The sequence below is a fragment of the Streptomyces tailanensis genome (assembly GCF_008386495.1).
In the GTDB taxonomy this organism is placed as follows: Bacteria; Actinomycetota; Actinomycetes; order Streptomycetales; family Streptomycetaceae; genus Streptomyces; species Streptomyces tailanensis.
The window spans coordinates 1-54,833 of sequence record NZ_VTHJ01000059.1; the positions used below are offsets into that span (position 1 = coordinate 1).

55 protein-coding genes and 3 pseudogenes are annotated in these 54,833 nt (G+C 69.3%); 31 read left to right on the forward strand and 27 right to left on the reverse strand.

From position 1 onward, the window contains the following. From F3T56_RS35635 to F3T56_RS35670, 9 genes and pseudogenes are all read left to right on the forward strand, one after another. Window positions 1–301, forward strand: a 301-nt coding sequence (locus tag F3T56_RS35635; RefSeq protein WP_149829494.1) for a zinc ribbon domain-containing protein, incomplete at its 5' end; no start/stop codon positions are given. A gap of 67 nt (window positions 302–368) precedes the next feature. Further along, a pseudogene (locus F3T56_RS49485) lies at window positions 369–656 on the forward strand (RHS repeat-associated core domain-containing protein); the annotation flags it as partial. 468 nt (window positions 657–1,124) lie between these two features. Continuing rightward, window positions 1,125–1,478, forward strand: a complete 354-nt coding sequence (locus F3T56_RS50485) for a toxin glutamine deamidase domain-containing protein (protein WP_281291942.1) — start codon at window positions 1,125–1,127, stop codon at window positions 1,476–1,478. Continuing rightward, window positions 1,478–1,744, forward strand: a complete 267-nt coding sequence (locus F3T56_RS35645) for a hypothetical protein (RefSeq protein ID WP_149829495.1) — start codon at window positions 1,478–1,480, stop codon at window positions 1,742–1,744. The genes F3T56_RS50485 and F3T56_RS35645 overlap by 1 nt, the downstream gene beginning before the upstream one ends. Window positions 1,745–1,935: 191 nt before the next feature. Next, window positions 1,936–2,577 (forward strand): hypothetical protein, encoded by a 642-nt coding sequence (locus F3T56_RS35650; protein ID WP_246204232.1) that lies wholly within the window; start codon window positions 1,936–1,938, stop codon window positions 2,575–2,577. 99 nt (window positions 2,578–2,676) lie between these two features. Next, on the forward strand, window positions 2,677–2,907 hold the full coding sequence (locus tag F3T56_RS35655; RefSeq protein WP_149829497.1) for a hypothetical protein: 231 nt from the start codon (window positions 2,677–2,679) through the stop codon (window positions 2,905–2,907). Beyond that, on the forward strand, window positions 2,904–3,257 hold the full coding sequence (locus F3T56_RS35660) for a hypothetical protein (RefSeq protein WP_149829498.1): 354 nt from the start codon (window positions 2,904–2,906) through the stop codon (window positions 3,255–3,257). The genes F3T56_RS35655 and F3T56_RS35660 overlap by 4 nt, the downstream gene beginning before the upstream one ends. A gap of 102 nt (window positions 3,258–3,359) precedes the next feature. Then, window positions 3,360–3,728, forward strand: coding sequence for an SH3 domain-containing protein (locus F3T56_RS35665; RefSeq protein WP_246204233.1), 369 nt, complete (start codon window positions 3,360–3,362; stop codon window positions 3,726–3,728). A 112-nt stretch (window positions 3,729–3,840) separates the two neighbouring features. After that, on the forward strand, window positions 3,841–5,349 hold the full coding sequence (locus F3T56_RS35670; protein WP_425473702.1) for an ISL3 family transposase: 1,509 nt from the start codon (window positions 3,841–3,843) through the stop codon (window positions 5,347–5,349). 208 nt (window positions 5,350–5,557) lie between these two features. Here the strand turns inward: F3T56_RS35670 and F3T56_RS35675 are convergent, their stop codons facing one another. The 3 genes from F3T56_RS35675 to F3T56_RS48555 form a co-directional block, all read right to left on the reverse strand. Continuing rightward, window positions 5,558–6,574: a peptidoglycan-binding protein gene (locus F3T56_RS35675; protein WP_149829500.1), complete on the reverse strand. Its 1,017-nt coding sequence runs from the start codon at window positions 6,572–6,574 to the stop codon at window positions 5,558–5,560. Window positions 6,575–6,772: 198 nt separating this feature from the next. Then, complete coding sequence (locus F3T56_RS48550) at window positions 6,773–7,219, reverse strand: GNAT family N-acetyltransferase (protein WP_246204234.1); 447 nt, start codon at window positions 7,217–7,219, stop codon at window positions 6,773–6,775. A gap of 48 nt (window positions 7,220–7,267) precedes the next feature. Then, on the reverse strand, window positions 7,268–7,465 hold the full coding sequence (locus tag F3T56_RS48555) for a hypothetical protein (protein ID WP_246204235.1): 198 nt from the start codon (window positions 7,463–7,465) through the stop codon (window positions 7,268–7,270). 429 nt (window positions 7,466–7,894) lie between these two features. On the opposite strand from F3T56_RS48555, the gene F3T56_RS35685 reads away from it, so the two are divergent. The 3 genes and pseudogenes from F3T56_RS35685 to F3T56_RS35700 all read left to right on the forward strand — a co-directional run bounded on the left by F3T56_RS35685 (window position 7,895) and on the right by F3T56_RS35700 (window position 11,336). Further along, on the forward strand, window positions 7,895–9,238 hold the full coding sequence (locus F3T56_RS35685; protein WP_149829550.1) for a helix-turn-helix domain-containing protein: 1,344 nt from the start codon (window positions 7,895–7,897) through the stop codon (window positions 9,236–9,238). 376 nt (window positions 9,239–9,614) lie between these two features. Beyond that, window positions 9,615–10,611, forward strand: a pseudogene (locus F3T56_RS35695) (permease). Next, window positions 10,608–11,336: a TIGR03943 family putative permease subunit gene (locus F3T56_RS35700; protein ID WP_149829501.1), complete on the forward strand. Its 729-nt coding sequence runs from the start codon at window positions 10,608–10,610 to the stop codon at window positions 11,334–11,336. The pseudogene F3T56_RS35695 and the gene F3T56_RS35700 overlap by 4 nt, the downstream one beginning before the upstream one ends. 9 nt (window positions 11,337–11,345) lie before the next feature. On the opposite strand, the gene F3T56_RS35705 is transcribed toward F3T56_RS35700, so the two are convergent. From F3T56_RS35705 to F3T56_RS35715, 3 genes are all read right to left on the reverse strand, one after another. Further along, complete coding sequence (locus F3T56_RS35705; RefSeq protein WP_149829502.1) at window positions 11,346–12,134, reverse strand: hypothetical protein; 789 nt, start codon at window positions 12,132–12,134, stop codon at window positions 11,346–11,348. Then, complete coding sequence (locus tag F3T56_RS35710; protein WP_149829503.1) at window positions 12,131–12,688, reverse strand: SigE family RNA polymerase sigma factor; 558 nt, start codon at window positions 12,686–12,688, stop codon at window positions 12,131–12,133. The genes F3T56_RS35705 and F3T56_RS35710 overlap by 4 nt, the downstream gene beginning before the upstream one ends. A gap of 124 nt (window positions 12,689–12,812) precedes the next feature. Further along, complete coding sequence (locus tag F3T56_RS35715) at window positions 12,813–13,379, reverse strand: hypothetical protein (protein ID WP_149829504.1); 567 nt, start codon at window positions 13,377–13,379, stop codon at window positions 12,813–12,815. 220 nt (window positions 13,380–13,599) lie between these two features. Between F3T56_RS35715 and F3T56_RS35720 the strand changes: the two genes are divergently transcribed. Continuing rightward, the gene (locus tag F3T56_RS35720; RefSeq protein WP_246204236.1) at window positions 13,600–14,514 is read left to right on the forward strand and encodes a hypothetical protein; all 915 of its coding nucleotides are present in this window, start codon (window positions 13,600–13,602) and stop codon (window positions 14,512–14,514) included. On the opposite strand, the gene F3T56_RS35725 is transcribed toward F3T56_RS35720, so the two are convergent. The 4 genes from F3T56_RS35725 to F3T56_RS35740 form a co-directional block, all read right to left on the reverse strand. Further along, window positions 14,499–15,689 (reverse strand): hypothetical protein, encoded by a 1,191-nt coding sequence (locus F3T56_RS35725; RefSeq protein WP_149829505.1) that lies wholly within the window; start codon window positions 15,687–15,689, stop codon window positions 14,499–14,501. The genes F3T56_RS35720 and F3T56_RS35725 overlap by 16 nt on opposite strands. A 173-nt stretch (window positions 15,690–15,862) precedes the next feature. Continuing rightward, window positions 15,863–16,444 carry a TlpA family protein disulfide reductase gene (locus F3T56_RS35730; protein ID WP_149829506.1) on the reverse strand — a complete coding sequence of 194 codons (582 nt, stop codon included), beginning with the start codon at window positions 16,442–16,444 and terminating at the stop codon, window positions 15,863–15,865. 156 nt (window positions 16,445–16,600) lie between these two features. Continuing rightward, on the reverse strand, window positions 16,601–17,092 hold the full coding sequence (locus F3T56_RS35735) for a DUF3515 family protein (protein ID WP_149829507.1): 492 nt from the start codon (window positions 17,090–17,092) through the stop codon (window positions 16,601–16,603). Window positions 17,093–17,135: 43 nt separating this feature from the next. After that, window positions 17,136–17,606, reverse strand: a complete 471-nt coding sequence (locus F3T56_RS35740) for a hypothetical protein (RefSeq protein ID WP_149829508.1) — start codon at window positions 17,604–17,606, stop codon at window positions 17,136–17,138. 330 nt (window positions 17,607–17,936) lie between these two features. Here F3T56_RS35740 and F3T56_RS35745 point away from each other — a divergent pair, with 330 nt between their 5' ends. After that, window positions 17,937–18,467, forward strand: a complete 531-nt coding sequence (locus F3T56_RS35745) for an RICIN domain-containing protein (protein ID WP_172639297.1) — start codon at window positions 17,937–17,939, stop codon at window positions 18,465–18,467. 302 nt (window positions 18,468–18,769) lie between these two features. Here F3T56_RS35745 and F3T56_RS35750 read toward each other — a convergent pair whose 3' ends face one another. Beyond that, window positions 18,770–19,117 carry a helix-turn-helix domain-containing protein gene (locus F3T56_RS35750; RefSeq protein WP_149829510.1) on the reverse strand — a complete coding sequence of 116 codons (348 nt, stop codon included), beginning with the start codon at window positions 19,115–19,117 and terminating at the stop codon, window positions 18,770–18,772. A 281-nt stretch (window positions 19,118–19,398) separates the two neighbouring features. Here F3T56_RS35750 and F3T56_RS48560 point away from each other — a divergent pair. Beyond that, window positions 19,399–19,539, forward strand: a pseudogene (locus F3T56_RS48560) (transcriptional regulator); the annotation flags it as partial. Window positions 19,540–19,544: 5 nt separating this feature from the next. Here F3T56_RS48560 and F3T56_RS35755 read toward each other — a convergent pair. Both F3T56_RS35755 and F3T56_RS35760 read right to left on the reverse strand, forming a co-directional pair. Then, window positions 19,545–19,730 carry a DUF397 domain-containing protein gene (locus F3T56_RS35755; protein WP_149829511.1) on the reverse strand — a complete coding sequence of 62 codons (186 nt, stop codon included), beginning with the start codon at window positions 19,728–19,730 and terminating at the stop codon, window positions 19,545–19,547. A 12-nt stretch (window positions 19,731–19,742) separates the two neighbouring features. Continuing rightward, window positions 19,743–20,588 (reverse strand): helix-turn-helix domain-containing protein, encoded by an 846-nt coding sequence (locus F3T56_RS35760; protein WP_149829512.1) that lies wholly within the window; start codon window positions 20,586–20,588, stop codon window positions 19,743–19,745. A gap of 287 nt (window positions 20,589–20,875) precedes the next feature. Here F3T56_RS35760 and F3T56_RS35765 point away from each other — a divergent pair, with 287 nt between their 5' ends. Continuing rightward, window positions 20,876–21,322, forward strand: a complete 447-nt coding sequence (locus F3T56_RS35765) for an ATP-binding protein (protein ID WP_149829513.1) — start codon at window positions 20,876–20,878, stop codon at window positions 21,320–21,322. 72 nt (window positions 21,323–21,394) lie between these two features. On the opposite strand, the gene F3T56_RS35770 is transcribed toward F3T56_RS35765, so the two are convergent. From F3T56_RS35770 to F3T56_RS35785, 4 genes are all read right to left on the reverse strand, one after another. Continuing rightward, window positions 21,395–23,980, reverse strand: coding sequence for an SdrD B-like domain-containing protein (locus F3T56_RS35770; RefSeq protein WP_246204237.1), 2,586 nt, complete (start codon window positions 23,978–23,980; stop codon window positions 21,395–21,397). Window positions 23,981–24,263: 283 nt separating this feature from the next. Then, window positions 24,264–26,900 (reverse strand): SpoIIE family protein phosphatase, encoded by a 2,637-nt coding sequence (locus F3T56_RS35775; protein WP_149829515.1) that lies wholly within the window; start codon window positions 26,898–26,900, stop codon window positions 24,264–24,266. Between the two features lie 134 nt (window positions 26,901–27,034). Then, on the reverse strand, window positions 27,035–27,427 hold the full coding sequence (locus F3T56_RS35780) for an SCO5389 family protein (RefSeq protein ID WP_149829516.1): 393 nt from the start codon (window positions 27,425–27,427) through the stop codon (window positions 27,035–27,037). 48 nt (window positions 27,428–27,475) lie between these two features. Beyond that, entirely contained in the window at window positions 27,476–28,438 is a 963-nt protein-coding gene (locus tag F3T56_RS35785) for an ATP-binding protein (RefSeq protein WP_149829517.1), read from the reverse strand. 374 nt (window positions 28,439–28,812) lie between these two features. On the opposite strand from F3T56_RS35785, the gene F3T56_RS35790 reads away from it, so the two are divergent. Together F3T56_RS35790 and F3T56_RS35795 are read left to right on the forward strand one after the other, a co-directional pair. Next, window positions 28,813–29,775: an LAETG motif-containing sortase-dependent surface protein gene (locus F3T56_RS35790; protein ID WP_149829518.1), complete on the forward strand. Its 963-nt coding sequence runs from the start codon at window positions 28,813–28,815 to the stop codon at window positions 29,773–29,775. Between the two features lie 146 nt (window positions 29,776–29,921). Next, window positions 29,922–30,344, forward strand: coding sequence for a hypothetical protein (locus F3T56_RS35795; protein WP_149829519.1), 423 nt, complete (start codon window positions 29,922–29,924; stop codon window positions 30,342–30,344). A 214-nt stretch (window positions 30,345–30,558) separates the two neighbouring features. Here the strand turns inward: F3T56_RS35795 and F3T56_RS35800 are convergent, their stop codons facing one another. The 3 genes from F3T56_RS35800 to F3T56_RS35810 form a co-directional block, all read right to left on the reverse strand. Then, window positions 30,559–31,155: a hypothetical protein gene (locus F3T56_RS35800; RefSeq protein WP_246204238.1), complete on the reverse strand. Its 597-nt coding sequence runs from the start codon at window positions 31,153–31,155 to the stop codon at window positions 30,559–30,561. 126 nt (window positions 31,156–31,281) lie between these two features. Beyond that, window positions 31,282–32,685: a glycoside hydrolase family 43 protein gene (locus F3T56_RS35805; protein ID WP_246204239.1), complete on the reverse strand. Its 1,404-nt coding sequence runs from the start codon at window positions 32,683–32,685 to the stop codon at window positions 31,282–31,284. Next, a complete protein-coding gene (locus tag F3T56_RS35810; protein ID WP_149829521.1) occupies window positions 32,682–34,685 on the reverse strand; it encodes a ricin-type beta-trefoil lectin domain protein in 2,004 nt (667 codons plus the stop codon). Before F3T56_RS35810 ends, F3T56_RS35805 begins: the two co-directional genes overlap by 4 nt. 453 nt (window positions 34,686–35,138) lie before the next feature. Here F3T56_RS35810 and F3T56_RS35815 point away from each other — a divergent pair, with 453 nt between their 5' ends. Continuing rightward, the gene (locus F3T56_RS35815) at window positions 35,139–35,615 is read left to right on the forward strand and encodes an NUDIX hydrolase (protein ID WP_149829522.1); all 477 of its coding nucleotides are present in this window, start codon (window positions 35,139–35,141) and stop codon (window positions 35,613–35,615) included. A gap of 184 nt (window positions 35,616–35,799) precedes the next feature. Here F3T56_RS35815 and F3T56_RS35820 read toward each other — a convergent pair whose 3' ends face one another. Then, window positions 35,800–36,057: a type I restriction enzyme endonuclease domain-containing protein gene (locus tag F3T56_RS35820; protein ID WP_149829523.1), complete on the reverse strand. Its 258-nt coding sequence runs from the start codon at window positions 36,055–36,057 to the stop codon at window positions 35,800–35,802. 57 nt (window positions 36,058–36,114) lie between these two features. Further along, on the reverse strand, window positions 36,115–40,020 hold the full coding sequence (locus F3T56_RS35825; protein ID WP_149829524.1) for a glycoside hydrolase family 2 TIM barrel-domain containing protein: 3,906 nt from the start codon (window positions 40,018–40,020) through the stop codon (window positions 36,115–36,117). A 211-nt stretch (window positions 40,021–40,231) separates the two neighbouring features. Between F3T56_RS35825 and F3T56_RS35830 the strand changes: the two genes are divergently transcribed. Together F3T56_RS35830 and F3T56_RS35835 are read left to right on the forward strand one after the other, a co-directional pair. Continuing rightward, window positions 40,232–41,149: a hypothetical protein gene (locus tag F3T56_RS35830; RefSeq protein ID WP_149829525.1), complete on the forward strand. Its 918-nt coding sequence runs from the start codon at window positions 40,232–40,234 to the stop codon at window positions 41,147–41,149. A 52-nt stretch (window positions 41,150–41,201) separates the two neighbouring features. After that, entirely contained in the window at window positions 41,202–41,474 is a 273-nt protein-coding gene (locus tag F3T56_RS35835; RefSeq protein ID WP_149829526.1) for a beta/gamma crystallin domain-containing protein, read from the forward strand. A 201-nt stretch (window positions 41,475–41,675) separates the two neighbouring features. Here F3T56_RS35835 and F3T56_RS35840 read toward each other — a convergent pair whose 3' ends face one another. Both F3T56_RS35840 and F3T56_RS35845 read right to left on the reverse strand, forming a co-directional pair. Then, complete coding sequence (locus F3T56_RS35840) at window positions 41,676–42,041, reverse strand: hypothetical protein (RefSeq protein ID WP_149829527.1); 366 nt, start codon at window positions 42,039–42,041, stop codon at window positions 41,676–41,678. A gap of 23 nt (window positions 42,042–42,064) precedes the next feature. Next, the gene (locus tag F3T56_RS35845) at window positions 42,065–43,321 is read right to left on the reverse strand and encodes a helix-turn-helix transcriptional regulator (protein WP_149829529.1); all 1,257 of its coding nucleotides are present in this window, start codon (window positions 43,319–43,321) and stop codon (window positions 42,065–42,067) included. Between the two features lie 472 nt (window positions 43,322–43,793). Between F3T56_RS35845 and F3T56_RS46565 the strand changes: the two genes are divergently transcribed. The 4 genes from F3T56_RS46565 to F3T56_RS35865 are packed head-to-tail and all read left to right on the forward strand — an operon-like array spanning window position 43,794 to window position 46,869. Beyond that, the gene (locus tag F3T56_RS46565) at window positions 43,794–43,937 is read left to right on the forward strand and encodes a hypothetical protein (RefSeq protein ID WP_172639296.1); all 144 of its coding nucleotides are present in this window, start codon (window positions 43,794–43,796) and stop codon (window positions 43,935–43,937) included. 19 nt (window positions 43,938–43,956) lie between these two features. Next, complete coding sequence (locus tag F3T56_RS35855) at window positions 43,957–45,141, forward strand: cupin domain-containing protein (protein WP_149829530.1); 1,185 nt, start codon at window positions 43,957–43,959, stop codon at window positions 45,139–45,141. Next, on the forward strand, window positions 45,138–46,031 hold the full coding sequence (locus F3T56_RS35860) for an aldo/keto reductase (RefSeq protein WP_149829531.1): 894 nt from the start codon (window positions 45,138–45,140) through the stop codon (window positions 46,029–46,031). Before F3T56_RS35855 ends, F3T56_RS35860 begins: the two co-directional genes overlap by 4 nt. Window positions 46,032–46,047: 16 nt before the next feature. Beyond that, window positions 46,048–46,869: a hypothetical protein gene (locus F3T56_RS35865; RefSeq protein ID WP_246204240.1), complete on the forward strand. Its 822-nt coding sequence runs from the start codon at window positions 46,048–46,050 to the stop codon at window positions 46,867–46,869. Between the two features lie 303 nt (window positions 46,870–47,172). On the opposite strand, the gene F3T56_RS35875 is transcribed toward F3T56_RS35865, so the two are convergent. Beyond that, window positions 47,173–47,652: an Lrp/AsnC family transcriptional regulator gene (locus tag F3T56_RS35875; RefSeq protein ID WP_149829533.1), complete on the reverse strand. Its 480-nt coding sequence runs from the start codon at window positions 47,650–47,652 to the stop codon at window positions 47,173–47,175. A 149-nt stretch (window positions 47,653–47,801) separates the two neighbouring features. On the opposite strand from F3T56_RS35875, the gene F3T56_RS35880 reads away from it, so the two are divergent. From F3T56_RS35880 to F3T56_RS35890, 3 genes are all read left to right on the forward strand, one after another. Further along, window positions 47,802–48,593 carry a class I SAM-dependent methyltransferase gene (locus F3T56_RS35880; protein ID WP_149829534.1) on the forward strand — a complete coding sequence of 264 codons (792 nt, stop codon included), beginning with the start codon at window positions 47,802–47,804 and terminating at the stop codon, window positions 48,591–48,593. Beyond that, window positions 48,590–49,141, forward strand: coding sequence for a GNAT family N-acetyltransferase (locus F3T56_RS35885; protein WP_149829535.1), 552 nt, complete (start codon window positions 48,590–48,592; stop codon window positions 49,139–49,141). The genes F3T56_RS35880 and F3T56_RS35885 overlap by 4 nt, the downstream gene beginning before the upstream one ends. 118 nt (window positions 49,142–49,259) lie before the next feature. After that, window positions 49,260–50,273, forward strand: a complete 1,014-nt coding sequence (locus tag F3T56_RS35890) for a hypothetical protein (protein WP_246204241.1) — start codon at window positions 49,260–49,262, stop codon at window positions 50,271–50,273. Between the two features lie 52 nt (window positions 50,274–50,325). On the opposite strand, the gene F3T56_RS35895 is transcribed toward F3T56_RS35890, so the two are convergent. Beyond that, window positions 50,326–51,309, reverse strand: coding sequence for an NAD(P)H-dependent flavin oxidoreductase (locus F3T56_RS35895; RefSeq protein WP_149829536.1), 984 nt, complete (start codon window positions 51,307–51,309; stop codon window positions 50,326–50,328). A gap of 173 nt (window positions 51,310–51,482) precedes the next feature. Here F3T56_RS35895 and F3T56_RS35900 point away from each other — a divergent pair, with 173 nt between their 5' ends. The 3 genes from F3T56_RS35900 (at window position 51,483) to F3T56_RS35910 (ending at window position 54,045) form a co-directional block, all read left to right on the forward strand. Further along, on the forward strand, window positions 51,483–51,803 hold the full coding sequence (locus F3T56_RS35900; RefSeq protein ID WP_246204244.1) for a hypothetical protein: 321 nt from the start codon (window positions 51,483–51,485) through the stop codon (window positions 51,801–51,803). A 215-nt stretch (window positions 51,804–52,018) separates the two neighbouring features. After that, the gene (locus F3T56_RS35905; protein ID WP_149829538.1) at window positions 52,019–53,380 is read left to right on the forward strand and encodes a serine hydrolase domain-containing protein; all 1,362 of its coding nucleotides are present in this window, start codon (window positions 52,019–52,021) and stop codon (window positions 53,378–53,380) included. A gap of 71 nt (window positions 53,381–53,451) precedes the next feature. Further along, a complete protein-coding gene (locus F3T56_RS35910) occupies window positions 53,452–54,045 on the forward strand; it encodes a 3'-5' exonuclease (protein WP_149829540.1) in 594 nt (197 codons plus the stop codon). 14 nt (window positions 54,046–54,059) lie between these two features. Here the strand turns inward: F3T56_RS35910 and F3T56_RS35915 are convergent, their stop codons facing one another. Then, window positions 54,060–54,776 carry a DUF2637 domain-containing protein gene (locus F3T56_RS35915; RefSeq protein WP_149829541.1) on the reverse strand — a complete coding sequence of 239 codons (717 nt, stop codon included), beginning with the start codon at window positions 54,774–54,776 and terminating at the stop codon, window positions 54,060–54,062. Between the last annotated feature and the right edge of the window lie 57 nt (window positions 54,777–54,833).

Genomic DNA, 54,833 nt, shown 5'->3' on the forward strand with positions numbered 1-54,833 from the left:
GACCGTGACGATACTGACGTACAAGACCGCCCGATACGGCGGCCAGCTCGTCAAGGTCCCCGCCCCCCACACCTCCCAGCGATGCTCAGCCTGCGGATTCACCACCCCCGGCAGCCGAGAGAGCCAGGAACTGTTCTCCTGCAAGAACCCCGACTGCGGCTGGACGGCGAACGCCGACTGGAACGCGGCTCGGAACATCTTGCACCTGTACCGGATCGGCCACGTCATCGTGGAGGTCCCGGCCGCCGGAAGGCGCGGTCGCAGGGCGGGTAAAACCGTCAAACCTGTCGCCGCAAGGTAGACGGGAATCCCCTTCCTGAGCTTGCGAAGGGAGGGGAGAGCTTCAATACCACCACGACACCCAGGGCTCCCCGGTCGACGTCACCTCCAGTACCGGCACCGTCCAACAGCGCTGGGCGTACGACCCGTTCGGCACCCGCGTGCTGAACACGGTCACCAGCGGCGCCCCCGCGAGCACCCCGTCCTACACGGGCGCCCGCTATGAGCCGACCACGGGCAACCTGGACCTTCACGCCCGCCAGTACAACACCACCACGGGCCGCTTCAACCGCCCGGACCCGGCCACGCGGAGCCTCACCACCCCGTACGTCTCGGCGTACGCGTACGCCGACAACCAACCCACGTTGCTCACCGACCCGAGTGGTCTGACACCCGTACCGGGCGACAACGGCAACGGCAAGGTCGACAGCCTCGGCGAGGGGTTGAAGATCTTCGGCAACGGCTTCCTACAGGGCTTGAAGGCACCATTCGAGTTTCTGGGCGACGCCCAGGACGCTGTCACCGGCCAGAACGGTGGCGTCGGTGCCTTCACCGACAAATACCTCCCCGTCCGCCCCGCCTACCGCCTCTACCGCGCCGAGTACCTGCTGCGGCAACAGGGCTGCGACGCGCTCGCGGACCTATATTCGGATGCTGCGGACGAGCTTGCGCAGCAGCTCGCGGTGACTGGGGTCGGTGGGCTCACGGGGTGGCGCAGGGCGGCCGTGGCTCCCGAGTCGATCAAGGTCGGGAACCTGAGGTTCGGCCCTGGGGGCGGTGGTGTGACCCTGGGGTACGGGGGCATCCCCTATAAAACGCCCATTACTCCCCAGCTCACAGCGCTGGTGAATCCCCAAGGCGGCAAGGCCAACTGCCGTGCCTGCGCGGTGGCAGTCGATCGCCTGCTCGCCGAGGGAGCTCCGTCCTCGGCACCCGGAGGACTCAAGGAAGGTTCCACGGCGCCGATTGAGGCGTTGTACGGCGGACGGCAGTTCAAGGCGTCCACGCTCTCTGGCATCGTCAACGACATCAAGAACGCAGGGGACGGAGCCAGAGGTATCGTCATGGGGCAGAAGGGCCGACAGGCCCATGTCTTCAACGTCGTGAACATCAAGGGAGATGTCGTGTTCCTTGACGGGCAGTCAGGGCACGCTGATCTCTCGCCTTGGCGGAACTTCTCCCTCCTGAGGACAGACTGATGTTGGACATCGAACAGGCGGCCATGTTGGCCCAGAGGTTCCTCGACGAGGAAGTGAGCCATGAGGGAATGATGTTCGCGCTGGTCGAAGGAGAGCGTGCTCAGCTCGGAAGTAATTACTACTTCGACTGTCAGTCGGTCGCCTACCTTCGCAGCGGTGACCTCCGGGATATGGCCATCGGCACGGGTTACGTCTGCGTCGACGGAGAAACCGGGGAGTGCAGCATGCTGGGAGCCGTGGAGTCCGCCCGGCTCGACCTCTTCTGATCAAGGGCCGGCGGCCGTGACGACGACTGTCACGGGCCGCCGGACCCCCGCAGGACGATTTGGTGTGGATACAGCGTGCAGGTTGACGTGATGTCTCTCGACGGACAGAACGGGCATGCCAGGCCCGCTGCCTACCGAGAATACGGCTTCTTCCGGACCGACAAATGATCAGTCTCGAACGAGCAGCAGAGTTGGCCCAGAAATTCGTGGACGAGGATCCGCTCAACTCTCAGGTGGATTTGATCCCGATCGAGGGGGATGTGGCCGTGGTTGGTGACGCCGCGTACTTCGGCTACCAGAACCGGGGCTATCTGGAGACCGGTGACCCATCCCAGATGACCATCGGTATCGGCCCCGTCCGTGTCGATCTGGTGACGGGTGAGTGCGGGATGCTCGGCTCTCTCGAGGCCAGGGAACTGGATCTGCCCAAGGGAGATGAGCTTGCCCTTGTCGGTCCGGGCGGTTGGCGGATCGTCGCGCCCGAACTGATGGACGCCTGGCGGGCCGCCTTCGACGCCGAGCCGGCCGCTGCCGACCTCTCATCCGCCTGTCCGCAGTGTGGTGCGACGGATCTCCACCGCTGGTACAGGGTGGACGATCCGCTGGACGAGACGTTCAACGGGGTCCGCGCCGTCGCCTACGGTTGGCGGGTCGAGTGGTGTGCCTCATGCCACCTCTGTTACGAGGACGGCGACACCTTCGTACCGGACTACTGGCGGTCTCCGTGCGACGTGCCCGAGGCGTACGAGATGAAGTTCGCACCGCGTTATGTCGAGGCTGCCCGCCAGGCGAAACTGGAAGCCGACAAGAAGCGTTCGCCTCGGGAGCGCTGAGACAGGCAAGGGTGGTGCCGTGCCTCTCGCTGCGCGATCGGCGGGAAGCACGGGCCATCTGCGTACGAAGACCGAGATCTCGGAGTGGGATCGACTCGAATGACGGACGAGATCAATGAGTACGCGTTTCTCTGGGACGGGTCCGAGGCCGACTGGGTCGTGATCACTTCTGACCTTGGCATCGGAACCATATACAACACCCGGACACGGATGGCTCTTCTGATCGAGGACGACAACCTGAATGCCAGGGTGATCGAGTTGATGCGCGAACACGGCCTCCCGTTCCTGGACTTCGTTCCGAGTACCTCATGGGATGAAGGACGGTCGTGAGCTACGACCTTGCATTCTGGTACGAGAGCGGTTCCATCGACTCCACGATGGCGTTTCGGAAATACGACGCGATGACGGACGGCGAGTCCGGCGTCACCGCTGGCAGTCCGAAAGTCGCCGCATTCCATCGAGACGTTCTGAACGCGTATCAGAACCTCACGGAGGACACCTCGGAAGAGGAAGCGGAACAATCTCCCTGGACTTCTTCCGTGCATTTCAACGGAGAGTGCGTACTGGTCACCATCGCCTGGTCCCGAAGAAGCGAAGTCGCCGACGCGCTCATCACCATGGCGAAGAACCGAGGACTTGTGACCTACGACCCGCAGCAGGAGCTGGTCATCCAGGCGTGACGCACACGAGTTGCGTGTCAATTGCGTGTTGCTTGCCTGGTTGGGGGCCTGGGGTCGCTGCCACCGTTTGAGGCGTTCCACTCGTCGAACGGAGGAGTACAGATGATCTCGAAGATGACGAGGGGCGGCTTCGTGGCCGTGGCTGTGGTGGCACTCGCCGTTCCGGTCACCCTGGTGGGAACGGCCGGGTCGGCGTCGGCACCCTGTGGCACAGGGGGTAGCGGCAACAGGGACACGAGCGCCAACGTGAGGATGACAGCGGGCGTCGCCGCGAACATACGCAGAGGCTCCAGCACCAGCTGCGCGGTCCGGGGTTGGGCCGACAACCGGGATGTCCTGGACTACTGGTGGTACACCCGCAACGCCGACAACTCCACCTGGACGTACCTCAGGAACGTCACCGACAACGCGTACGGCTGGGTCAGCGACTCCCTGCTGCCCAACGGTGGCTCCAACTTCCAGTGCCTCTGACCGCCCCAACGGGGGTGTGTCAACTTAACGGCCCTGTCTCACATTCGGTGGTGACGGAGCGTCGTGATGCGTCGTTGACATTCGAGTGAGGGATGTCAACGAGCTTGTCCAGATGGTGTTTTCGGGCCTGTGCCCGCTGGTCATAGACGACGTGGTCGACGAGGGTGAGCGGATCGTGGTGCGGGCGCGGACGCCGCAGGACATGGCGCCGTGTCCGGTGTGCGGGGTGTCGTCGGGGCGGGTGCACGGCTACCACTGGCGGACTGTGGCTGACGTGCCGGTCGACGGGAGGCGGGTGGTGGTCCGTGTGCGGGTGCGACGTCTGGTGTGCCCCACGCGCGGCTGCCGACATACCTTCCGCGAGCAGGTGCCCGGAGTGCTCGACCGATACCAGCGGCGCACCACTCGTCTGACCAGGCAAGTCAAGGCCGTGGTCAAGGAGTTAGCGGGCCGGGCGGGGGCACGTTTGCTGGCGATACTCGCGGCGGGCGTCTCGCGTCATACGGCTCTGCGTACCCTGATGCGCATCCCGCTGCCCGCAGCGCGGACGCCCCGCGTGATCGGCGTCGACGACTTCGCTCTGCGCCGGCGCCACCTCTATGCCACCGTGATCATCGACGCCGAGACCCACGAGCGGATCGCCGTGCTGCCCGACCGCACGGCCGACACCCTGGAAGCGTGGCTGCGCGAACATCCGGGCGTCGAGGTCGTGTGCCGTGACGGCTCGGCGACCTACGCCGAGGCCATCCGCCGCGCTCTGCCCCGTGCGACGCAAGTCGGTGATCGGTGGCATTTGTGGAAGAACCTGTGCGAAGCCGCCCTCGGCGAGGTGAAGGCACACAGCACCTGCTGGGCCACCGTACTGGACGCACCTATCTACGACGGGCCCCGCGCCCAGACCACCCTGGAACGCTGGCACCAGGTCCACGGTCTGCTCGAACAGGGCGTGGGCCTGCTCGAATGCGCCCGCCGCCTGCAACTGGCCCTGAACACCGTCAAACGCTACGCCCGTGCGGACCGGCCCGAGCGGATGCTCCGCGTCCCCAAGTACCGTGCCAGCCTGGTCGACCCCTACCGCGAGCACCTGCGAAAACGCCGGGCCGAGGACCCTGGCGTCCCCGTCCTGCACCTCTTCGAAGAGATCAAAGCCCTGGGCTTCACGGGTTGCCTGAACCTCCTGCACAAGTACATCAACCAGGGCCGCGCGGACGCCGACCGCAGCCATATCTCCCCGCGCCGGCTCGCCCGGATGCTGCTGACCAGGCCCGACAACCTCAAGGCCGAGCAACACGAGCTCCTGGCCAAGCTCATCGCCGCCTGCCCCGAGATGGTCCAACTGGCGTCAGTTGTCAGGGACTTCGCCCCGCTCCTTGCACCTCACGCCGCCAATGCCGACGCGCTCTCACGCTGGATCGTCCAGGTCCGCGGAGCCGACCTGCCCCACCTGCATGCCTTCGCCCGAGGTCTGGAACGAGACCGCGACGCCGTAAACGCCGCCCTCACACTTCCCTACAGCAACGGCCCCACCGAGGGCGTCAACACCAAGACCAAGCGGATCGCGCGCCAGATGCACGGACGGGCAGGCTTCACCCTTCTTCGCCACCGCATCCTCCTCGGATAGCGGCACGCTCCGTCACCACCGAATGTGAGACAGGGCCTAACGGCTGGTCTTGGTTGTTGAGTGGTCAGTTGGTGTACGGACTTCCGCAGCCGGCCGCCCGCGCTGTGGGTGGTGCGGACCAGTCGGTGCTTGCTGCCCATCCGCAACGCACGGGTGCCCGGTCGGGGCTGTGGCCACCCCCCCGACCGGGCACCCGGTGTTCAGCGGGTCAGTTGACGACCGACAGGGACTTCGGCCAGCCGTTCTTGTCCAGGACCTTGAACAGGCTCTTGATGTCGTTGGGGTGCAGCTTGATGCAGCCGGCCGACTTGTAGTCGCCGACGCCGTCCCAGCGGGTCTGCTCGGTGGAGCCCTGGCCGCCGCTGCTGGTCATCTCGCTGTGGATGAACAGCTCGGTGCGCAGGGTGCCCTTGCCGTTGTTGCAGCGCTTGTCGGCGAGGCGGATGGCGTAGCCCTTGATGAGGCTGCCGTTGTAGTTCTTCCAGTGGCCCCCGACGCTGTAGTTGGCGGTGGGCAGCCAGCCCTTGGCCGTGGTGCACTCGTTCGTGGTGACGCCGGATCCCGCGCGGTAGCTGGCGATCACCTTGCCGCCCTTGAGGACGTAGAGCTTCGAGTTGGTGTTGGTGCCCTTGTCGAACTTCAGGGTCACCGCGCCACCGCCACCGCCGCTGCTGCCGCCGCCCCGGACGAGGGCGGCCCAGGTGTTGGGCCCGGCGATGCCGTCGGCCGAGAGGCCCTTGGCCTTCTGGAAGGCGCGGACCTTCTCGGCGGTACGGGCACCGAAGGCGCCGTCGGCGTTGGTGGAGTAGCCGTTGTGGGTCAGCTGGAGCTGGAGTGCCTTGACGGCGTTGCCCTTGGAGCCGGTCTTGACGGTGACGATGAGCTTGGACCAGGTGTTGGGGCCGACGATGCCGTCCGCCTTGAGGCCCTTGGCCTTCTGGAAGGACTTGACCTTGGCGGCGGTGCCGGAGCCGAAGACGCCGTCGGCCTTGAGGCTGTACCCCCGGGCGTTCAGCAGCAGCTGCACGGTCGTCACGTCCGCGCCCCGGTGACCCGACTTCACCGTCGGCCAGGACGCGGCCGCGGCGGCGTTGGCGGCCGCGGCCGGCTGCGCCTCGGCGGTGTCGAGCGGAGCGGTCGCCGTGATGCCGACCGCGAGGGCGGAGGCGAGGGCAGCGGCGGCGGCGAGGTGACGCCGGGTCGCGGGCAAGGTTGAGGTGCTCATGTCAGTTCCCCCGATGTTCGTCGATTGCCATCTGATGGGTGCGCCATCTGATGCATGGAAGTGATGTGTGGAAGTGATCGACCGCAGAGGGGCGATCGTCAGCAGTAGACGCGAGTGGTTCGGGTTCGGTTCCGCGAAATTCCCTACCCGATAAGGCTGTTGGTGTTTTGTAGGCAGCGCGAGTCGACCGAGCAGGCCTCAAGGCATCCCCGGCCCCGCCGCCGTACACGTCGACGCGGACCCCTCGTGGCGGTACCAGACGCTCTCCAGCTCGCGGCCGTCCGGCAGGGTGTGGCGGGGCGGGCCCGAGGTCGGGGTGAAGCCGGCGCGTTCCAGGGCGCGGCGGCATGCGGTGTTCGCCGTCGCCGTACCCGCCCGTACCGTCGGCAGGCCGGCGTGGGCGTGGGCGAACAGCGCGGCCGCCAGGAAGAGTTCCGCGCCTAGGCCCTGGCCTCGGTGGTCGGGGGCGAGGTTGCCGCCGATCTCGCCTCTGTCGTGGTCGAGTTCGAAGTATCCGGCGTAGCGGCCCGTGTCGCGGCGTACGCAGACCAGGAGTTCGGGCATCTCGGGGCTGGGTTCGAAGGGCTCGGCCAGTTCGGGGTTGCTCCGGACGGTCCAGCGGTGGGTGGCGTCGCCCGGGCGCATGCGGAGCAGAGCCCGTCTGGTGTCGGCGTCCGGTACGACCTGGTCGGCTTAATTTCCCTGCCAGCGCTGGGCCTCGGGGTCCGCGCCGGAGGCGATGGCCGCCAGTACGTCGAGCCGGGTCACCGGGGTGTAGATCAGCAGGTGCGGGGTGGTCAGGGTGTGGCGGCCGGGCGTGCACGCGTCCGGGACGGGGAGGTTCGCGGCCGCCCGGCGGTTTCGGCGTCGTAGGAGCGACCGGACGACCATGGAACCCCCGTTGCATTCGTCCTGGTGTGTCCGGCCGAATGTACCGGGTGCGCGCGGCTTCCGTCCCGGCATGGGCGAGCGCCGTACCCCGTCCTCGACTGACGACGGGAGTACGGCGCTCCGAATTCAGCTTTCCGCTTCAGCGGGGTATCGCGTTCGCGACAGTCATCAGCGCCGCCACGGCGAGGAGCGCGGCGGCGAGGGGGCGGGTGTGGCGGGTGAGCAGGTCTCGGATCACGGGGACCTCGCAGCGGCTACGGCGGCAGGGGGCGGGGGCGGCTGCCGGGAGTGGCTGATTGGCTCATTAAGCGCGCTTTATACGTTGCTTAACGTAAGGCTTTGGCCTACCAACGGCAAGAGTGCGGTGGGGAGTTGGGGTGAAGAGGCCGACGTAAGCGCGCTTACTGGCATGCTTACGTCATGGCAGGCATGGCCGAGCGTGACGACCCCGAGGTCATAGGGCGCAGGGTGCAGCAACTGCGCACGGAACGCGGCCTCACGCAACGGCAGTTGGCGGAACCCGTGTATACCCCGGCGTACATCTCCACCGTGGAGGCCGGCCGGGTCCGTGCCTCCGAGCCCGCGCTGCGGCACATCGCCGAGCGGCTCGGCGTCGGCTACGAGGAGCTGGCCACGGGCCGCCCCGCCGGCTTCGCCACCGAACTGCGGCTGCGGCTGACCGGCGCCCAGCGAACCCTCGCCACCGGCGCTACGGAGGCCGCCGCCGAGGGGTTCGAGTTCGTGCTCGCCGAGGCCGAGGAGCACGGCCTGATGAACGAGCAGGCCGACGCCCTGCTCGGGCTCGGCGAGTGCGCGCTGGAGACCGGGGACCTGGAGACCGCGCAGCTGCGGTTCGAACAGGCCGAGCAGCGCCTCGGCGACGCCCCGCTCCCGGCCCGCGTCCCCGCGCTGCGCGGCCGCGCCGTCGCCCACTACCTCGCCGGTGAACTCCGCTACTCCTGCTACCTGTTCGAGTCCACGCTCGACGAGCTGAACCGCACCGGCATGCACGACCCCGACGCGCTGCTCGTCCTCTACGCCGGCGTCATCGGGCCGTACATGGACATGGGCGCCCACGCCCGCGCCGCCCAGGCCGCCGAGCTGGCGCTCGCCCTCGCCCCGCAGTCCGGCGACCCGGCCCTCGTGGCCCGGATGCACCGCGCCGTCGCCCGCACGATGATCGCCGAGGGGCGGATCGCGGAGGCCGACGCGTCGCTCGCCAAGGCCTCCGAGCTGTACCGGCAGCTCCAGATCCGCACCGAGCTCGCCAACTGCCACTGGATGCGCGGCTACCTCCACGCTCAGAACGGCGACTACGAGCGCGCCGAGGCCGAACTGCGCGAGGCCCGCTGCATGCTCTCCGCCAAGCGCGCCACCCTCTACACCAGCCAGGTCGCCGTCGAACTCGCCGACGTACTGCACCGCCGCGGCAAGTCCGAGGAGGCCTCCGAGCTGCTCCGCGAGGTCATCAGCGACCTCACGTCCGAGCGGGGTGCGCTGCACTCCGCCGCCGCGCACCGCCTCCTCGGCATCATCGCCGAGGACGCCCGCGCCACGGATGCCGCCGAGGAACACTACGTACGGGCGCTGAGTCTGCTGGAGCGGGCGGGTGCCGCGGGTGATCTGGCCGATCTGTGCCGGTTGCTGGGTGATCTGTACCGCCGTACCGGGCGGGTCGAGGCCGCGTTGGACGCGTACCGCACCGGGCTGGGACATCGCACCACCCCCGGCACCACCACCCTCGGGCCGGCGCCCGCACAGCCGCCTCTTTGAGGATTCCGGGCCGGTGCACAGCCGTCGCCGATAGCGTGCGCGGGGTATGGACAAGCAACGGAGCGACGCCCGGGTGAGCGGCGAGTCGACCGCCGAGCGGGGTGTGGGGCCGGGCGGGGGCCGGTTGCGCAACTCGGCGCTACGAGGTGCCGCTGCGCCCACCCTTCCCCACTCTCGGCTTCTCCCCCACTCTCGGCTTCTCCCCCACTCTCGGCTCCGCTTGAGCGGGGGGACCCCCATCGCCCCAGCGGCACGATTGCCCGCAGCCAGGGCAGCCAGGGCAGCCAGGGCAGCCAGGGCAGCCAGGGCAGCCAGGGCAGCCAGGGCAGCTGGGACGCCAGGCCGGCATCGGTGGGCAGCTGCCCCGGCGACACGAATGCCCGCAGCTACGACAGTAGTTGGCGTCCTCGTCCACGCCGTGCTCGGTGGCCTCGCCCTCCTCGCCATCGGCACTGTCGTCTCCGTACTCGGGCCGCTGGTCGCGCTCGACCTCGCGACGCCCGCCATGGCCGCCTGGTGGACGGTCTTCACGGCGGTCGTCGTGCAGGGGATCCCCTTTCTCCTCCTCGGAACTCTCGTCTCCGCGGCGATCGGGGCCTTCGTGCCCGAGCGGGTCTTCAGCCGGTTGTTGCCCCGTAATCCCGCGCTCGCCGTACCCGTGGCGGGCGCGGCCGGGGTCGTACTGCCGGGGTGTGAGTGCGCGTCCGTGCCGGTGGCCGGGAGTCTGATGCGGCACGGGGGTGGCCCCGGCCGCGGCCCTCGCCTTCCTCCTCTCCGCCCCCGCGGTCAACCCCGTCGTCCTGGTCGCCACCTCCGTCGCCTTCCCCGGTCAGCCGCTGATGGTCCTCGCCCGGCTCGTCGCCTCCCTGGCCACCGCCGTGGTGATGGGCTGGCTGTGGGTACGGTTCGGGCGGGAGGAGTGGCTGCGGCTGCCGAAGCGACCGAGTACGGGGGCGGCCACGGCGAACCGCTCTCGCTGGGGCGCCTTCGCCGCCGGGCTCCAGCACGACTTCCTCCACGCGGGCGGCTTCCTCGTCGTCGGCGCGGCAGCGGCGGCCACGTTCAACATCGTCGTCCCGAGGTCGCTGCTGGACCTCTTCACCGGTTCCGTCTGGTTGTCCGTCCTCCTCCTCGCCGCCCTCGCCGTCGTCCTGTGCGTGTGCAGCGAGGCGGACGCCTTCGTCGCCGCCTCGCTCACCGGCTTCTCCCCGACCGCGCGACTGGCGTTCATGGTGGTCGGCCCCATGGTCGACCTCAAACTCATCGCACTCCAGGCGGGAACCTTCGGCCGCGCCTTCGCGCTCCGCTTCTCCGCCGCGACCTGGGTGGTGGCCGTGACCAGCAGCGCGCTCGTGGGGTGGTGGCTCCTGTGAGGCGCTACGTCCCCACCGTCCTCCTTCTCCTCTCCGGCGCCGCGATCCTCCGCGTCTCCCTCTTCAGCGAGCTGTATCTGCGGTACGTACAGCCGGGCTTACGGCCGTTCCTGATCGCGTCCGGGGTGCTGCTGGTGGTGCTCGGCACCGCGGCCGGGGTGAGGACACTCCGCGCCGCCGACGACGACCACGAGCACCCCCAGGACGATGGTCATGACCACGGCCCTTCCGGCCCCCGAGTCGCCTATCTGCTCGCCGTCCCCGCCCTCGCCCTCCTCCTCTTCCCGCCCCCGGCGCTCGGCTCGTACAGCGCGGACAAGCAGGCGGCGGAGTACGCGGCCCAGGGCGTCGGCACGTTCGACGCGCTGCCGAAAGGTGACCCGGTCGAGCTGACCCTCGGCGAGTTCACGTCCCGGGCGATCTACGACAGCGGGCGTTCGCTGAAGGGCCGTACGGTCCGGATGACCGGCTTCGTCACCCGTGCCGACGATGGCGACGGCTGGTACCTCACCCGACTGCTTGTCTCCTGCTGTGCCGCCGACGCCAGCCCCTACAAGGTCGAGATCCGCGAGGCCGACGCCCCGCCCGCCGACGCCTGGGTCACTGTCACCGGCACCTGGCACCCCGAGGGCGAGCTCGGTTCCGAGGAGGCCTGGCCCCCCGTACTGGACGCCAGGTCGGTGAAACGGGTCGCCGAACCGCAGAACCCGTACGAGAAGCGCTGACGGGAGCGCTCACATGCTGAAGTCCATCTCCGCGATCACCTGGTCGGCCGCGTCGTAGATCGTGACCTTGCGCACGGGGTCCTTGAAGTCGAGCGAGCGGGCCAGCTCCTCCGGGACCTTCACATGGGCGGAGTAGACGCCCCAGCTGGTGTTCCCCTTCAGGCGCAGGACCGTGCCGGCGGTGATCTCGCCGTCGTAGGCCTTCACCTCGACCCGGGTCGCCGCGGAGCGGACGCCGTAGAAGAGGCCGTGGACGGTGTAGCCGGCGGTGGCGGAGCCCGAGCCCTGCATGGAGACGCCCGGTTCGCTGGTGTCGAGGTTGCCGTCGACCACGCTCCTGAATTCCTCCAGGCCGGGGTCGCCCGGTTCCACGGGCGGGTCCTCCCAGTGCTTGCCCTCCGCCGTCAGCCACAGTTCCGTACCGCCCTCGACGGTCACCCGCTCGCCCGGCTCGACGACGTGCACCTTCCCGGCGGGCGGGGCGGAGGACGGGGAGGGTGAGGGCGAAGCCGAGTGGGTGGCCTCGCGGCTCGTCGCCGGGGGCGACATCGGCTCGACCGACTCCGAGGGGCCGTCCGGGCGGAGGGCCAGCATCACGAACGGGAGCAGCAGCAGTCCGCACCCGCTGCTCAGTACGGCGGCCCGGCGGCGCAACCGGCGCCTGCGGCCGTCGCGTTCGATCGCCGCCAGCGGCACGGGCGGCGGCGTGACGTCGTACGCGACCTCGGCGAACGCCTCGCGCAGCCGCTGCCCGGTGTCGGCGAGGGCCCCGGAGGAGGAGGGTGGTCGGTGGTTCATGAGCGGGCTCCGGGGACGGGCGAGGAGCGGTCCTCGATCTGGGCGGTGGCGAACGCCGGGTGGGCGCGCAGGGCCGACAGCCCGCGCCGGACATGGGTCTTGACCGTGCCGAGCGAGCAGCCGAGCAGCTCGGCGATCTCGTTCTCGGACAGGTCCTCCCAGAAGCGGAGCACCAGCACGGACCGCTGCCGCGCCGACAGCGCGGCCAACGCCTGGGTGACGGCAGCCCGTTGGGCGACCGTGTCGGCGTGACCGGCCTGCCGCTCGTGCACCCGCTCGGGCAGGAACGGCGTCAGCAGATGGGCCACGCGTCTCTTCCGTACGCGGCTGATGTTGTTGTTGACGAGCGATCGCCGTACGTAGAAGTCGACGTCGTCACGCGGGATGCGCCGCCAGCGGGCGTACACCTTCGCCAGTGTGGTCTGCACGAGATCCTCGGCCTCGTGGAAGTCGCCGGTGAGCATGTGCGCGGTCCGTACCAGCCGGGGCCAGGCCGCGGTGGCGTACGCGGCGAAGTCGCCACCCTCGGGCGATCCGGGATTCTCGTGCGGCACGGACGACGGTCCTCGGGGTCGGGAACGCGGTGGGTACGGGGAGTGCCGTGCGGGCGAGGGGGAGCGATCAAGTCCCTTGCCCGCACGGCCACTTGGTGTCCTGGTGTCGTATCAGCTGCTGTGCTCAGAACCTCGGCAGCTGCGCGTACACGCGCCCCCTGGTGTCGTAGACGGTGACGGCGCCGAGGAAGTTCTCGTCGGCGTCGGCGGGGATCGCGGTCGTGGCGTACCAGACGCCCCAGCCCGGCTTCCCGGCCAGCTCGATCAGCTTGCCGCGCACCGGCCCGGCGTCGGTCTCGATGACGACGCGGGAGGCGGTGCCCCTGCCGCCGTAGTAGAGGCCGGAGAGGTAGTAGCGCCCCTCGTAGCCGCCGGCCTGCATCGACACCCCGGGCTGACTCAGGTCGACGTTGCCGTCGACCACGCTCCGGAACTGCGGGAAGTCGGGCATGTCCGGCTCCACCCAGTGCTTGCCCTCCGCGGTCAGCCAGAGTTCGAAGCCGGGCGCGCCGACGACCCGCTCACCGGGCTCGACGATACGCGGAGTCGGAGCCTTCTTGACGGCGGCGGTGGTGGCCACCGCCGCCGAGGTGCGTTGCGTCGCCGTCTCCCCCCGCGAGACGGCGTACGACATCGTCGGCGCCCCCGCCAGCAGCGTGGTCAGCGCTGCGACGGCGACGTATCTGTGCATCCGTGCCATGTTCATGAACGGACAACCCCCATAGGTGTGTAGGTCTGTCACTCCTGAAAACCCCGCCGACCCACGGGGTGGATGACACCGGCGCCGCACTTTTTCCGGGCCCAGGGGCAGGGGACAGGGAGCCGGTCACCCGTACGCGCTCGTGCGCTGGTGGGTGAGGCCGGGCGGTGGTGCCGTGGAGGTATACGCCGTGTTCTCGAGAGGCTCCGCCATGCGTCGTTCGTACCGTGTTCTGGCCCAGGCCGTGGGCGTCGCCGTGATGCTCGCCGGGGTGTCGGGATGCGTGCTGCAGACGAAGGAACACCCGCGCGGCTTCCCCGAGGCCGCCTCCCAGGAGATCTCGGTACCCGCCTCGCCGAAGACCGCCGCTCCCAGCTCCGCCCTCACCGACGCCCGCGCCAGAAGCGCGCTGCTGCGCGAGGACGACCTCGGCGGCGCCTGGGCCGGCACCCAGGGCGCCGCCACCTGGCGGGACGGCCTCCTCAAGGGCAGGACCGACCTCCCCGAGTGCCAGGAACTCCTCGACGCCGTGTACGCCGAGGACCTGCTCGGCGAACCCAGGGGCGGCGTGGCCGTCATCGGCTTCGACGACGACGAGTACGGCGCCCAACTGCGCTACCAGGTGGGCGCGTACGACAAGGGCGCCGTGGACGCGAGGCTGGGGCAGGTCGGCCAACTCGTCGAGCGCTGCGGTGAGTTCACCATCACCGGGGTCCAGGGCCGCGAGCACTACGCCCGGGTCACCCCCGTCGGCCTGCCCGACGGTATCGGCGACGTCCAGCAGGCGCTGCGTCTCGTCGTGGCCGACGGCGAGGAGGGCTCCCTGACCCTCGACCTCGCCGCCGTACGCGTCGGCGACACCGCCGTCTTCCTCACCCACGGCGGCCTCTACGGCATCGACGACACTGCCACGAGAGACGCCGCCCGAGCGGGGGCACAGCGCCTGCGGGAGGTGCTGAAGAAGGATGCCCGCGAGAGGAAGCCGCGCGAGAAGGATGCCCGCGAGAGGAAGCCGCGCGAGAAGGACGGCCGTGAGAGGGAGCCGGGCAAGAAGGAGCCGCGGGAGAAGGGCGAGCGTCGCTCTTCTCCCGCGGCTCCTTCTCCGTCAGGTCAGAACTTGCCGTAGCGGCCGGTCAGGTCCACCGTGGGGCAGGTCGCCGAGCCGATGAGGCAGGCGGTGCTGCCATGCTTCTTCTTGTGGACGTTGGTCACCTTGCCACCGTCGTAGATGTAGATGTAGTGGTTCGGGTACTGACGGTGGTTGCCGGAGCGGATCTCGTACGTCCCGCTCTTGGTCATGTTGATGGTGAACGCGCCGGAGGCGGCGCCCTTCACTCCGCCCAGGCCCTTGCAGAACGGGTTGGTGGCGTGGAGGACCATCCGGATGCCCACGGTGTTGCCGCTCGACGCCAGCTTCTTGGCGTACGTGTTCTTGGCGCTGGCGGTCTTCTTGGCGACCAGCTTGTTGTTGTCCTTGCGGTACACGGTGGTGGGGTTGATGTGCTTGTTGGCCACCACCTTCTTGTTGCTCCAGGTGACGGTGGCGTGCAGCGCGAAGCGGAACTTGCTCGACTTCCAGTTGAAGTCCTTGTGGTTGTCGCCACCGAACTTGAAGTTCTTGCCGTAGTCACAGCCCGCGAGGGGAGCGTTGACGTACTTCTGCGGGATCCAGCCCATCCAGGTCAGCGTGGACGTCTTGGCCACGGCGGCGGTGGACGCCCGCTCGACCGCCGACTCGCGCAGCCCCGTGAGCGAGCCGGACTGCGGGACGGCCACCCGCATGCCGTACAGCTTGGAGTTCGGGGCGCCGCCCTTCGGCAGCAGGGGGATGACCTGGTAGGCGTACTCGTCGCCCGCCTTCACGGTCGTGTCGCGGAAGGAGGTCACGCCCGCGCCCAGCGTGGCGATGTCCTTGCCGTCCCGGGCGACGACGTACCGGGCGTCCTTCGCGTAGCCCTTCCAGGACAGCTCGACGAAGCCCTTGCCGGCCGCCGTGGTGACGCCCCGGTGGGCCATGGAGCTGTCGACGACCGCGGTCTCGCCTGAGGCGGTCCGCATGACGCCGAAGGCCTCCGCCTTCAGGGTCTTGCCCTGGGCGCTGTTCGAGCTGAAGCCGGAGACGTTCTTCAGCCGGGGGCCGCCGTGGGATGTGGTGGACAGCGCGGACGCGGAGAACGCCGCGGCGGGCCGTGCGTCCTGAGCGGACTGGGCCGCGAGAGCCGATGCCTGGAAACCGCCCGCGACCAGCGTGAGCGGAGCCACGGACAGCGCCGTCACCTTCGCGAAACGAGAGAGCTGCATGTTCATCCCTTCATCCCCGTGTGTGCCAGGCGACCTGAGGGAAGCGGAATGCCCTCTGCCAGGCGCCTGTCAACGACCTTAGGGAGGAGGGGGGATGGGGTGTAAGTGACTCCTGGGGCAGTGCCTTCATGGGCAGTGCCCGAAAGTACAAGGCGGCGTGTGTGGCCCCGCCGCTACTTCTCCTTCAGCATCGGCTTGACGATGCTCGTCACTTCCTTCTCGGTCACCATGTTCTGCAAGGCTCCGGCGATCCGGCCCTCGCGGTCGATGAAGAGGGTGAAGGGGAGGATCTGCGGGTTCACCATGCCGCGCGGCAGTTTCAGGAACTGCTCGCCGTCCGGATCGTGCAGGCTCGGGTAGGTGAGGCCGAACTGCTGCTGGAAGTCGAGGCCGAGCTTCCGGTCGGTGTCGGTGGTGACGCCCAGTACCTGAAGGCCCTGGTCCGCCAACTTCCGCTGCGTACGCTCCAGGTCGGGTGACTCCTTGCGGCAGGGGGCGCATGTGGAGGCCCAGGCGTTCACGACGACGACCTTGCCGCGGTAGTCGGAGAGGCGGACCGGCTTGCCGTCGACGGTGGTGCCGGCGAAGTCGGGGGCATCGGTCCGGTCGGCCACCGGGATGCTCTTGAACGGTGATGCCTGCGACTGTTCCTGGTCCGCCAGCAGCAGCGGTTCGGTCGTCGCGCAGCCGGACAGCGCGAGGCAGGCGGAGACCACGCACACGACCACCCGCGAGATCGCCTTCGTCGTCGCCACCCTGTACCCCAACTCGCTTGATCCGGACCCGCGTCCTTACAGCTTAGGTGGCTGCCGAGAAGGCGAACCCATGAGTGGGTGGGGTCGTCCGGCGCTAGGGGGTGTTTTGAAAGTCCGGGCGCCGCGGGTGCTGTGCGGGGCTTTCAAAACACCCCCTTACGGGACGTCCGAGAGGGAGAGGCACTCCCCGGTCTGCTCGATGGGTTTCACGAGGCTGGACAGGCCGACCAGGATCGAGTCGGCGGCGGCCTGGCCGCGGACCAGCTGAACTTCGAGGGCCGGTTCGCGGCCGTAGGTGACCAGCAGTTCCCGGCCGTCGCTGCCCTTGCCCGTGCGCCACACCCAGTCCACCCCGTCGACCTCGGCGCACGCGTCCTCGGTGGCTTTGAGCTTGGGGAAGCCACAGCGGGCGACGACCGCTCCGTCGCCCCATACCGCGGCGCCCCGGGTGCTGGTGTCGGCCCGATCCAGCCCGGCCAGCCGGTCGGGGTACTGCTCGCTGACCCGGGTGCAGGCGGGATCGTCGGCCAGGGGCGCGGCGGCGAAGCTGAAGGAGGGCTCGCTGAGCATGCGCACGGTGACTATGGCGGCGGTCGTGAGGGCGATGGCGCCGATGGTCAGGCCGGCGATTCGCGTACTGCGGGACATGACGGGATCGTACGGGGTGGGTGCGGATGCCCCTTGAGGCACGTCAGCCTTCGAAGCGAGCCGTCGGGTCCGAAGGGCGCCGGGGGACGTGTACGGCGAGCGTGAGGCGCTCGGAAGCCCACCACGAAAGCACGTAGGCGGTGGGGATCTGCAGGGTGAGCAGGGCGAATGTCATCTCCACGAAGGCCCAGTCCACCGCCTCCCCCACCCCCACTCCCTCGGCGATCGAGGTGATGACGGACACCACGAGCATCACCAGTGTGTAGAGGCCGGAGTCGACGACCGCCGCGCGCCACCGGGGCAGTGGCGCGCACACTCTGCGCGCCACTGCCAGGACCGTGAACACCACGGCAAGGAAGATCGCGTGGTAGCGGGTGAACAGCAGACTGTTCTCCCAGTCCTCCCATGACCCTGCGGCCAGCGAGTAGCCCACGGTGATCACGGTGCCGACGGCGAAGGAACCGGCGGTGATGACGGCTGCGTAGGCGGTGGCACTCCGCCAGGGAGTGAACATGTCTGCCTCCTGCGTTCCCCGCAGCCGGTGGTCACCGACCTTTGTCCTGATCATTGTGGACCACACGAGCCTGACGGCTCACTTGACCTTTGGGGCAGTGTCCTCAGGAACACCTCCCCAAGAGACGTCGCGAATCGCTGGGCTCCCGGCCTAGGTTCGAACCGGGAGTTGCCGGTGGGCCGCAGTGCGCCACCACGGTTTCCTCGCCTCGCGAGGCCACGCCTGGAAGAGCGCCTCACACCCAACTCCCGTACCTCGTCCGTCATCAGGGGCTGTCGTCACCGGCGGCCCCGAAGAAATTCGCTGTTCCCGAAGGGATGGATGGTTCACATGCAGAAGAGTGTCAGGGCTCTGGTCATCGCGAGTGCCGCCGCGGCCGCCGTGACCGCGGGTGCGCTGGCGCCCGCCAACGCCGCGGAGACCGGTGCGAACGCCTACAACAACGTGCGCCTGGTGAAGGTGTGGGGCAACATCGGCGGCAAGGACATCTGTATGACGATGGCCGGCAAGACGAACAACAACGCCCCGGCCAAGATCGCCAAGTGCGGCGGTAACTCCACACAGAAGTGGACGCTCAAGCGCCTCAGCAGCACCAGCCAGTTCTTCACCGTCAAGAACACGAAGTCCAAGAAGTGCCTGGGCGTCTCCAAGAAGACGAATGGCACGGTCGTCACCCAGCGGCCCTGCAAGGCCTCGGACAAGAAGCAGCACTGGGCCCTGGGCGGCAGCCTGATCATCAGCCGATACGCCGGGAACAAGGCCATCACGGCCGAGAAGAACAAGAACGGCCTGAACCTGACGATCAGCACCTACAACGACAGCAACAGCAAGCGGGCGAAGCAGGAGTGGGGCACCGACTGACCCACAGCCGCGCGCGACAGCCGTCATGGCGTGTGTAGAAGGGCCCGCTGGGTGCGGGCCCTTCTACACGCATCCGATGCTCCTCTAGCCCCTCATCTCGCGGTCATATACACAGCTACCCCCGTAAGTCGCCTGCGCCGCATATGAGTTGCGTGGCACTCTGCTGGTCAATGAGCGGTCGCGATTCTCAAAGGTGAACGCAAAATCCCTCGCGGCGCATGTCGATGGGCAAGCACGTCCGGGCTGTCGGCCCGTGGCCGCCGCGGCCGGCCGGCGTGCCGGATGCCGGCCGTGGCCGGTGGTCAGACGGCGGACGCCCCGACGAGTCGGGGCATGGGCGCGGCGGAGCCGCACGCGCACCGGGGATCGGTGCACAGCAACTCGTGGGCGAGGACGGAGAGCACCGCGGCCTGCAGCCGTGTCTGCTGCTCCAGTTTCTCCACTATTCGTGCGACATGCGCCTTTACCGTCCGCTCGGCGATGCCGAGCTCCCGGGCGAGCTGCCGGTTGCCCAGGCCCGTGCCCAGCAGAAGCAGGACTTCCTTCTCCCGGTCCGTCAGCGTTTTGAGCCTGCTGATGTCCCGAACCGGATCGGCCCCCGTACGCCGGTAGGCGCAAGCCGTGTCTCCCGCATCAGACCTCTTGCTCATTTGTCGGCCCTTCCTGATGCCGCTTTTCCCGACAGAGCCCCGTGCCCCGGGTGCAGCGACGATCTACCCCCAACTTAGCGTCCGCTACTGACAGAAGCACCCCTGAAAATGACACGGCCACGTCACAGACGGGCGGCTCCCTCAAGGGCACTGCCCGAAGGGGCAATTTCGGCCAACCTGGCTGATCCATAGGCTCGTTGTCGCGAACCCACAAACACCCACGCACCGCTTCACTGTCTTCCAGTACCCACAAGGTGGCTTGCGCGTAGTCGGCCCGTGGGCTGGTGTCGGCCCGCGTGAGAATCACCCAGCCCTCCGAGATCGCCCAATATCTGAAGGCGTTCGAGGAGCTACGCGGCATGGCCGTGTACGGCGCCGAGGCGCGCACCCTGATATTGAAGGCCATCGAAGCCCTTGGGTAGCGCTGCTACAGGTCGCCCTTCAGAGCGATGAGCAGCGCGTGGAGCGCGGCCGGGGCCGGGGTGAGGACTGTGGTGGGGTGGTCGCTTTCGCGGAGGTGTATCGCGGTGGGTGCGGTGGCTATTTCGACGCAGGCGGTGTCGACGTCGCCGCTGGAATACGACGACTTCTGCCAGTGGAGGGTGGTGGACATGAGAGTGACCCTTCAGAGTTCCTGGGCGATACAGCGGATGAGGTCGAGGGAGGCGTCCTGGGCGAGGGCGGCGCCGGCGGCGCGTTCGAGCCGGGACCGGCAACGGTCCAGCTGAGGAGGCGCGTCGATGAACACCGGCCCTTGAGGGCCGTCGGCCTGCACGGTGTCCAGTCGCGGTACGACTCCGCCGAGGTACTGCATGGGAAAGCCCGCCCCCGCGAAGCCGTCGGCGGCGAAGGGGATCACGCGGAGGGTGACGGTCTCCCTGTCGGCGGCGTGGAGGAGGTGCTCAAGCTGCGCGCGGGCGACCTTCGGGCCGCCGACGTGCATGCGGAGTGCCGACTCGTGGATGATCACGTCGTACGGCTTCGCTGACGTGAGTACGCCCTGACGCCGCACCCGGAACGACACGTGGGCCTCACGCTTGGCCTCGGAGAGGTCCGGGTTCACGAACAGCGAGGCTGCTCGTACGTGGTCCTCGGTCTGGAGAACTCCCGGGATGTGCACCACCTCGAAGACGCGGACGTACGAGGCGTGGTGCTCCAGCTCCGCGATGTCGAGCGCCTTAGGCGGCAGAGCACCGCGGTACTCCTCCCACCACCCCCAGATCCGGTCGTTGGCCATCCCCACCAGCCCCGCGACCAGTTGGGGGTCGTTGACGTCGTAGTGGGCGGTGAGCTTCCGTAGCCGCTCCTCGCTGATGCCGTGCTTTCCCGACTCGATGTTGCTGATCTGGGCCTGGTTGGTGCCCAGCCAGGCGGCGACGTCACGGGAGACGAGGGCCGCCGATTCGCGCAGTCGGCGCAGTTCCGCGCCCAGCCGCACCTGGCGGGCTGTGGGGTTGCGCCTCGGTGGCATGACGTCCTCCTCGTGGTCGTCCCTGAGTCTGCCGGGTCGTCAACCCAACCACCACGGAGAACAGGGCCAATTCGCCGATGCGGTTGCGGCGTAGCAAATATACCGAGTACGGTCGTCCCATCCTCACGGAGGGTGTCCAAACGGTCACCCGTCCGTCAAATTCCCCATGCTCACAGCCCGTTGGCAGCGCCACCCCGGTCCGTCGACGCCCGGGGCGAAGGACAGTAACGGGCCGGCTGCCCCACCGAACGACCAACCCCGTACGCCACAACGGAGTGGATCCCCCCATGCCCGAATACGACCCCACGCCCTCACTCGCCCCCACCACCTACACCCTCTTCTGCCCACCCCACGAAACCTCCCCCTCCATCGCCCGCGACTTCGTCGCCACCGTCCTCCGGGCCCGCAGACTCGACGCCCTCGTGGACGCGGCGAGCCTGTGCACCTCGGAGCTCGTCACCAACGCCTGCGTGCACGCGAAGGGCGGGGACTCGGCGTTGTGGCTGGCCGTGGGAGCCGGGAACGTGCGGGTGTTCGTGTTCGACGGCGACGAGAATCCGCCGGTGATAAGGGAGTTGGGGGCGGATGTATGGGGCGAGGGCGGGCGCGGGCTGCAGCTCGTGCACGCGCTCACCGAGGGGCGTTGGGGCACCGCCCCGGCCGTACCGCACGGCCGGCCCTACCCGGACGGCAAGGCCGTGTGGTTCGACCTCGCGACGCCGGGCCGGCCGTGAACACACGCGGACGGGCCGCCCTCCGGTGTCGACCGGTGGACGGCCCGCCCGCCTCGAAGTCACCCTCTCGGGTCAGGGCTCTCCCCGCGCATTGACGAGCTTCACGCGCAGCCCGTCGCCGCGCGCGGCGTTCTTCGGGGTGAGGACGTACGGGCCGGTGACCGGTTGCCTCGGCCGGCGGTAGCCCTCGGGGGCGTTCGTCTCCGCCAGGTAGTACGTGCCGACCGGCAGCGAACCGAAGGAGCAGCGGCCGGTGGTGGAGGTGGCGCAGTCGTTGACGAATCTGTCCTGCTTGCTGCCGTCGCGCTGGAGACCGGGCGCCCCGTAGGTGTCCTGCCACAGCTCGAAGACCGCGCCGGGCAACGGCTTGTTGCTCTTCTTGTCGTGCTTCAGGAGGGTCAGGCGCAGGGACTTGAACACACCGGCGTCGATGGTGTGGTTCACATGGCCGGGTTCACCGACGTAGACCGTGGTCCTGCCGTCCGCGTCGACGTCGGAGTCGAGCGCGCGGTCGGAACCGGCTTCCTTCACCGTCCATTTCAGGGCGGAGAGGCTCGGGCGGCCGGGCAGGGACTTCGGCTCTACGCGGCTGAAGTCGAACGTGGCCGTGTAGGTGGTGTTCGGTCTCAGGCCGTCCACGGAAGTGAAGTAGTACTCGCCGTCGTCGTCCGTGTACGTGACGAGGTCCGGGTGCGTGTCGTACGACGTCGGGTCGAGCGTCACCTTCACGCCCCGGATCGGCGGCTCGGACGGGTCCTGGACGCCGTTGCCGTTGGTGTCGAACCAGGCGCGGTTGCCGATCTGTACGGGGGCCTGGTCGCAGACCATCTCCAGGTCGGCGAGGCCGTTGCCCTTGCCGAAGAGGTCGGCGGAGGCGTACGACGTCGGCTGGAGTCGGAGGTTGCCCCGGACGGTCCCGGACTCGGAGTCCCAGCGGCGTACGCCCTGGTCGAAGGGCTTGCCGGTGAACGTGTCGTAGACCGTGCCCCACAGCCTTCCGCGGAATGGCTGGAGGACCGTGCCGCCCTCGGTGACCTGGTCGTGCCGGGCGTAGCCGTCGTGGGTGAGGTCGTTGGAGAACGCGCCCCCGCCGGGCCCCCGACGGTTGTTCGGCAGGGCGCCGTCCAGCGCACCGCAACCGGCGTTGCGCTCCAGGACGTAGTGGCCCGGGCCGCGCTCGCAGGCGCGCAAGAGGTCACCGGCGGCCACGGCGGAGAGCAGCGAACTCCTGGAGTTGTGCGCGTAGGTGCGGTTGCCCTGCATGTCACCGAAGCGGTCCCGGTACCCGAGGATCAGGTCGCCGTTGTCGGCGATCTCCAGGTCGGACAGGATCGGCTGCGGCGCGGAGGCGAACCGCAGACGCGGGTCGGGGGTGGGAACGCGCTCGTTCCACGCCTCCCACATCGCGCTCAGGGTGCCACCGGCGGTCGCCGACCCGTGCTTGCACAGCGGTCCGTTGTCGGACTGGTAGGCGCAACCCCGCCGGTAGTCCAGCCGGTGCCGGAAGATCTCGTCGAACCTTCCCGACTCGAACTCGTAGACGTGCGCGCTGAGTTGTCGGGGATCGCCGTACGGCATGTGCCTCTTGTCCACGGTGTTCTCCGCGCCGCACACCCCGCCCACGAGCACGCGGCTGCCGCGCACCCCGATGCCGTACGGGTGCCACTCGCCCTCGCAGCGCGCGGGCACCGGCACGGCGTACGACGACGGGGTGCCGGCCCGGACCTTGTCGCCGGTGCCGAGGATCGGCACCCGGTACAGCTTCGCGTCGTTGAGGTTGACCGCGTAGAGGATCCTGCCGTCGCCGGAGACGTCGACGTCGCCGAGGCCCTCCCGGCCGACCCTGCTGTAGATCCGGTCGTCGTGCCGCCAGCGGTCGGAGGAGTCGTGTGCCGTCAGCGTCCCCGGCAGCGTGATGAACTCGGTCACGCCGGAGTCGCTGTGGTGGCGGTAGACGGTGTTGGTCCGGCCCGCCGGACCGTACGCCGCGTGCCGCTTGACCAGCGTGCCCATGTACGTGTTGCCGGTGCGGTCGGTGCCGATGCCGTACACCGCCTGCTGCTCGCCGCTGTCGGTCAGCCGGGTGGGGGCGGGGCCGGGGTATCCGTTGCCGAAGTCGCCCGTGAACCGGGTCAGGCCCTGCTCCGTGGTCACATCACCCTTGGCGAGGGAGCAGGTCACCAGGCGCGGGTTCTCCTGGCAGTACACCCCCGGCTCCCAGAACCCGGTCGTGTACGTGGCGTTCCGGTCGCCGGAGACGTCCACGAATCCCACGCTGCTGCGGATGACGCGGGGGCCTTCGCCGAGTCCCGCGACCGCCGACTGGAGGTTGGCGGGGTCGGGGTTGGACACCTCGATGCGGTACCTGCCGCCCCCCAGCGAGGATTCCGCGGGGCGGAACAGGGCGACGCCGTCGGCGCCGGTCGTCTCGCGCACCGCGGTGCCGTGGTCGTCGGTCAGCGTCACCCGCACCCCGGGCCGCCCCGTCTCCAGCGGGTGGTCGTACGCCCCGTCGGCGTCCACCTCGTTGACGACCCGTACGGTCACGGTGCCGTCGCCGGGCGCCCGGCCGTCGTCGGCGGGGTGCCTGGCGACCGGTACCGCCTCGCCCACGAGCAGCCCGAGCACCATCGCCGTGGCGACGGCCAAGACGGCCAAGACGGCCAGGGGCAGACCCGCGCCCCCCGGTGTTCCTCGTTTCAGCACGACACGTCCCTCATTTCCTGATGCGCCGTCCTCCGCGCTGTGTGGTGCATTCATATGACTCGCAAAGTGGGACTAATCAAGCTGAACGAGGCATGAGGGTGAGGTGGCATGAGGGAAACGCGGAGAAATAAGGGGAGGCTGCGGGGAGGCCGGTGAGCGGCGTGCGGCGGAATTTCATCCGGTCGGCCCAGCGAGGGCGTGCCCGTATGGAGTAGGGGGGAGAGGGCGGGGGCCCCTAGACCACCGGATCCACCAACGACTGCTCCGTCAACGACTGTTCCGCCCAGATGACCTTGCCCTCCGGCAGGAAGCGGGTGCCCCAGCGCTGGGTGAACTGGGAGATGAGGAACAGGCCGCGGCCGCCCTCGTCGGTCGTGCGCGGGTGGCGGAGGTGGGGCGCGGTGGGGCCGCCGTCGAACACCTCGCAGATCAGGGTGCGTTCGAGGATGAGCCGGAGCCGGATGGGCCCGGTGGCGTGCCGGATGGCGTTGGTGACGAGTTCGCTGACGACGAGTTCGGTGGTGAACGCCAGCTCGTCGAGTCCCCACAGCCCTAGTTGCCGTGCGGTGGTCTTGCGGGCCTCGGCGACCCGCGCCGGGTCGGCCGGGAGTTCCCAGGAGGCGACGCGGTGGGCGGGCAGGCGCCGGGTGCGGGCCAGGAGGAGGGCCACGTCGTCGGTGGGGCGGGCCGGGGCGAGGGAGTCGAGGACGCGCTGGGCATGGCATTCGAGGGAGGCCTCGGGCCGGGCGAGCGCACGGCACAGCGTGTCGGGGGAGGCGTCGGCGAGCAGCCCGTCGGTGTACAGGGCTATCACCGTGCCCGCGGGCAGTTCCAGGTGCAGCACCTCGAAGGGGTGCCCGTCGACGCCGAGGGCCGGTCCCTCGGGCAGTTCGGGGAAGGTGACCGTGCCGTCGGAAGCGACCAGGGCCGGGGCGAACCGGCCGGCGGCGGCCATGGCGCACGCGCCGGACACCGGGTCGTGGACGACGTACAGACAACGCGCCCCCACCGTCTCGACGCTGCCCGCGCCCGGCTCGGCGCCCTCCTGCCGCGCCGACTTGGCGACCATGTCGTCGAGGTGGGCGAGCACCTCGTCCGGCGGCAGATCGAGATCGGCGAGCGTCCGTACGGCCGTCCGCAGCCGCCCCATCGCGGCGGCGCCGTCGATGCCGTGGCCCGCGACCTCGCCGACGACGAGGGCGACCCGGGCGCCGGAGAGCGGGATGACGTCGTACCAGTCGCCGCCGAGTCCGGTCAGTTCGTCGGCGGGCCGGTAGCGGACGGCGACCTCGGCCGCGTCCTGCTCCGGCAGGCGGCGCGGCAGGAGGCTGCGCTGGAGGACCAGTGCGGCGTCGCGTTCACGTGTGTACCGGCGGGCGTTGTCGACGCACACGGCGGCACGGCCGACCAGCTCCTCGGCCAGGCTCAGGTCGACCGCGTCGAAGGGGTCCTCGCGGTCGCGCCGGAAGAACGTGGTGATGCCGAGCGTGATGCCGCGCGCCCGTACCGGCACGACCATCACGCTGTGCAGCCCGAGCGCCGCGATGGGCATGCCCCGCCCGTCCGTCCCGCCCAGCCCGCCGGGGATGGCCTCGGCCCACTCCGCCGACAGCGGGTCCAGCCTCGGCTCCGACCACGACCGGCCGCTGACCAGCACCCGCACCGGGGGCGACCCGGCCGCGTACGAGGCGATCCCGCCGATCTCCACGACGGCCTCCGGCACCCCGTCGTGGACGGACCGCTGCGCGCTGCGCCGCAGCGGAACGGAGCCGCCCGACCCGTCGGATGCGTCGCCCATGGGCCCCGGCTCTGCGCCGCGCAGCACCGAGTCCAGCAGGTCCACGGTCACGAAGTCGGCGAGGGCAGGCACCACGACATCCGCCAGCTCCTGCGCCGTCCGCCGTACGTCGAGGGTGCGGCCGATCTGCTCCCCGGCCCGGTCCAGCACGGCGAGCCGGGTCCGGGCGCGGTGCCGCTCCGACACGTCCATCACCGTGTAGTACACGCCGATGGGCCGCCCCTGGTCGTCGTCCAGCCTCGTGAACGACATCGCGTGCGCGGTCTCGCGGTGCGGCGCCGACCGGACCCGGCCCACATGCTCGTAGTCGAGCACCGGCACACCGGTCTCCAGCACCTTCCGCATCTGCGCCTCGATGCGCTCCGCGTCAAGGCCCGGCTGCACCTCCGCGAGCCGCAGCCCCACCCGCTCGTGCGCCCGCCCGCCCCCGAACCGCTCCAACGCCGCGTTCGACCACACGAACCGCAGATCCGTGTCCACGATCGCGATCCCGATCGGCGCCCGCGCCGTCATCCGCTCCAGCACCGTACGGCTCATGTCCCAGCCCGGCGCTTCGGTGGCATCGGAGACGAGGGCCACCCAGTGGGCGGGGTTGATGGGGTCGGCGGTCGGGGTGGAAAGGGGGAGGGGGGTGGGGGCCGGGGGCCGGGGCGCGTTGGGGTAGCCGGGCCGGGGCGGGGGCCAGGTGGCGGAACCCTCGGGCGACCGCTCGGCCGGCGCGGCCGCGGCGGGCCTCTCAGTCGATGCGGGCGTCGAGGGCGTCGCCTCGCGGGTGGGCACCACCCGGACCATCACCCTGATCCGCCGGCCGTCGCGGTGGCGGGCGGTGAGGATGCCGGACCAGCCGCCGAGGGGGCGGTGGGACTCGGCCAGCCGGCCGATGCGCTCGCCGTCCTCGGGGGTCAGCAGCGTACGGACGCTACGGCCCAGGATGTCGGCCGCCGGGTACCCGAAGAGCCGTTCGGCGTCCCGGGTCCAGCTCGTCACGATCCCGTCCGCGTCGATGAGCAGCGGCGCGGCGTCGGCCACGTCGAAGCGCTGACGGGTGACGGCACTGTCCCTGTCGGTCCCCACGGCGGCCCTCTCTGTCGCTGAGACGCCCTCTGGCCCCATTATTCACCTTGTGTGATCGCAGGCGGGCCAACTCGTGACGACGCGACGACGCGAGGCGAGCGACGACCCGCCGTGGGATGCGGGCCCCCGTACCGTCAGCAGTCGCGGAACTCCGGCGACTGGTTGAGGATCTGCGACCGCAGCGAGGTGAAACGCGTGTATGTCTCGCCGCCGCGGGCCTCCGGCGGGAAGACCGCCACCCGGTGGCAGTTCTGGAAGGCGAGCGCCACACCGAAGTTCCGCTCCAAACTCCCCCGGATCGCGTCGCTGGAAAGCGCCCGCAGCAACTGCCCCCGCTCCTTCTCCGACGGCGGCGGGGTCTGGTTGTCGGCGAACTCAGCGCTGCCCGCGCGCAGTTCACCGACGAGGGAGGCGACGAGTTCGTACGCGTACGGCAGCGACGTACGAACCGTCTCCACGAACTCCTCCTCCCGCACCTCGCCGGTTTCGGCCTGGGCGAGCAACTGCGGGGAGACGTCGAGCGACATGGGTGTTCCTGTTCTGTGCTGTGCTGTTCGGGGTGGGGCGGGGGTGGTTCAGAAGGAGACGGCGGCGAGGGCCTCCGGCCCATGCCGGAACTCGGGGTCGACCTGGGCGGCGAGGTCGTGCCCGGTGGCGTCGTTGGCCCAGGCGGCGGCGTTGCGGAGATGGAACTCGACGGCGTGTCGCTGGAAGGTGGCCCAGTCCTTGGTACGCCCGTCGACGACGGCCTTGAGCTGCTCCAGGGTCCGCAGGTTGTGCGACTCCAACTCGCCCTGCGCACGCCCCTGTTCCTGCGCGCGGACGTACGACGACTGCACGCAGTGCGCGACCAGGTCGTCGCCCACGTGCTCCTTGAGGAAGAGCAGGTCGTCCTCGCCGGTGACCTTGTTGCCGACGACCCCGATCGGAATCCCGAACTCGGCGGCGTGCTCCCGGTACTGCCGGTACACGGACACGCTCTTCCGCGTCGGCTCGACGACCAGGAAGGTCATGTCGAACCGGGTGAACAGCCCGGACGCGAAGGCGTCGGCCCCGGCGGTCATGTCGACGACGACGTACTCACCGGCCCCGTCGACGAGGTGGTTGAGGTACAGCTCCACGGCCCCGAGCTTGGAGTGGTAGCAGGCGACGCCGAGGTCGCTCTCGCCGAAGGCGCCGGTGACCATGAGGGGTACTTCGCCGACGCGCCGTACGTGCGTGCCGTGGACGTCGTCGTTGCCGAGCAGCCGCAGCAGGCGTGAGCCCCGCCCCGGCGGAGTCGTCTTGACCATGGCCTCTCGGGACACGATCCGCGGATTGGTCCCCCGCAGACAGTCCTTGATCTCCCCGGTGCGGGAGCTGAGCGGCGGAGCGCCGAACTCGTCGTCCTCGTCGAGCCCGAGGGCGTGCGCGAGGTGCTGGTTGATGTCGCCGTCGACCGCGACGAGCGGGGCGCCGGACCGGGCGAGATGCCGGGCGAAGAGCGCGGACAGCGTGGTCTTGCCGCTGCCGCCTTTGCCTACGAATGCGACGCGCACGGGCGAACACCCCCCGGAAGTCGATTGAAGGGATTATTGAAGGGGCTAATGAAAACGAATGTCATGAACGTAGAGACTCGGGAGCGGACCGGAGGTTGTCAAATCCGGGCCGGGGCAACTCCTGCGGCGGCCGGACGAGTTGGGTAAGAGCGTTCGGGGGAATGTGAGCGGAATGTGAAGTGAACCGGCGTTTCCCGAGGTTGACAGCCCCTACCCGGTGATAAACGATGTGCGCACGCTGTGGCTCAAGTGACCACTGAACCCGGCGTTTTCTCAGACCACTCACACCCCGGCGCGGCCCGACGCGGCTTCGTGCTGCCGTCTTCCGGCCGCGCCCCGGGTCTCGTACATCCGAGTTCCAGAATGGGATCTGCATGTCCATAGCGAGACGTGTCACTGTGCGCCGCCTGCTGGGGACGGGCGTCGCCGCTCTTGCGCTGAGCGCGTCGGTGACCGGTCCGGCCTTCGCCAGTGAAACCCCCGGCGGCGAGGGCTGGGGCGGCAAGAAGAGTTACGCCCCCGGTGAGGGCGCGGGCACGGCCACCGAGACCGACCGCTGCGAGTTCTCCCTGGACGGCGTGAACTTCGCCGACTGGGTCAAGCTCGACGACCAGAACCTCAAGCCCACCGAGGACGGCAAGGCCCACATCAAGGTCCGCACCGCCCCCGACGCCACGACCTGCACGGTCTCCCTCGCGTCCTACCTGGCCCACGGCCCCACCTTCGCCACCTCCGGCGAACAGGTCTTCGTCGACTTCGACACGGTCACGGTGAAGCCGGGCACGACGGACTCCCTGGACATCGCGGTCCCGGACGCGGGCTGCTACGCCCAGATCGACCTGTACCGGGGGAAGGTGAAGTTCGACGGCAAGCTCGACGCCGTCGATGGCTTCGAACACGGCGACGTCCCGAAAGGCCCGGACCGCCCGGTCATCAAGGACAAGCTGATCGCGGCCTGGAACGGCGGCACGAAGGACTGCACGACGGAGGAGGAGCCGCCCCCGTCGGAGGAGAAGCCCCCGGCCGAGGAAGAGCCCCCGACGGAGGAGCAGCCCCCCGCGGAGGAACAGCCTCCGGCCGAGGACAACCCTCCGGCCGAGGAGAACCCCCCGGCGGACGAGAACCCCCCGTCCGACGACTCCGAGTCCCCCGACCCCACCCCCTCCACCTCCACCCCGGCCGCCCCCACCCCCAACGGCGGCACCCCCGGCGACCTCGCCGAAACGGGCGGCGGCAACACGATCCCGATCGCGATCGGCGCGGCCGGCCTGCTGGCAGCGGGCGGCGCGATCTTCGTGGTGACCCGGCGCAGGGGCGCGGGCCGCACGGGCGCCTGACCCTTCTCGGACGCGGGCCGGGGCCTTGGAGCGTGGGTGCTCCGGGCCCCGGGCCTCTGAGCAATCCGCCGCCCCCTCACGTACCCCTTGCCGAGTGCACTCACTACGAAGTACCCGGTACGAAGAAGGCGAACGGAGAACAGGACGTGGTGACGAAGCTGACGCGTGGCGCCGCGCTGGCTGCCACCCTGGCCGTCCTGCCCCTGATGGCGGCGTGTGGCGGCGGTGACGACGACAAGGCCGCGGGCAAGGCGACCGGCGACTCCAGCCCGGTGGCCGCGGTGGTGGCGCCGGCCAAGGTCGAGGTGATCGCCTCCCTCACGGGCTGCGAGGTGAAGATCCGCACCGAGGCGGAGGAGCTTCGCGAGGGCGTCTGCCAAACCCCCGAGGGCGACTACCTCATCACCACCTTCCCGAAGGAAGAACTGAAGGAGACCTGGCTGGAGTCCGCCGCCATCTACGGCGGCAAGTACCTGGTCGGCCCCCGCTGGGCCATTTCCGCCAAGCCCGCCGTGCTCGAACCCCTCAAGGCCAAGGTCGGCGGGACGATCCAGGACGTGAGCCCGTGACGCGCAACGCATGAGCCCCACTTCGCGTGCCGCGAAGTGGGGCTCATGGACTGGAGCGCCGGGCAGGCCTTGCACCTGCATTTCCCCGCAGGAAGCGGGGCGTCTTTCCTTGGACCACCAACGCATTGAGTGCTTCCCGGAGTTCCGGTGAGCGGCTCGTGATCAATCATACGGGATCACCGGCGTCGCACCAACTCGCCCGCAGGGAAAGCGTTCAGAGCAGCTCCGCCTGGGGTTCGTACTCGATGCGGAGGTACTTGGCGTTCTGGTCGCCGTAGGCCTCGCGGAGGATCGGTTCGGCGGTGCCTGGGTCGTCGACGCCGATGTGGACGTGGCCGGTGCCGTCGAGGCCGACACTGCGCATGCTGAACGTGCCGTCCCAGCGGCGCATGTCGTCGCCGATGCGGTCGGAGAGGGCGTTGAGGTCCTTCTCGTTGATGTCCCTGTCGTACAGGCGGACGGTCACCCCCTGCTCGGCGGCACCGCACACATCCGTGTCGAACGCCTCGGAAGGGATGCGGTAGATCTCCACGGCTCGGCCGTCCTCGTCGACCACCAGCCCGGTGAAGACGTTGGCATGACGGCCGTACGCCAACCCGTCCACGTACCCCAGCGTCCGGTCCAACGGGGTGTCCTCCGGTGCGCCATGGCCCGCGAGACTGCCCTCCGGCCGCGCGCCGACGCACACCTTGGCCGGCGTCGACACGTCCTCGACCGTCTGCGTACCGGCGCTCGCGCCCTGGAGCCCGCCCAGCGCCAGCGCCGTACCCGCGACGACCGCACTCGTACCGAACCTCAACCTGGCCCGCATGCCCATGTGTGTCCCCCCTTCGGACGGTACTGAGACGCCGGAGGTGGGCGATGGGTTCATTTCCTGGCACGCGCACGCGGCCCGGAGCTCATGCCCCGGGCCGCGTTCCGTCAGCGCGTCAGCGCGTCAGTAGCCCACCCGGAACGTCGCGTCCGCTCGTTCCGTCGCCGTCGAGATCGGGTCGATGCGGAGCGCGAAGCCGCTGTGGCGGAGGTAGCGGGTCGGGTTGTTGTACGAGCGGAAGGAGGACCAGGTCGAGTCCGCGAGGCCTGCCGTGCGGACGAAGGTGGCGTCGGCGGCGAACGTCGACGTGCCGTCGTTCTCGTCGAGGCGGAGGTTGTAGCTGTAGTGGCGGAGGTAGCGGGTCGGGTAGTTGACCGACTGGAAGGAGACCGCCGAGGAGTCCGCGAGGCCCGGGACCAGCTTCCACTGGGAGTCGGGGTACGGGTCGAAGGGGTACTCGTCTATGCGGCCCACGAAGCCGCTGTGGCGGACGTAACGGGCCGGGTAGTTGTAGGACTTGAGGCGGTTCCAGGCCGGGGCGCCCCACTTGGCGATCAGGTTGTTGTACTCGGTCGCCGTGATCGGGTGGATGCCGCAGTGCTTGGAGTTGAGGGGCTGGGTGTAGAGCTTCTGGTCCAGTGCCGTCCAGGTGCCGGCGGCCAGGTCGCTCGACTGCCAGACGTAGAAGACGCCGTTGGGGGTGTAGGTGTCTCCCCAGAGGTACCAGGTGTTCGACGTCAGGGACTTCACCACCGTCGGGGCCTCGGTGCCGCCGTGGGACGCCGCCGTGCTGAACGGGGTGAAGCTGCCGGGGTTGAGGGTCGTCGAGCGGGCGCCGACGAGGGTGCCGTTTCTCTTGAAGTAGAGGTAGTTGACGCCGTTCACGCCGGTCGTGAGGTTGCCGTCGATGACGTCGTAGCCGGGGTCGAAGAAGACCTGGGGACTGTTCGTCGTACGGAAATCCGTCGTGTAGCTGACCATGATGACGTTGTGGCCGCTGCTGTTCACCGAGGAGTAGAGGATGCCGTACTGGCCGCGGGAGGCGTCCCAGTAGGCCTCGGGGGCCCAGCTGTGGGTGTTGGTCATGTCGTGCAGCTTCAGCAGGCGGTAGCCGGTGAAGGTGCGCAGGTCGGTGGAGTCCCAGACGTGGATGTTGACGCTGGTGCGGGTCCAGTCGGTGCCGCTGAGGTCCGTCGCGATGACGACGAAGGTGCCATCCTGCTTGCGCAGGACGAAGGGGTCACGCAGGCCGCCGGCGCCGAGGGTGGGGGTGGCCACGGGGTTGTTCTGGTTGAGCGGGGTCCAGTTGAGGCCGTCCTGGCTGACGGCCAGGTGGAGGTTGTAGTCGGCCTCCAGCATGGTGTTGGACTCGGTGAAGTAGACCATCGCGTACGCCGAGTCGGCGGCGTGGGCGGTGCCGGCGCCGAGGGTCAGTACACCGGTCGCGGCGAGGGGAGTGGCGGCCGCCGCGCCGAGGAAGAGGCGGCGGGAGAGGCCCCGGCCCTGCGGTTCGCGCATGTCGCTCATGTCAAGCTCCACTTCTGGTTGTCCTGGCCGTTGCACGCCCACAGCACGAGCTTCGTGCCGCCCGCCGTGGCCGCGCCGTACGCGTCGAGGCACAGGCCGGCGTTGACGTTGGTGAGGGTGCCGTCGCTGTTGATGTTCCACTGCTGGTTGGTGCCGCCGTGGCAGTCCCAGATGACGACGCGGGTGCCGTTGGCGGTGCCGGCGTCCCAGGCGTCCAGGCACTTGTTGCCGTACACCACCAGCTGCTTGCGGGCGCTGTTGTACTGCCACGACTGGTTCTGGCCGCCGGTGCAGTCCCACAGCTGGGCGTCGGTGCCGTTGGTGATCGTGTTGTTGTTGATGTCGGCGCAACGGCCGGACCCGGTACCGGTGATGAGCGTGCCGTTCTTGCCCGGCAGCGGTCGTACGACGATGCCTTCGAGGGTGGGGGCGCCGGAGAAGGAGACCGTGTTGGCGTTGCCCGCCTTCAGCGACATGGCGACCGAGATGTTGCCGGGGGTCGAACCGGTCGGCGGGAAGGAGACCTTCGTCGACGTCTGGCCGTTGACCGTGAGGGTCGCCGTGCGGGCCGTGCTCGCGTTGTTGGTGTAGGAGACGTCGACCGTCTTCAGGCCGGTGGATCCGGCGACCACGCCGGAGAAGCTCGCCGTGCCGTTGTACGTGCTCGCCGCCTGCTCGGTGCCGCCCTTGACCGTGAGGATCACGGAGCTGTTGGCCGGGACGCTGGTGGTGTAGCTCGTGCCGGGCGTACCGACGTTCGTACGCGACCACAGGTCACGGACCGTCGCCGCCGCGTTCGTCAGGCCCAGGTCGGACCAGCGGACCGTCATGTTCTGCGTGGTCGAGGTGCGGTTGAGGAGGACGACCGCGCGGTTGCCGGTGCCGGACAGGACCTTGCCGTACACCTGGAGGCCGGAGGTGTCCTCGGCGACCTTGACACCCTGGAGGCCGCGCGGGTCCTGGTCCACGGCGATGACCTCGGGGTTGGTGAGGATGTTCCGCGACTCGGTGGTGAGGGTGGTGAGGTCGAGGCCGGCGAGGAGCGGGGCGCCGGAGATCGCCCACAGGTTCATGTGGGAGCGGTTCTGGGCGGCGGTCAGGCCGTTCATCCCGACGACCATCATGTCGGGGTCGTTGACGTAGCCGGTGTGCTGGGCCGTGGGGTGGATGTTGCGGTCGAAGGCGGTCAGCACGTTGTTGTACGACGGTGTGTTGCCGTGGAAGAAGATGTCGGTGTTCGTCCGCCACATCGGGCCCATGCCCGGGGCCCAGTTCCAGGGGTTGGAGTAGCCCCAGTTGCAGAGGGAGAGGGCGAGCGGGCGGCCGGTGGTGGCCGTCGCCTCGGCTACGGCGTCGCTGATCGCCTGGTACGTCGTCATCGGGTCGAGGCCCTCGGCGTCACCGCCGCACCAGTCGACCTTCACGAAGTCGAAGCCCCACTGGGAGAAGGCCAGCATGTCCTGCTCGTAGTGGCCCTCACTGCCGCTGCCGGGCGCGGCGGGGCGGCCGGTGGGGAAGTAGTAGCCGCAGCCGTCCTTGCCGGCGTCGGTGTAGATGCCCGCCTTCAGGCCCTTGCTGTGGATGTAGTCGGCGATCGCCTTCATACCGCCGGGCCACTCGGCCTCGTCGACGGTGATGTTGCCCGCGCTGTCGCGGGTGCCCTGCCACCAGCCCTCGTCGATGTTGATGTACTCGTAGCCGGCCTCGGGAAGGCCCGCCGCCACGAACGCGTCGACCTGCCGCTTGATGACGCTGTAGTCGACCTTCGCGGCGAAGGCGTTCCAGGAGGCCCAGCCCATGGGGGCCTCGGGGACGGCTATTTGCCGGTCCGTCACGGCGACGGGGGAGGCGTCGAGGTCGGTCGTCGCGGGGGCGGGCGCCTGGTTCGGCTGGGCGAACAGGAGGGCTGCGGTCGCGGCGGTCGCCAGGGCGAGGGCCCGTACGGCCGCGGATCTGCATCTGTGGCGGAGGGAGGGGTAGCGGGCGGGGGCGGGGGACATGCGGCTCCTACGGATATCCGGGGGGTCGATATCTCGAACAAGGATCGGCTCGCCGAACGTATCGGCTGGCTGAAAGTAGAGCCGCGTGGGGCGGAAGTCAACGGATGCGACAGAACATATTGAGGCCCGTCGCCCCGGCGCGCCCCCCACCAGGGCAGGGTCCAACACCACGATGCCGAATCACAGTTGGGCCTCGGCATCGGGCTTCGGCGGTTTTTCTGACGGGAAAACAGACACACCGAATCTTGGGAGGGGCGAGTCTTCGGAGGGTCGGGCGGGGCTACTTCTTGTAACCCGTCACCTTCGCGATCCACTTGATGATTGGGGGAGGCTTGGTGGTCCGGGTAAAGCGACTGATTGTCGACTCGGACAAATCGGTTGCCGCGGTGGTGGGTTGAGTGGCGCGTGCTACGTTCCGAAGGTCCGGCTCGCACACCGCAGGACGAGGACGCCATGACGTACACGCCCTCGCTCTGGCCCGTCTCCGTGAAAGGCGTCGCGCTCGACGTGCGTGATCGCGTACTACTGCTGCGGAACGGGCGCGATGAATGGGAGCTGCCTGGCGGACGCCTGGAGATCGGCAGCCCCGATGGTGCACAACTGTCGGACAGCAGCCCGGAGGCGGCGCTGGAGCGGGAGATCCAGGAGGAGACCGGCTGGGACGTCGAGGCCGGCCCGCTCATCGACGGCGGTGTGTGGATCTACCAGCCCATCCCCGGACGGCGCGTGCTGATCGTGACCTACGGCTGCAGTGTGCTGACTCCCGACCGGCCCCCGGTCGTCAGTCACGAGCACAAGCAGCTGGGCATGTTCACCGCCGACGAGGTACCGGAGCTGAACATGCCGGACGGCTACAAGCAGGCCATTGCCGCCTGGTGCGGCGTGCGGCAGACCACACCAGCGGCCTTGGACGACTACGAGCGGATGTAGCCGACGATGGCCGGGGGAGAGATCGCGACGCAGACGGGGGACAGCAGGCTCCCGCTTCCACGGCCCTCGGCGCGGCACGCCCAGTGGCACTGGGCGACACCGCAGGCCCAACTTGTACTGGACGCAGGCGACCTGGCCGCCCTCCCCCGAAACCCCCGAGCCCGCCGCCTAGCCCAAGCCGCAGTCACCCTCGGTTGCCCAGCGGGCCGTTCGTCGACCACTCGTTGGCGAAGTACTCCATTTGCTTGATGACCAGGTCGATGGCCGCCTTCTCCCGGTCCGGCGGGTAGTTGTTGCGGACCAGGAGGCGCTTGATGGCGCTGCGCAGCCGAGCGCGGACCGGTTCGCGGGCGATCCAGTCCGGCTTCAGCTTGCTGCGGACCTCCGCGACCAGCTCACGCGCGATGCCGGCTGAGCACCTGCTACTTGAGCAGGTGCTCACCGAGGCCCAGCGGACCGGGTGGGGACCGTCGGCTGCGCCACGGTCCCCAACACGCGGCTACTCCGTAGCCGTAGGCCGACGCGACGCCCTCATCGCCTCGTCCGCACCCCTCAGCGGCCGCAGCCGATACGTATACGCGTAGTCCCGGCTCGCGAAGAGCTTGTACTCGTCGTGGGTGTGGGCGCCCCAGCTGTTGTCGCCGCCGACGCCCATCTGACGGTGGTTGACGCGGAGGACGACCTCGTCGCGGGGGGTGATCTGGTAGTCGTGGCGGACGCCGGAGGAGAGGTCCTCCGGGGTGACGTACGAGGCGTTGAGCTCCAGTAGCGCGTCGCCGGAGATGAGGAGGCCGGTGCCGTCGTGGTCGGTGAGGGCGGCCCAGCGGATGTCGGTCTTGTTGCCGTTCTCCTGGGGGCGGATGTACGGGGTCCACTGCTCGGCGACGGTTCCGGAGTGGAGGCCCACGTCGGTGCCGTTGTTGCGGTCCCAGTGGCTCTCTTCGGGGCCGCGGCCGTAGTAGTGCAGGCGGTTGAGGCGGCGGGGGAGGAACAGGAGGGTGCCCACCTCAGGGATGTACGGGAGGGAGGAGGCGCCCGGGTGCAGGGTGCTGTCGACCTTGATCTCGGCGTTGCCGAACACCGTGTACGTGGTGGTGTACGACGACTCCACCGTGGTCGGGAGCGTGCCGCTGACCTTGATCTCCACGGCCCTGTCGCCCAGGGCGCGGACGCTCACCTCCGTCACCTTGCGGTTCGCGCCCGCGTCGCGCCAGGTCTGATTGCGGGTGTGGTGGCCGTTGCCGTGGTCGTTGTCGGTGGGCGCCCGCCAGAAGTTCGGCACGGGGCCGGAGTCGACGAGCCGGGTGCCGCCCGCCTTGTAGGAGGTGATGAGCCCGGTGGCCTTGTCGACCGTCACCGAGAAGCCCTTGCCGGTGACCTCGACCCGCTCCGCGCTCTCCTCGTACGTCAGCTTCGGCACGCTCGCCAGCGGTACCGGCTTCACCGCCGGGCTGCCCGCGTCGATCGCGAACTGCTGCCGGGCCACCTCGAAGCCGGCCTTCGCCCAGGGGGCGGACTCCTTGGTGGTGAAGGAGAGTTCGAGGAAGTACTCGGTGCCTGGCGCCGGGGCGGACGGCAGCCGGAACGGGACGGTGATTTCCTTGGTGGAGAGGGGCTCGACGTCCAGCTGGGCGCGAGTGAGGCGGCCTCTCTGCACCACCTTGCCATCGGCGACCAGTGACCAACTGCCGCTGAAGTCACGGAGGTTGGTGAACAGGTTCTCGTTGGTGAGGGTGACCGTCCTGGGGTCGCCGCCGGCGGCCGGGGCCGCGTTGATCGCCTGGTAGATCCGCTTGACCTCGGCCGCCTTGCCGGTGTGGCCGCGGTCGGCGGTGACGATGCCGTCCGCCACGAAGGCCCCGTCGTTGGGGTTGTCGCCCCAGTCGCCGCCGTACGCGAAAAACGAGCGTTCCTTCGTCTTCTTCCGCTCGACCTCGACCGTCGCGGCGTCGAACCAGAACCGCACGCCGTCGTCACCCGGCCCGCGCCCGTCGTCCGAGGCCAGCTCGGTGGCGGACAGCGCCCGGGCGTACACCCGCGCCCGCCGTATCGTGCCGCTGAACTCCCGCGTGGGGTTGTCGACATCGGTCGCGAGGGCGAGCGGCGCGGTGTTGACGCTCGGCCGCCGGGTGGTGGTCCTGGTGGCCTTCGCCTCGCCGTCGACGTAGAGGGTGAGGGTGCCGGTGTCCGCGTCGAAGACACCCGCGATGTGGTGCTCGCGCCCGGTCCACCCCTCGTCGGGCAGCGCCCAACCGGCACTCACCCACTGGCCACCGCCGTAGATGAAGAACTCGATGCTCCGGTTCGACTGCTTCAGCGCGTACTGGGTGTCGCCCTTGGCGATGATCGGCTGGTGGTTGCCGAGGACGTGCGGGGTGACCCAGGCCTCCAGGGTCAGGGACCCGGTGAGGTCGAGGCCGGTGTCGCGCGCGAAGACGGTGGCGGCGCTGACGCCCTTGTCGCGGGCGAACGTGCCGGACGGGTTGACGATCTCGCCGCGCAGCGCGTTCGGCCCGGCCTCCGTGAACAGGGTCCGCCGGGGTGTCGGCCAGGCCAGCGACTGGTCCGCGAAGTCCCAGATCCAACCGCCTTGCAGGACGGGGTACTTGCGGACGAGGTCCCAGTATTTCCTGAAGTTGCCGTTCGAGTTCCCCATCGCGTGGGAGTACTCGATCATCACGTACGGCCGGGTGTCGGCGGTGTCCTTCGCCCGCTGCTCGACCCGCTGCGGGCTGTCGTACATCTCCGACCGGATCTGGCTGATCGCCGGCCGGTCGTCGCCCTCGTACTGGATGACGCGGGTGGTGTCGTACGACTCGATCCAGTCGCGCATGGCGACGAAGGTGGAGCCGCCGCCGGCCTCGTTGCCGAGGGACCAGATGACCACCGACGCGTGGTTCTTGTCCCGGTGCACCATCGCCTGCGCGCGCGCCACGCACGCCGTCGTCCAGTCGGCGTGGTTGCCCGGGTATTCGCCCCGGATGCCGTGCGTTTCGAGGTTCGTCTCGTCGACGAGGTAGATCCCGTACTCGTCCGCGAGCTCGTACCAGATCGGGTTGTTGGGGTAGTGCGAGGTGCGGACGGTGTTCATGTTCATCCGCTTGATGATCCCGAGGTCCTTGACCATGTCCGCGCGGGTGAGCGCCATGCCCCGGTCCGGGTGCATCTCGTGCCGGTTGGTGCCCCGGAAGGAGACCGGCTGCCCATTGATCCGCATCAGCCCGTCCTTGAGCGCGAACTCGCGCAGGCCGACGCGATGGGAGAGAGTCTCGACGACCTTGCCGCGCGGGTCGCGGAGGCGGAGTACGGCCGTGTAGAGGTACGGGTGCTCCGCCGACCAGAGTTCGGGGGAGGGGACGGCCTTGGCCGCCTGTACGGTTACGTCCTCGCCGGCGGCATCCAACGTGACCTGCTGCTGGAGCGGCCGGGACCAGACCGGGTGCCCCCGGTCGTCATACAGCTGGGTCTCGACCGAGTACGACCCCCCGTGCCCGCCCTCGTACGCCCGGACGCTCGCGGTGACGGACAGCTCGGCCGTCGTGTAGTCGTCGCCGAGCGGGGTGTCCAGCTTGAAGTCGCGCAGGTGTACGGCCGGGGTGGAGTACAGGTAGACCGAGCGGAAGATGCCGCTCAGCCGGATCATGTCCTGGTCCTCCAGCCAGTCGCCGTCCGAGTAGCGGTACACCTCGACGGCGATCTGGTTCGTGCCCGGCTTGAGGTGCTTGGTGATGTCGTACTCGGCCGGGTCGAACGAGTCCTCGTGGTAGCCGACGAGCTGGCCGTTGATCCACACGTAGTGGGCGGACTTGACGCCCTCGAAGTGGAGGAAGGTGCGGCGCCCGTCCCAGTCGCGCGGCACGGTGAACGTCCGCCGGTACTGGCCGACCGGGTTGTAGCGCGTCGGCGCGGCCGGCGGCTGGGCTTCCTCACCGAGACCGTTCGGGCCCCACCACGGGTATGTGATGTTGACGTAGATCGGGAAGTCGTAGCCGTGCAGCTGCCAGTTGGCGGGGACCGGGATGGTGTCCCAGCCGCTGTCGTCGACGTCGGTGCGGTAGAAGTCCTCGTCGCGGTCGTCCGGGCGGTCCGCGTAGGCGAACTTCCACTTCCCGTCGAGGCTGAGGCGGTACGGCGAGTCCGTGCGGTCGGCCTTGAGGGCCTGTCTGACGTCCGCGTACGGCATGAGGGTGGTGTGGGGTGGTTCGGCGCCGACCTGGAAGAGATCGATCTGGCCGTTCCACTCGGGGGTGGCGGCGGCCGTGGTCTCACTGCGGGTGGCCGCGAAGGCGTCACCGCCGGGAAGAGCGAGGGCGCCGAGGAGGGCGGCGCCGCCCTCCAGGAGACGGCGGCGGCTGACTGCGACGGGGTGCGGGTGCGGGTGCGGGTGCGAGTGGGGGTGGTGCATTGCCGTGGCCTTCCTCGGGACGACATGTGGTGGTGCACGTACTGAGGAGCGTCGGATGCTGTCCGATGTTGTTGAAAAACTCGGCCCACCCTAGGACTTCGAACAGAACCGGATCAATGACTCTGTCGGACTTTGTGCGGTCGTGAGGGGGAGGCGGGGCGAGGCGGGGTGTTGCCCCGGCCGACGCCCGCCCCGCCGTTACGGTGCCCGCATGGTGGCGGGTGTGGTGCTGGCGCTGTCCGCGGCGGTGTGCATGGGTACGGCGACCGTGCTGCAGGCGCTGGGCGCGCGGCGGGCGGCGGCCGCCGAGGGCGCGCGCGGCCGGGGGCGCACGGTGGCGGCGGCTCTGCGCGGCTGGCCCTTCCTCGCCGGGGCGGGCCTGGACACGCTCGGCTTCGCGGCCCAGGTCGTGGCGCTGCGCCAGGTCCCGCTGTTCCTGGTGGAGGCGGCCGTCGCCGCGTCGCTGGCGGTCACGGCGGTGGTCGGCACGGTCGTCCTGGGCATACGGCCACGCCGCGCCGAATGGGCCGCCGTCATCGTCGTCTGCCTCGGCCTGGCCACGCTCGCGGTCTCCGCCGGGCACGACGGATCCGGCGACGGCGATATGTCCATGCGGTCGGGGCTCCTGCTGACATCCGCCCTGGTGGTGGCACTCGGCTGGATGGCGGGCGGCCGGCTGCGACGCGGACGCCCCGTCGTGCTGGGCGCCGCGTCCGGGGTGAGCTTCGGCCTGACCGCGATCGGCGTCCGCCTGATCCCCGACGCGTCCATCCCCACCGTCTTCACCAACCCGGCCGCGTACGCCGTCGTCGTCGCCGGACTCGGCGGCTACCTCCTCCTCGTCCAGGCCCTCCAGTCCGGCTCCGTCACCGCGGCCACGGCGGCGATGGTGATCTGCGAGACCGTCTGGCCGGGCCTGTTCGGGGTGCTGTGGCTGGGCGACACGACCCGGCACGGGTACGGGGCGCTCGCGCTGGTGGGGTTCGTGTGCTGTGTGGCGGGGGCGGTGGGGTTGGCGCGGTTCGGGGAGGCCGAGGAGGCGACGAGGGCCGCCGGGGAGCGGGGCGGGGCGGCAGCGGGGGCGGCGGAGAAGACCGATAGCGGAGAGTCGGGAGAATCCGGCCGGTGACCTGCGGCTGCTTGCGCCAGGCCGACGGCCGCGTGAGAACCAGAGGACCTTGATGAACCGTTCGACTGCCCGTCGCGCCCTGCGTTTCGCCGGTGTCACCGGTGCCGCGCTGGTGGCCACCCTCGCGACCTCTCTCCCCGCTCATGCCATCAACCGGGTGGACTGCGCCAGCGGGAATGACTTCCTCTACTTCGAGGTAGACGGCGTCGATCCCTGCTTCGCCAACGCCGGCACCATCAACGCCGCCATTTACGGCGTCGGCTGGATGGACACCGGCAACAACGAGGTGAGTTTCAAGTACCGCGCGGTCCTGGGCAGCCCATAGTGGGACTCGGGCCGACTCCCCAAGTGGTACGCCTTCGACCTCGGCCTCGCGTCCGGTTCCCCCAGCGGCAAGGTCCACAAGATCGAGCAGATCACCATTTACTGATACATCGCTCTTCTGGGACGCGGGGGCGGGGGGCCGCATCGCCCCGTCGAGTCGGTACTCAAATACTCGACGGGGCGATGGCTGCCAGCTCAGCCGTCAGTTCAGCGCCTTCTCGATGGCCTCGAAGATGTCCGCGTCCGTCTCCTGCTGCCAGGACGGCAGGTCGGGCCAGTCGGCCACGTAGCCGGGCTTCGGGTCCTCGAAGTGCTTGTACATCTGGGCGGTCCAGCAGATGGCGACGAAACGGCTCTTCTGCTCGCGGGACAGCCGGGCCGTGGTGCCGCGGCTGACCTCGACGAACTGTCGGACCTGCTCGTACACGGCCCCTGCCGCCTCACGTTCCCACTGGGGTGTGTCGTCCCAGGGCGTCACGTAACCTGCCTTCGGCTCGCCGGGGAAGTGCTGGTGCACCCCCGCGATCCAGGCTTCCCGGAACAGTCGCGCGCCTTCGGTCTGCGACATGCCAACCCCTCTCGCCTCTGTCGTCACGGCGTCCTCAGCATGGCGATCTCCGCCCCCAGCCCCACCACGCGGCGGTCCCGGCTCAGGGCACCCAACTCGTCGCACAGGGTTCGGAGTCTACGGGCGACGTACCCGGACGAGGACGCGTGGGCCAGGTCCAGCGCTTCACGGGCGTACGCCACCACCTGGTCCGGGTCGCGACGCTTGGCCCCGATCACGGCCAGGTCGACCAGCACCGCGGCCCTTCGGCGATACGAGTGTCCAGAAGCGAGCACGGTCTGGTCCAACGCCCGCTCAAGGGTCTCTTCCGCCAGATCAAGACGGCCGAGCTGTACGTATCGCGCACCGCGCTCCTCGGCCAGCCGTGTGCCGTCGAATCGGAGCCATCCGCCATTCGTGCTGTTGTCGGTGAGGTGCTGAACCTCCTCTGCCCGGGCGAGTGCTTGCTCGCACCTCGTCAGATCTCCCAGACCGGCGTGTGCCTCCGCCTGCACTGATGCGACCCAGTGGCGGGTGGGCAGGGTGCCGTCGCCTAGGACCGCGACGCGTTCCGCCGCGCCCAGGATCTCGGCCGCTTGGCGGTACCTGCGCTCGGCCATTTCCACGTAGGCATGACGTACGAGCGCGCAGGCCCACAGGTCGTGGGCCCCGGCCTCCTTGCTGACGGATGCCGCCAGAGCGTAGGAAGCCGCCGCGTCCGTATACCGGTTGGCGTCGAAGGCGACTTCGCCGGCCAGCTGGAAGAGGTCGGCCGCCGCGTTGAGGAGGGGAAGCGAGGTGCCTCGGCGGCCTTCGGCCAGAGCCTCGTTCAGTGTGTCCAGTTGATCGCGAACGACGGGTTGGACCGACCCCTTGGACCGTGCGAGTTGGTAGACCTGCCACAGGTGGCTGTTCATCCGGGCGAAGTCCGCCGGGTTGCCCTTGTGCACCCCGTCGGCCAGCGCCTCCGCCTCGTCGAACGGTAAGGCGGTCAGCGCGCCGCTCAGCGTGAGGATGCGGAGGAATTCGCGGCGGATCATCTCGTCGGCGTCTCCCACACTCGGGTGGTAACTGGCCTTCTGCCCCGCGGCTCCCTGGTCTGCGGCTTGTGGGAGTGACAGAAGGGCTTCCAGGTCTTGGAGGCTGATTCCGAGGGCATCGGCCAAGCCTGGCCGCTGGTACGGCTGCGGCGCGATCCTGCCGCTCTCCCAGCGTCCGACCGTTGTGCGGTCCACGCCAAGCAACTCGGCCAATTTCTCCTGACTGTAACCCAGGGTCCTGCGCCGTTCCGCCAGTCCCATGACGCCCCCATTCCCGTGACGCAGGCCCCCTCGGCTCTGGTGCACGGATCTGCGTCAAGCCTGCCGCATGGATGCCGTGGAGGTCCCCGACTCGCACCGCTTTCCTGGGTGTTGTCGCAAACGACGTGGCTGCGGAACTACCGAAGGGTGCGGAAATGGCAACGTTCGACGGCGCTCGGAGTCACGGCCCCGGCTTGGCCGCCGACTCGCTCGTCCCCGAGACCGAGGGGCGTGTCCTCATGACGCTCCGGGTGTCGCGGGACTCGGGGCGGACGTGGTCGCCGAGCAGGCGGGTCCTGGAAGGAGACCGGTTCGACATCCTCTCCAACCCAGGCCGCTACCCGCCGTGTGAGTGCTTGCGCTGCGGCGGCACGTCGTTGTCGGCCCGCTCCCTGCGGCCAACGACTGCCGAGGGGCACAGTCTCCCGCCGGAACCCCAGCGGGACTCATCAAGATGAAGAAGGAGTACGTGATGAACGAGAACATCCCCACGAACGCTCCCACCGAGCAGAACAGTGGACTGCTGCTCAGCGTTCGCCGCATCACCGCCGCCCGCTCGCGTGCCGAGGAGGCCTCGGACAACACCGGCGGCAAGTCGGACATGAACGACACCTGATCGACCGAGGAGACCCACGGTGATTGATTCCGCATCGTGGGCGGAGCGTCTGGGCGGGGACACGTTCCTCGCCCAGACGTGCTTCCGTGCCCACAAAGTGATCCGCTCCAACCGCACCACCATCCCCTCGCCGCTGACCTGGGACCACCTCAACGAGATCGTGGCCGCTCACCGGCTCGAACCGCCCCGTATGCGGCTCTCCCGCGCGGGGGAAGCCGTCCCCGTCACGGCGTACTCGATCCTCCGCACCAACCGCCGCGGAGTGTCCTGGTACCAGCCGCAGCCCGACGAGTTCCACGCCAGGCTCGCCGAAGGCGCGTCCCTGGTCATCGACGCGATCGATCAGATCCACCCACCCGTCCGGGAAGCCGCCATCGGCCTCGAACGGTTCTTCCGCACCCCCGTCCAGGTCAACGCGTACGCCTCATGGACCGCCGAGGAAGGCTTCGGCACCCACTGGGACGACCACGACGTCGTAGTACTCCAACTCGAAGGCTCCAAGCGGTGGAAGATCTACGGACCCACACGGCAGGCCCCGGCCTGGCGCGATGTCGAGGCGCCCGAAGCCCCGACAGGGGATCCTCTCGCGGACATCGTCCTGACCCCCGGTGATCTGCTCTATCTGCCGCGTGGTTGGTGGCACGCCGTGAGCGCCGACCAAGGCACCGCCTCACTGCACCTCACTTTTGGACTCGCCACACAGACCGGGGCCGAGTTCCTGGGCTGGCTGTGCGACGGGCTGCGGGTGAGCGCGACCGTCCGTGCCGATGTCCCCCGCTTCGGTACCCCGGAGGAACGGGCGGGCTACCTGGCCGCCGTACGGAAGGAGATGCTGGCCGCCCTGGAGGACCCGAACGTTCTGGACCGCTGGGAGAGGTCACTGGGCACGACGCATCCCGGGCGTCCGCGCCTGTCTCTGCCATACGTCGGCGGCGTTCCGGCAGAGCCGGGGATCACCGTCCAGCTCACCACTTCCCGCGCCCGCATCGACCAGGACGACCAAGCGGTGACGTTTTCCGCTGCCGGGAACGAGTGGACCTTCGCCCTGCCCGTTGCTCCGGTGCTCCGCATCCTGGCCGACGGAACGCCGATCGCCCTCGCGGACCTGACTGCCGAATCCGAACTCACCCTCGATCAGACGGCGGAAGTCATCACCGCGCTGGTCACCGGTCAGGCCGTCGCAGTCGTCGGAGGCTCCAGGTGACCGCTTCCCTCGGACTGGGGACCTACCGAGTGCGCGCCGTCGAGCAGGCGGCTCGCACCGCGTGCGCCGACGGATCGGTGTGGCTCGACACCGCCCCCAACTACGCGGACGCCCACCGGCTACTCGCCGCCGTCATCGCCGACCACCCGCGAGCCAAGGTCGCGACGAAGACCGGCTTCTTCACCAGAGCGGAGGGCGAAGCGGCGGCACAAGTCGGTCTCCTCACTCCGGATGAGGTGACCGTCGGCCACAACCTCCGCCCTGCCTTTGCCCGCTGGCAGACGACCCGTTCCCTGTCCGCACTCGGCCGGGCCGACCTCGTGTTCGTCCACAACCCCGAGCACTCGCACCTCGACCGCGCGGACCTGCAGGGGCTGCTTCGTGAAGTCTTCGTCGTACTGGAGGAGTTCGCCTCAGGGGGCGAGATCGGGGGGTACGGCCTGGCCACCTGGTCGGGATTCCAGCGCGGGACCTTCACCGTTCCCGAACTGCTGAACCTCGCGGCGGAGGCCGCCGGATCAGGTGAACATCACCTGCGGGCCATTCAGCAGCCCGTCAGCCTCGTCATGGCCCGCCCCATCGCACTCGCCCTCGACGGCCGTGGCCCTCTGGTCCAGGCCCGCGCGGCGGGTCTGATCACCTTCGGCTCCGCACCCCTGCACGGTGGCGAACTGCCCAGCCTCGTAACCCCCGAACTCGCCGGATTCATCCGCCCCGGAGCTTCGCCGGCCGCCGCCTGTCTGCTCGCCACGGCATCCTGCCCGAGTCTGGACGTGGTACTGCTGTCCGCGAGCACCGCCCCCCACTGGAACGCCGCCAAGACGACCATTGCCGACCCGCTCGATCCGGGCCACCTCAGGAAGGTCATCGATGTACTCGCCCAAGGATGAGATCACCAGGGCACGTATGGAAGACGCTCTGGCCCATGCCGCCGCGGGCCTGTCCACCACGACGTTCGGGGAAGCGGCGTGGGGCTGGCTGGGCCGCACCATCGGCAGCCGCACGGAAGGGGGTCGCTGGCTCCGCGTCCACTGCGGGGAAGCGTCCAAGACCCCCGCAGACAGGAACGAGGGCATCGCCGTCGCCGAGGAACGGATCTCCGACAGGGTGTCCCGGCCCCGACTGCACAAGCTGTTCCGCTGGGGGGACGGGCCGTACGTCTTCGAGGCCGAGCTGATCGACTACGTCGCCCAACCGGTCGTCTCCCCGACAACCCCCCACCTCACCAAGGACCCGGATCTGCCGGACTCCTGGTGGGCGACCTTGCGCGAGAGCCTGGATGCCCTCAGCACCGCCCAACCACCCCGCGAGACGATCCGGCAGTCCTGGGCGGATCGGGTCTTCCCCGAGTTCCTGGGCATCCCCGCGCCGACCATCATCGAACGCGTCACCGGCCACGCCGATCTCCAGTGGGCCAACCTCACCCACGATCCCCTCGTCATCCTGGACTGGGAACGCTGGGGCGCCGTCCCCGTCGGCTACGACCCGGCCATGCTCTACGTCAACAGCCTCCGAGTCCCCCCTGTCGCCGACCGCATCCGCACCGAGTTCGCCCACATCCTGGACACCCCGGCCGGCCGGATCGGCGAACAGATCGCCCTCGCCGAAATGCTCCAAGCAGTCGGCCGCGGCTGGTACTCGGAGCTGGCCCCGCTCCTACGCCGACGCGCCGAGCAACTGACCGGAGTACGCCCGCCGACCTCGGCACCCACCAAGGCCACAGTCTGACCCCCTTCCTGGGGTGATGTTGGTGGTTCAGCGCGGGTGCGCCGAGCGCTTCCTTCTCGGGCGGGTGGATCGTGCGGATGTCGACGAGCTGCTCGCGGGTCGCCGTCGGGTTGACGTTGGAACTCGGCCCACTGTCCGGTCCCAGCTGATGGTTGACAGTGGCCGTGATCGGCTTTTCTGTGCGCGTCGTTGCGGCGTGTGGCGGGAGGTCGGGATTGGCTCTGGTGGAATTGAGGGACGTCTGGCTAGGACTGATCGGTCCCTCCCTTCTTTGGTCGTGGCGAGAGCTGGCCTCGGCACTCCTCAGGTCGCCTCGCCGAGTTCGGCGTCTCCCATCGGTGTCAGTACGCGGACGTTGGTCTGTTGGTAGATGACCGAGCTGCGGAAGGTGACGACCTCACGGCGGGCGCTCACGCGGTCCATGAGGAAGGCGTGGAGGCGTTCGATGTCGGGGACGGCCACGTGGATGATGAAGTCGTCGTCGCCGGAGACCACGAAGACGGAGACCACCTCGGGCAGCCCGGCGAGATACGTCTCGAACGCCGAGATCACGTCCCGGCTCAGTGGGCGGAGGCGGGCGAAGACCAGGGCCTGGAGGGAGCGGCCGAGCAGCCGGGGCTGTACGGCCGCGTGGTAGCCGGTGATCACTCCGCGTGCCCGTAGCGCCCGTACCCGCTCCAGGCAGGTGGAGGGCGCGAGCCCGACCAGCCGTGCCAACTCCCGGTTGGTCAGCCGTGCATCGCGTTGCAGATGAGCGAGGATCGCCGAATCATTGCCGTCCATGACCGTCATTTTGGCGCCCGCACCGAATTGGGTTCGGCCGGATCCCCAACTGGCCGTATTCCGCACTAGATTCCCCTCTCGCTTGCTTGGCCGGGTAGGGGTGAGCAGCCACGGCCGTACACCGGATGTGAGAAGGGAGTCCTCGGTCCATGACTACCGCTGTCGAGCACTATGACCGGTTTCTCGCCGAGCACTACACCTGGATGCTCGGGGGTGATCCGACCGCGCTGGTCGCGGGGCAGCGGGCGGAGCTGGCGGAGTGGGGTGTGGTGCCGGGGGAGGGGTGGGGAGGCGGGTCGGGCGGGAGCCTGGCGGTGGATCTGGGGTGCGGGCCGGGGTACGGCAGCCTCGCCCTGGCTGAGCTCGGCTTCGACTCCGTGCTCGCCGTCGATCTGAGTCGGCCGCTGCTGGACGAGTTGGCCGCGTACGCCGCCGAGGTACCGGCCGTACGTCCAGTACGGGCCGATGTCCGCACCGCCCTGCGTGAGCTGGTCCGCCCGGGCTCGGCCGACGCGGTCGTCTGTCTCGGCGACACGCTGACCCACCTGCCGACCAGGGGAGACGCGGCCGCGCTGTTCGGCGCCGTCGCCACCGCGCTCGCGCCCGACGGTACGGCCCTCTTCGGCTACCGCGACCTCACGGTCCCCCTCACCGGCACCGATCGCTTCCTCCCGGTCCGCGCCACCGAGGACCGCATCATGACCTGTTTCCTGGAGTACCCGGACGACTACGACGACTACACGGTCGTCGTCCACGACCTGATCCACACCCGCGAGCGCGGCGACCACGGCAACTGGGCCATGACCGCCCACAGTTACCGCAAGCTACGGCTCTCCCACACCTGGGTGCTGGGCCAACTGCGGGCCGCCGGGCTGCATGTCGTACGGGAGGACGCGGGGCCGGGGGGTATGCGGACCGTGGCGGCCAGGAGGGCGCCGTGACGGCGCTGCGGATCGCGGGCCTCGCCGATGCTGTGGGCGTGGCGCGACTGCACGCCGACAGCTGGCGCCGCCACTACCGGGGTGCGTACGCCGACGCCTTCCTGGACGGCGATGTGGTGGCGGACCGCGAGGCGGTGTGGTCGTCGCGCCTCGCCGAGCCGGACGTGGGTGTCACGATCCTTGCCGAGGACGGCGGCGGATTGCTCGGCTTCGTCCACGTCGTCCTCGACGAGGATGCCGTCTGGGGCAGCCTGGTCGACAACCTCCATGTCAGCCACCACCGCCGACGCACCGGAGTCGGCGGCCTGCTCCTGATCCGGGCCGCCGAGGAGGTCGCAGGGCGGGCGGTCAGCGGCAGCTCCCTCTACCTCTGGGTTCTCGAACAGAACAGGGCCGCCCGGAAGTTCTACGAGGCATACGGCGGACTATGCGTCGAGAAGGCGGCGGTGTCCCCGCCCGGCGGTCACCCCGAACGCCTCGACGGCACTCCCGCCAAACTCCGGGTCGCCTGGCACAGGGCGGAATCCGTATCGCCCGCCCCTAAGTGACGGCAACCTTCGGGGCTCTCGGCGGCAACCAGCGGGTGCAGCAAACAGAAGCGAGCGCAACGAGCGTAAGAAACGCAGCACAGCACGTGAAATCCCTTTCTCCACAAGGGAGTTCACCATGCGCACCCGTATCACAGGCAACGTCGCACGTACCGTCGTACGACTACTGGCCGTCTTCACCGCCGTGGCCGCCCTGCTCTTCGCGCCCGGGATGACGACCCCGTCCTCGGCTGAGGCGGCGATCGACTCGGCGCGGTCCGAGGCGGCCGTCGAACGAGCGGTTCAGGCGGCCACCGGGAGGATGGCTCAGGCGGCCCCGGACGGGTCGGCCGCGGCAGACGTCTGGAACCCGCCCGCGAACCTGGTCCAGCCGCTCAACGAGGTCTGGAACCACGTCGAGTCCACGTACGGCGACCTGTACGGCTTCCGGAACTACGGCTGGGACCAGATCATGGCCAACCGGGGCAGCGTCAACTACTGCGTCCGCTGGGAGTTGGACCAGCCGGTCAGCGCGGCCCTGCGCGACCAGATCCACGCGGCGCTGAAGAAGCAGTTCGGCAAGTGGATGGCGGCGATGGTCGACAACGGCCAGGGCACCAATGCCTGGCCGTACACCAACGTCCCCGTCAACATTGTTGGCTGGGCGGTGAAGAACCGCTCCACCCTCCAGTGGACCGACAACTCCGTCGACATCTACACCGACATGCTCGACGGCGCCGGCGCCCCGCAGTGCAACCCCGACTGCGGCCGCTTCTTCCACCAGGACGGCAACTACTCCCGCTGCCCCGGCGGCGCCTCCCGCCACTACGACCAGTCCCTCTGGCTCACCGAGGGCTTCGGCGGCGGCGCCGGCGGAGACTGGGGCCAGCGCATGGGCCGCGCGTACTTCACCGGCGCCCTCGCCCAGGAGAACATCCACATCTACCTCCACGAGGTCGGCCACACCTTCGGCCTCGACGACTTCTACGACTGGACCCCGACCGGCCAGTGCTGCTTCGTGATGAAGGCGGGCAGCGCGGCGCAGATCACCGAGTTCGACAAGTGGATGTTCCGCGACTTCTGGCGCCACGTGAAGTACCGGTACGGCCTCGGATCACGGCCTCGGATCACGGCCTCGGACCACGGCCTCTGATCAGGGCTTCTGATCAGGGCTTCTGATCAGGGCTTCTGATCAGGCCTTCTGATCACAGCCGTGGAGGTCGGTGCCCGCCGGCCCTGGCCAGCGCGTGTTCGGCCTCCATGGCCAGGGTGCCCACCAGATCGGCCGCGGACGGCAGGTCGTCGATGAGGTCGGCGGCCTCGCCGGCCCACAGCGGAAGCGGGGGAATCGCGCCCCGGGACACGGCGTCCTCGTACGCCCGCCGGGCCTCGTGGGGGTCGGCCGCGAGTTCGTGCTCGCGGTCCCGCCACCGGTCGAGGAAGGGATGGCCGAGCGTGCGGGCCGTGTACGCCTCCGGCCAGCTCGAACCGCGGGCGATGTCCAGCACGCGGTTGCGCTCGGTGTCCTCGCCGCGCGCCTCGATGAGGGCCTTGGCGGTCGCGGGGTCGACCAGGGCCTCGGTGGTGGCCTGGAAGCGGGTGCCGAGCAACGCCCCCGCCGCCCCCAGCGCCAGGGCGGCCGCGACGCCGCGCCCGTCGGCGATCCCACCGGCCGCCAACACCGGCACCGGCGCCACCAGATCCACCACCGCCGGCACGAACGGCAGCGTGGAGCGCCCGCGCCGCGCCCCGTGCCCGCCCGCTTCGGTGCCCTGCGCCACGATCACATCGGCGCCCAGGTCCACCGCCCTGCGGGCCTCCTCCAGGTCGGTGACCTGAATGATCAGCGTCGATCCCGCGTCCCGGACCCGCTCCGCGAACGGCCGCGGGTCACCGAACGACAGCATCACCGCCGTCGGACCGCGCTCCAACGCCCACTCCACCGCACCGACATCGATCGCCCACGACAGAAAGCCGACGCCCCACGGCTTTCCGGGTCCCTCGGCGGCCAGTACGGCCAGTTCGCGGGCCAGCCACTTCCGATCCCCGAACGCGCCGCCCAACAGCCCGAGCCCACCACCACGCGAGACCGCCGCCGCCAACGCCCCACCGGCCGACCCGCCCATCGGGGCCGGCGCGATCGGATGCTCCACACCGAACAGCCGCGTGAACGCCGTAGACAAACCCATGCGCCCATCCTCACCCGGCGCCCGACCTGCCCGCAGGAGGACGAACCGGGGCAGGTCCGAAGTCCCGGTTGTCGGCGGGGCCCTTGGCCAATTCCGTTGTTGGACAGGGCCGTTGGCCATAGGGTCCCCGCATGTCCATCCGTGTCCGTATGCGTCAAGCCCTGCCCGAGGCGATGCGCGCCCGCGACAAGGCCGCGGTCAGTGCCCTCCGCTCGACCCTCGCCGCGCTGGACAACGCCGAGGCCGTGCCCGTGGGCGAGGCCGAGCTGCGCGGACTGGCCCTGGAGGCGTCCCCGGTCGGCGCCGGTACGACGGAGGCGGCGCGGCGCGAGCTGACCGAGCGCGCGGTGGTGGACATCGTGCGGGCCGAAGCGGCCGAACGCCTCGAAGCCGCCGCCCGGTTGACGGCTCCAGCGCACGCCGACCGAGTCGCCCGGCTGCACGCGGAGGCCGCCGTACTGCTCCGATTCCTCGACGGCCACGGCACCCCGTAGGGCCGCCGTCCGTGATCGGCCGTCATGACAGATGTCATGGCCCCGCTGTGAACGTGATCGTCCACGCGAACGATGTAGGGCGCACCGGTCGCCCGTGACAATCGCCGTACAGAGCCCAGGAGTTGACCGCCCAGGGTCATCGGGAACGTCACGAGCATCACGAAGCATCACGGATCACGAAGCATCAAGAAGCATTAGGAAACGAGGGAACAGCTGTGCGTATCAAACGCCTTGTCGGAACCGCGTTGGGCACCACACTTCTGCTCGTCACCGCGGCGCCGACGGTGTCGGCCGCGCCCGGAGCCGGGACCACGACTCCGGCGCCCACCGGGCTGGACCGGGCCGAGCTGCGCGGCACGCTCGACGCGATCCACACGGCCGGCATGTACGGCGTGTACTCGTCCGTCCGTGACGACGGCGCCCGCTGGACCGGCGCCTCCGGCCTCGCCGACGTCGACACGGGCCGCAAGGTCACCCCGAACATGCGCCAGCGCATCGGCAGCATCAGCAAGACGTTCACGGCGGTGGCGATACTCCAGCAGGTCGAGCGCGGCCGGATCAGCCTCGACGCCCCGGTGACCGACTACGTCCCGGACCTGTTCCCCGGCGCCGACCGGGAGCGCGGCGACGCCATCACCGTACGCATGCTCCTCAACCACACCAGCCACATCGGCGACTACGTCCTCCCTGCCTTCCCCTCCCTCAACCAGAACTCCACGTCCAGCCTCGACGAACACCGTTTCCGTTCGATCAGCCCCGAGGAACTCGTACGGCTGGGCCTAGGGGCCCCCGCCACCGGCAGCCCCGGCGCGCAGCCGGGCGCGTACTCGAACACCAACTACGTGATCGCCGGCCTCGTCCTGGAGAAGGTCACCGGCCAGAAGGCGTCGACGTACATCACGCGCCACGTCATCGACCGCGCCGGCCTGCGCGACACCAGGTACCCGCACACCCCGCACATCAAGGGCCCGCACCCCAAGATGTACGAGTCGTTCTACGGCCTCATCGACCCGCCCCGCGACTACAGCGTCTACGACATGTCCTGGGCCTACACGGCCGGCGCGATCGTCTCCACGACGAACGACCTGAACCGCTTCTACCGCAAGCTGCTCTCCGGCGACCTGGTCGGCGAGGCCTCCGTGGCCGAGATGCAGCGGACGGTTCCGCTCGCCGTCGCCCCGGGCGCGACCATCGACTACGGCCTCGGCATCTTCGCCCTCGACCTCCCCGGCTGCGGCCGCTTCTGGGGCCACGACGGGGCGGTCTTCGGCGCCGGCACGTTCAGCTTCACCAGCGCGGACGGCGACCGGCAGCTCAGCATGGGCTGGAACCTCATGAAGTACCAGCGCCTCAACGAGGACGGTACGGCCCTGGAGCCCAGCCCCATCGACGCCGCCCTCAACGCCCATATCGTCGAGGCGCTGTGCCCGACGGCGGCCACGGAGCCGTCGAAGTCCCTGACGGCGAAGGGGGACACCGGATCGCGTACGGCCGTCGAACGGATCCTTCCCAACGGTCTGCGCGGCGTTGACCTGTCCACCGGAATTTCCACCGGAAGCATGAAGCCCGCGAACTGACGACGACGGCGGGTGGGTAAGACGCTTCCGTAAAACCGGAAACCGGTGCCGCACCACAGGGAGAGTGTCGTTTGTCCACCTTCGTTGTCTTCGACCTGGAGTTCACGACGTGGCCGGGGGCGTATGAGCAGAACTGGTCGGCCCCCGGCCAACTCCGCGAGATCGTGCAGATCGGCGCCCTGCGCCTGACCGAGGACCACGCTGTCGTCGAGGAGTACGAGACGCTGGTCCGCCCAGTGGTGAACCCACAACTGTCCCCGGCGTTCACGGAGTTGACCGGCATCGACCAGCAGTCGGTGGACCGGTACGGGCTCCCGCCGGCGCAGGCCCTGAGCGACTTCCTCGCCTTCTGCCAGGGCCGGTCGGTCCTCTCCTACGGCAACGACATGGTCGTCGTCGGGGAGAACATCGGCTGGGCCCGCGCCCGCGGCGAGGAGATCAAACACAGCCCCCTCACCCCCGGCTTCCACAACATCCGCCCCTGGCTGAACACCGTCGCCCCCACCACGGCGACCATAAACTCGGGCCGTCTCTGGCAAGCCCTGGGCCTGCCCACCCCCGCCCCCGGCAACGAACACTCGGCCCTCTTCGACTGCCACTCCATCGCCGCCGCCCTGAAACACCTCGCGGGCATGGGGGTGACTCTGCCGAAGGGCCTGCTGTAGCGGGGGAAGCGCGGCTACGGCCTTCTCTGCTTGGGCACGGTCACGCTGTCGGCGGCGTGGCGCGGGCCGTATTTGGACGAGAACTGGCCGACGAGTTCGCGGAAACAGACCAGGGCGGTGATCGGGGGAATTCCGACGATCACCATCGCGAGAAGAGAATGCGGCGACTGGGCGATGCACAGCGCCGCCGCCGTGCCGGAGGCGATCAGCATCACCGCCCAGGACCGGCGGGCGGTGCGGTGTTGTACGGATGCGCGCAGGATGGACAGACCGGCGAGAAGCCACGGCCCGTACACCGTCAGCGGCCACCACTGTGCCAGATCCGCCGTCACCACCAGCAGGGCGATGGCACGCAGTTGTTCGTACGAATAGGAAATGGACCAGGTCAGCATCGTCACCGCACACGCCGCGATCATCACGATCAGAATCGCCACCGGAATGATTCTCGGATTTCCGGCGAGGAGATGAACTCCGGGCCGGGGGCGCCGCCGGTGGACCGGGCGGCGGGGGTGGGCGTAGTCGTCCAGCGGGGGTGGATCGGGATCCACGCCGGGCGCCGCCGTGTGCAGCATCTGGACCAGTTCTTCATCCGGATCCCATCCGCCCGACGGGATCGTCGGATCGGTGACGCGCCAGAGGTTCTGCGTGTCGAGTGGGTCAGGGCAGTCAGGGTATGGGCTTACCGCGTCATAGTTTTTTCTCGCTTGAATCCTGTCCTGAATCCTGTCCATCCTCTGTCCTTCGCGCTCCGCTTCGGGCTCTGTGCTTCCTTCGCTTCCTTCCGAGTC

Excerpts from the sequence above, each read along its gene's own strand:
- F3T56_RS35645 (WP_149829495.1), top strand. The coding sequence starts at position 1,478 with ATGTTGGACATCGAACAGGCGGCCATGTTGGCCCAGAGGTTCCTCGAC.
- F3T56_RS35655 (WP_149829497.1), top strand. The coding sequence starts at position 2,677 with ATGACGGACGAGATCAATGAGTACGCGTTTCTCTGGGACGGGTCCGAG.
- F3T56_RS35665 (WP_246204233.1), top strand. The coding sequence starts at position 3,360 with ATGATCTCGAAGATGACGAGGGGCGGCTTCGTGGCCGTGGCTGTGGTG.
- F3T56_RS35670 (WP_425473702.1), top strand. The coding sequence starts at position 3,841 with ATGGTGTTTTCGGGCCTGTGCCCGCTGGTCATAGACGACGTGGTCGAC.
- F3T56_RS35675 (WP_149829500.1), bottom strand. The coding sequence starts at position 6,574 with ATGAGCACCTCAACCTTGCCCGCGACCCGGCGTCACCTCGCCGCCGCC.
- F3T56_RS48550 (WP_246204234.1), bottom strand. The coding sequence starts at position 7,219 with ATGCGCCCGGGCGACGCCACCCACCGCTGGACCGTCCGGAGCAACCCC.
- F3T56_RS48555 (WP_246204235.1), bottom strand. The coding sequence starts at position 7,465 with ATGGTCGTCCGGTCGCTCCTACGACGCCGAAACCGCCGGGCGGCCGCG.
- F3T56_RS35685 (WP_149829550.1), top strand. The coding sequence starts at position 7,895 with ATGGCCGAGCGTGACGACCCCGAGGTCATAGGGCGCAGGGTGCAGCAA.
- F3T56_RS35705 (WP_149829502.1), bottom strand. The coding sequence starts at position 12,134 with ATGAACCACCGACCACCCTCCTCCTCCGGGGCCCTCGCCGACACCGGG.
- F3T56_RS35715 (WP_149829504.1), bottom strand. The coding sequence starts at position 13,379 with ATGCACAGATACGTCGCCGTCGCAGCGCTGACCACGCTGCTGGCGGGG.
- F3T56_RS35720 (WP_246204236.1), top strand. The coding sequence starts at position 13,600 with ATGCGTCGTTCGTACCGTGTTCTGGCCCAGGCCGTGGGCGTCGCCGTG.
- F3T56_RS35725 (WP_149829505.1), bottom strand. The coding sequence starts at position 15,689 with ATGCAGCTCTCTCGTTTCGCGAAGGTGACGGCGCTGTCCGTGGCTCCG.
- F3T56_RS35735 (WP_149829507.1), bottom strand. The coding sequence starts at position 17,092 with ATGTCCCGCAGTACGCGAATCGCCGGCCTGACCATCGGCGCCATCGCC.
- F3T56_RS35740 (WP_149829508.1), bottom strand. The coding sequence starts at position 17,606 with ATGTTCACTCCCTGGCGGAGTGCCACCGCCTACGCAGCCGTCATCACC.
- F3T56_RS35745 (WP_172639297.1), top strand. The coding sequence starts at position 17,937 with ATGCAGAAGAGTGTCAGGGCTCTGGTCATCGCGAGTGCCGCCGCGGCC.
- F3T56_RS35750 (WP_149829510.1), bottom strand. The coding sequence starts at position 19,117 with ATGAGCAAGAGGTCTGATGCGGGAGACACGGCTTGCGCCTACCGGCGT.
- F3T56_RS35755 (WP_149829511.1), bottom strand. The coding sequence starts at position 19,730 with ATGTCCACCACCCTCCACTGGCAGAAGTCGTCGTATTCCAGCGGCGAC.
- F3T56_RS35760 (WP_149829512.1), bottom strand. The coding sequence starts at position 20,588 with ATGCCACCGAGGCGCAACCCCACAGCCCGCCAGGTGCGGCTGGGCGCG.
- F3T56_RS35765 (WP_149829513.1), top strand. The coding sequence starts at position 20,876 with ATGCCCGAATACGACCCCACGCCCTCACTCGCCCCCACCACCTACACC.
- F3T56_RS35780 (WP_149829516.1), bottom strand. The coding sequence starts at position 27,427 with ATGTCGCTCGACGTCTCCCCGCAGTTGCTCGCCCAGGCCGAAACCGGC.
- F3T56_RS35790 (WP_149829518.1), top strand. The coding sequence starts at position 28,813 with ATGTCCATAGCGAGACGTGTCACTGTGCGCCGCCTGCTGGGGACGGGC.
- F3T56_RS35800 (WP_246204238.1), bottom strand. The coding sequence starts at position 31,155 with ATGCGGGCCAGGTTGAGGTTCGGTACGAGTGCGGTCGTCGCGGGTACG.
- F3T56_RS35805 (WP_246204239.1), bottom strand. The coding sequence starts at position 32,685 with ATGAGCGACATGCGCGAACCGCAGGGCCGGGGCCTCTCCCGCCGCCTC.
- F3T56_RS35810 (WP_149829521.1), bottom strand. The coding sequence starts at position 34,685 with ATGTCCCCCGCCCCCGCCCGCTACCCCTCCCTCCGCCACAGATGCAGA.
- F3T56_RS35815 (WP_149829522.1), top strand. The coding sequence starts at position 35,139 with ATGACGTACACGCCCTCGCTCTGGCCCGTCTCCGTGAAAGGCGTCGCG.
- F3T56_RS35825 (WP_149829524.1), bottom strand. The coding sequence starts at position 40,020 with ATGCACCACCCCCACTCGCACCCGCACCCGCACCCGCACCCCGTCGCA.
- F3T56_RS35830 (WP_149829525.1), top strand. The coding sequence starts at position 40,232 with ATGGTGGCGGGTGTGGTGCTGGCGCTGTCCGCGGCGGTGTGCATGGGT.
- F3T56_RS35835 (WP_149829526.1), top strand. The coding sequence starts at position 41,202 with ATGAACCGTTCGACTGCCCGTCGCGCCCTGCGTTTCGCCGGTGTCACC.
- F3T56_RS35840 (WP_149829527.1), bottom strand. The coding sequence starts at position 42,041 with ATGTCGCAGACCGAAGGCGCGCGACTGTTCCGGGAAGCCTGGATCGCG.
- F3T56_RS35845 (WP_149829529.1), bottom strand. The coding sequence starts at position 43,321 with ATGGGACTGGCGGAACGGCGCAGGACCCTGGGTTACAGTCAGGAGAAA.
- F3T56_RS46565 (WP_172639296.1), top strand. The coding sequence starts at position 43,794 with ATGAACGAGAACATCCCCACGAACGCTCCCACCGAGCAGAACAGTGGA.
- F3T56_RS35865 (WP_246204240.1), top strand. The coding sequence starts at position 46,048 with ATGGAAGACGCTCTGGCCCATGCCGCCGCGGGCCTGTCCACCACGACG.
- F3T56_RS35875 (WP_149829533.1), bottom strand. The coding sequence starts at position 47,652 with ATGGACGGCAATGATTCGGCGATCCTCGCTCATCTGCAACGCGATGCA.
- F3T56_RS35880 (WP_149829534.1), top strand. The coding sequence starts at position 47,802 with ATGACTACCGCTGTCGAGCACTATGACCGGTTTCTCGCCGAGCACTAC.
- F3T56_RS35890 (WP_246204241.1), top strand. The coding sequence starts at position 49,260 with ATGCGCACCCGTATCACAGGCAACGTCGCACGTACCGTCGTACGACTA.
- F3T56_RS35895 (WP_149829536.1), bottom strand. The coding sequence starts at position 51,309 with ATGGGTTTGTCTACGGCGTTCACGCGGCTGTTCGGTGTGGAGCATCCG.
- F3T56_RS35900 (WP_246204244.1), top strand. The coding sequence starts at position 51,483 with ATGCGCGCCCGCGACAAGGCCGCGGTCAGTGCCCTCCGCTCGACCCTC.
- F3T56_RS35915 (WP_149829541.1), bottom strand. The coding sequence starts at position 54,776 with ATGGACAGGATTCAGGACAGGATTCAAGCGAGAAAAAACTATGACGCG.